General features: G+C 71.1%; 46 protein-coding genes and 1 other RNA gene. 25 read left to right on the top strand and 22 right to left on the bottom strand.

Going from position 1 to position 54,304, the window contains the following annotated elements; all coding sequences use genetic code 11:
* The first annotated feature begins 100 nt into the window (after positions 1–100).
* The 4 genes from ACTMMA_RS15665 to ACTMMA_RS15650 all read left to right on the top strand — a co-directional run bounded on the left by ACTMMA_RS15665 (position 101) and on the right by ACTMMA_RS15650 (position 3,361).
* Positions 101–1,390: an ISL3 family transposase gene (locus tag ACTMMA_RS15665; RefSeq protein WP_441189508.1), complete on the top strand. Its 1,290-nt coding sequence runs from the start codon at positions 101–103 to the stop codon at positions 1,388–1,390.
* Between the two features lie 151 nt (positions 1,391–1,541).
* Positions 1,542–1,638: signal recognition particle sRNA small type (gene ffs, locus ACTMMA_RS15660), an RNA gene on the top strand.
* 115 nt (positions 1,639–1,753) lie between these two features.
* A complete protein-coding gene (locus ACTMMA_RS15655; RefSeq protein ID WP_441191050.1) occupies positions 1,754–2,989 on the top strand; it encodes an arginine deiminase in 1,236 nt (411 codons plus the stop codon).
* A 3-nt stretch (positions 2,990–2,992) separates the two neighbouring features.
* The gene (locus ACTMMA_RS15650; protein WP_441191049.1) at positions 2,993–3,361 is read left to right on the top strand and encodes a sterol carrier family protein; all 369 of its coding nucleotides are present in this window, start codon (positions 2,993–2,995) and stop codon (positions 3,359–3,361) included.
* 35 nt (positions 3,362–3,396) lie between these two features.
* Here the strand turns inward: ACTMMA_RS15650 and ACTMMA_RS15645 are convergent, their stop codons facing one another.
* Positions 3,397–3,846 carry a winged helix-turn-helix domain-containing protein gene (locus ACTMMA_RS15645; RefSeq protein ID WP_441191048.1) on the bottom strand — a complete coding sequence of 150 codons (450 nt, stop codon included), beginning with the start codon at positions 3,844–3,846 and terminating at the stop codon, positions 3,397–3,399.
* Positions 3,847–3,977: 131 nt separating this feature from the next.
* On the opposite strand from ACTMMA_RS15645, the gene ACTMMA_RS15640 reads away from it, so the two are divergent.
* Positions 3,978–4,256, top strand: coding sequence for a hypothetical protein (locus ACTMMA_RS15640; RefSeq protein ID WP_441191047.1), 279 nt, complete (start codon positions 3,978–3,980; stop codon positions 4,254–4,256).
* A 69-nt stretch (positions 4,257–4,325) separates the two neighbouring features.
* On the opposite strand, the gene ACTMMA_RS15635 is transcribed toward ACTMMA_RS15640, so the two are convergent.
* Positions 4,326–5,045, bottom strand: coding sequence for a DsbA family oxidoreductase (locus ACTMMA_RS15635; RefSeq protein WP_441191046.1), 720 nt, complete (start codon positions 5,043–5,045; stop codon positions 4,326–4,328).
* Between the two features lie 109 nt (positions 5,046–5,154).
* On the opposite strand from ACTMMA_RS15635, the gene purF reads away from it, so the two are divergent.
* Together purF and purM are read left to right on the top strand one after the other, a co-directional pair.
* Positions 5,155–6,735: an amidophosphoribosyltransferase gene (gene purF / locus ACTMMA_RS15630; protein ID WP_441191045.1), complete on the top strand. Its 1,581-nt coding sequence runs from the start codon at positions 5,155–5,157 to the stop codon at positions 6,733–6,735.
* A gap of 173 nt (positions 6,736–6,908) precedes the next feature.
* Positions 6,909–8,024, top strand: coding sequence for a phosphoribosylformylglycinamidine cyclo-ligase (gene purM, locus ACTMMA_RS15625; RefSeq protein WP_441191044.1), 1,116 nt, complete (start codon positions 6,909–6,911; stop codon positions 8,022–8,024).
* A 20-nt stretch (positions 8,025–8,044) separates the two neighbouring features.
* On the opposite strand, the gene ACTMMA_RS15620 is transcribed toward purM, so the two are convergent.
* The 4 genes from ACTMMA_RS15620 to ACTMMA_RS15605 form a co-directional block, all read right to left on the bottom strand.
* Positions 8,045–8,590: a hypothetical protein gene (locus ACTMMA_RS15620; RefSeq protein WP_441191043.1), complete on the bottom strand. Its 546-nt coding sequence runs from the start codon at positions 8,588–8,590 to the stop codon at positions 8,045–8,047.
* 34 nt (positions 8,591–8,624) lie between these two features.
* Positions 8,625–10,430, bottom strand: a complete 1,806-nt coding sequence (locus tag ACTMMA_RS15615; protein WP_441191042.1) for an ABC transporter ATP-binding protein — start codon at positions 10,428–10,430, stop codon at positions 8,625–8,627.
* A complete protein-coding gene (locus ACTMMA_RS15610) occupies positions 10,390–10,635 on the bottom strand; it encodes a DUF3073 domain-containing protein (protein ID WP_441191041.1) in 246 nt (81 codons plus the stop codon). The genes ACTMMA_RS15615 and ACTMMA_RS15610 overlap by 41 nt, the downstream gene beginning before the upstream one ends.
* 220 nt (positions 10,636–10,855) lie before the next feature.
* On the bottom strand, positions 10,856–11,485 hold the full coding sequence (locus ACTMMA_RS15605) for a copper resistance CopC family protein (RefSeq protein ID WP_441191040.1): 630 nt from the start codon (positions 11,483–11,485) through the stop codon (positions 10,856–10,858).
* Between the two features lie 90 nt (positions 11,486–11,575).
* On the opposite strand from ACTMMA_RS15605, the gene ACTMMA_RS15600 reads away from it, so the two are divergent.
* Genes ACTMMA_RS15600 through ACTMMA_RS15590 form a run of 3 tightly spaced genes read left to right on the top strand, consistent with a single transcriptional unit; the run spans position 11,576 to position 14,320 of the window.
* Positions 11,576–12,244, top strand: a complete 669-nt coding sequence (locus ACTMMA_RS15600; protein ID WP_441191039.1) for an IMPACT family protein — start codon at positions 11,576–11,578, stop codon at positions 12,242–12,244.
* A 13-nt stretch (positions 12,245–12,257) separates the two neighbouring features.
* The gene (locus tag ACTMMA_RS15595) at positions 12,258–13,523 is read left to right on the top strand and encodes a carboxylate--amine ligase (protein WP_441191038.1); all 1,266 of its coding nucleotides are present in this window, start codon (positions 12,258–12,260) and stop codon (positions 13,521–13,523) included.
* On the top strand, positions 13,520–14,320 hold the full coding sequence (locus ACTMMA_RS15590; protein WP_441191037.1) for an aspartate/glutamate racemase family protein: 801 nt from the start codon (positions 13,520–13,522) through the stop codon (positions 14,318–14,320). Before ACTMMA_RS15595 ends, ACTMMA_RS15590 begins: the two co-directional genes overlap by 4 nt.
* Before the next feature lie 53 nt (positions 14,321–14,373).
* Here the strand turns inward: ACTMMA_RS15590 and ACTMMA_RS15585 are convergent, their stop codons facing one another.
* Positions 14,374–15,720 carry a hypothetical protein gene (locus ACTMMA_RS15585; RefSeq protein ID WP_441191036.1) on the bottom strand — a complete coding sequence of 449 codons (1,347 nt, stop codon included), beginning with the start codon at positions 15,718–15,720 and terminating at the stop codon, positions 14,374–14,376.
* Positions 15,721–15,835: 115 nt separating this feature from the next.
* Between ACTMMA_RS15585 and ACTMMA_RS15580 the strand changes: the two genes are divergently transcribed.
* Positions 15,836–17,278 (top strand): GntP family permease, encoded by a 1,443-nt coding sequence (locus ACTMMA_RS15580; RefSeq protein ID WP_441191035.1) that lies wholly within the window; start codon positions 15,836–15,838, stop codon positions 17,276–17,278.
* Positions 17,275–17,850, top strand: coding sequence for a gluconokinase (locus ACTMMA_RS15575; RefSeq protein ID WP_441191034.1), 576 nt, complete (start codon positions 17,275–17,277; stop codon positions 17,848–17,850). Before ACTMMA_RS15580 ends, ACTMMA_RS15575 begins: the two co-directional genes overlap by 4 nt.
* Before the next feature lie 62 nt (positions 17,851–17,912).
* Here the strand turns inward: ACTMMA_RS15575 and ACTMMA_RS15570 are convergent, their stop codons facing one another.
* Complete coding sequence (locus tag ACTMMA_RS15570) at positions 17,913–18,413, bottom strand: amidohydrolase family protein (protein WP_441191033.1); 501 nt, start codon at positions 18,411–18,413, stop codon at positions 17,913–17,915.
* 61 nt (positions 18,414–18,474) lie between these two features.
* On the opposite strand from ACTMMA_RS15570, the gene ACTMMA_RS15565 reads away from it, so the two are divergent.
* On the top strand, positions 18,475–19,095 hold the full coding sequence (locus ACTMMA_RS15565) for a TIGR03086 family metal-binding protein (protein WP_441191032.1): 621 nt from the start codon (positions 18,475–18,477) through the stop codon (positions 19,093–19,095).
* 40 nt (positions 19,096–19,135) lie between these two features.
* The gene (locus ACTMMA_RS15560) at positions 19,136–20,839 is read left to right on the top strand and encodes an alpha-glucosidase (RefSeq protein WP_441191031.1); all 1,704 of its coding nucleotides are present in this window, start codon (positions 19,136–19,138) and stop codon (positions 20,837–20,839) included.
* Positions 20,840–20,842: 3 nt separating this feature from the next.
* Here the strand turns inward: ACTMMA_RS15560 and ACTMMA_RS15555 are convergent, their stop codons facing one another.
* The 5 genes from ACTMMA_RS15555 to ACTMMA_RS15535 form a co-directional block, all read right to left on the bottom strand.
* The gene (locus ACTMMA_RS15555) at positions 20,843–21,799 is read right to left on the bottom strand and encodes a TIGR03885 family FMN-dependent LLM class oxidoreductase (RefSeq protein ID WP_441191030.1); all 957 of its coding nucleotides are present in this window, start codon (positions 21,797–21,799) and stop codon (positions 20,843–20,845) included.
* A complete protein-coding gene (locus ACTMMA_RS15550) occupies positions 21,799–23,481 on the bottom strand; it encodes an alpha-amylase family protein (RefSeq protein WP_441191029.1) in 1,683 nt (560 codons plus the stop codon). Before ACTMMA_RS15550 ends, ACTMMA_RS15555 begins: the two co-directional genes overlap by 1 nt.
* A gap of 145 nt (positions 23,482–23,626) precedes the next feature.
* Complete coding sequence (locus ACTMMA_RS15545; RefSeq protein ID WP_441191028.1) at positions 23,627–24,961, bottom strand: SPFH domain-containing protein; 1,335 nt, start codon at positions 24,959–24,961, stop codon at positions 23,627–23,629.
* A 47-nt stretch (positions 24,962–25,008) separates the two neighbouring features.
* On the bottom strand, positions 25,009–25,518 hold the full coding sequence (locus tag ACTMMA_RS15540; protein WP_441191027.1) for an NfeD family protein: 510 nt from the start codon (positions 25,516–25,518) through the stop codon (positions 25,009–25,011).
* A 73-nt stretch (positions 25,519–25,591) separates the two neighbouring features.
* The gene (locus tag ACTMMA_RS15535; protein ID WP_441191026.1) at positions 25,592–27,628 is read right to left on the bottom strand and encodes a vWA domain-containing protein; all 2,037 of its coding nucleotides are present in this window, start codon (positions 27,626–27,628) and stop codon (positions 25,592–25,594) included.
* 292 nt (positions 27,629–27,920) lie between these two features.
* On the opposite strand from ACTMMA_RS15535, the gene ACTMMA_RS15530 reads away from it, so the two are divergent.
* Together ACTMMA_RS15530 and ACTMMA_RS15525 are read left to right on the top strand one after the other, a co-directional pair.
* Positions 27,921–30,386 (top strand): glycogen/starch/alpha-glucan phosphorylase, encoded by a 2,466-nt coding sequence (locus tag ACTMMA_RS15530; protein WP_441191051.1) that lies wholly within the window; start codon positions 27,921–27,923, stop codon positions 30,384–30,386.
* 5 nt (positions 30,387–30,391) lie between these two features.
* A complete protein-coding gene (locus ACTMMA_RS15525) occupies positions 30,392–31,567 on the top strand; it encodes a hypothetical protein (RefSeq protein ID WP_441191025.1) in 1,176 nt (391 codons plus the stop codon).
* 21 nt (positions 31,568–31,588) lie between these two features.
* Here ACTMMA_RS15525 and metX read toward each other — a convergent pair whose 3' ends face one another.
* The 3 genes from metX to ACTMMA_RS15510 form a co-directional block, all read right to left on the bottom strand.
* A complete protein-coding gene (gene metX / locus ACTMMA_RS15520; protein ID WP_441191024.1) occupies positions 31,589–32,797 on the bottom strand; it encodes a homoserine O-acetyltransferase MetX in 1,209 nt (402 codons plus the stop codon).
* A gap of 1 nt (position 32,798) precedes the next feature.
* Positions 32,799–34,139 (bottom strand): bifunctional o-acetylhomoserine/o-acetylserine sulfhydrylase, encoded by a 1,341-nt coding sequence (locus ACTMMA_RS15515; protein WP_441191023.1) that lies wholly within the window; start codon positions 34,137–34,139, stop codon positions 32,799–32,801.
* A 349-nt stretch (positions 34,140–34,488) separates the two neighbouring features.
* Entirely contained in the window at positions 34,489–36,579 is a 2,091-nt protein-coding gene (locus tag ACTMMA_RS15510; protein WP_441191022.1) for a beta-propeller domain-containing protein, read from the bottom strand.
* 130 nt (positions 36,580–36,709) lie between these two features.
* Here ACTMMA_RS15510 and ACTMMA_RS15505 point away from each other — a divergent pair, with 130 nt between their 5' ends.
* Both ACTMMA_RS15505 and ACTMMA_RS15500 read left to right on the top strand, forming a co-directional pair.
* Entirely contained in the window at positions 36,710–37,615 is a 906-nt protein-coding gene (locus ACTMMA_RS15505) for a hypothetical protein (RefSeq protein ID WP_441191021.1), read from the top strand.
* 193 nt (positions 37,616–37,808) lie between these two features.
* Entirely contained in the window at positions 37,809–38,336 is a 528-nt protein-coding gene (locus ACTMMA_RS15500) for a PspC domain-containing protein (protein WP_441191020.1), read from the top strand.
* A gap of 73 nt (positions 38,337–38,409) precedes the next feature.
* Here ACTMMA_RS15500 and lpdA read toward each other — a convergent pair whose 3' ends face one another.
* Both lpdA and ACTMMA_RS15490 read right to left on the bottom strand, forming a co-directional pair.
* The gene (gene lpdA / locus ACTMMA_RS15495; RefSeq protein WP_441191019.1) at positions 38,410–39,804 is read right to left on the bottom strand and encodes a dihydrolipoyl dehydrogenase; all 1,395 of its coding nucleotides are present in this window, start codon (positions 39,802–39,804) and stop codon (positions 38,410–38,412) included.
* A gap of 88 nt (positions 39,805–39,892) precedes the next feature.
* Positions 39,893–40,717 (bottom strand): PadR family transcriptional regulator, encoded by an 825-nt coding sequence (locus tag ACTMMA_RS15490; RefSeq protein ID WP_441191018.1) that lies wholly within the window; start codon positions 40,715–40,717, stop codon positions 39,893–39,895.
* A 353-nt stretch (positions 40,718–41,070) separates the two neighbouring features.
* Between ACTMMA_RS15490 and ACTMMA_RS15485 the strand changes: the two genes are divergently transcribed.
* The 5 genes from ACTMMA_RS15485 (at position 41,071) to nagB (ending at position 47,281) form a co-directional block, all read left to right on the top strand.
* Positions 41,071–42,897, top strand: coding sequence for an acetolactate synthase large subunit (locus ACTMMA_RS15485; protein WP_441191017.1), 1,827 nt, complete (start codon positions 41,071–41,073; stop codon positions 42,895–42,897).
* Positions 42,898–42,901: 4 nt separating this feature from the next.
* On the top strand, positions 42,902–43,366 hold the full coding sequence (gene ilvN, locus ACTMMA_RS15480; RefSeq protein ID WP_441191016.1) for an acetolactate synthase small subunit: 465 nt from the start codon (positions 42,902–42,904) through the stop codon (positions 43,364–43,366).
* A gap of 123 nt (positions 43,367–43,489) precedes the next feature.
* Positions 43,490–44,521: a ketol-acid reductoisomerase gene (ilvC, locus tag ACTMMA_RS15475; RefSeq protein WP_441191015.1), complete on the top strand. Its 1,032-nt coding sequence runs from the start codon at positions 43,490–43,492 to the stop codon at positions 44,519–44,521.
* A complete protein-coding gene (ilvD, locus tag ACTMMA_RS15470) occupies positions 44,514–46,214 on the top strand; it encodes a dihydroxy-acid dehydratase (RefSeq protein WP_441191014.1) in 1,701 nt (566 codons plus the stop codon). The genes ilvC and ilvD overlap by 8 nt, the downstream gene beginning before the upstream one ends.
* A 281-nt stretch (positions 46,215–46,495) precedes the next feature.
* Positions 46,496–47,281 carry a glucosamine-6-phosphate deaminase gene (nagB, locus tag ACTMMA_RS15465; protein WP_441191013.1) on the top strand — a complete coding sequence of 262 codons (786 nt, stop codon included), beginning with the start codon at positions 46,496–46,498 and terminating at the stop codon, positions 47,279–47,281.
* A 135-nt stretch (positions 47,282–47,416) separates the two neighbouring features.
* Here nagB and ACTMMA_RS15460 read toward each other — a convergent pair whose 3' ends face one another.
* Positions 47,417–49,147 (bottom strand): alpha/beta hydrolase, encoded by a 1,731-nt coding sequence (locus tag ACTMMA_RS15460; RefSeq protein ID WP_441191012.1) that lies wholly within the window; start codon positions 49,145–49,147, stop codon positions 47,417–47,419.
* A 171-nt stretch (positions 49,148–49,318) separates the two neighbouring features.
* Here ACTMMA_RS15460 and ACTMMA_RS15455 point away from each other — a divergent pair, with 171 nt between their 5' ends.
* Positions 49,319–49,699 carry a YciI family protein gene (locus tag ACTMMA_RS15455; protein ID WP_441191011.1) on the top strand — a complete coding sequence of 127 codons (381 nt, stop codon included), beginning with the start codon at positions 49,319–49,321 and terminating at the stop codon, positions 49,697–49,699.
* An 898-nt stretch (positions 49,700–50,597) separates the two neighbouring features.
* The gene (locus ACTMMA_RS15450; protein WP_441191010.1) at positions 50,598–51,107 is read left to right on the top strand and encodes a hypothetical protein; all 510 of its coding nucleotides are present in this window, start codon (positions 50,598–50,600) and stop codon (positions 51,105–51,107) included.
* 301 nt (positions 51,108–51,408) lie between these two features.
* Here the strand turns inward: ACTMMA_RS15450 and ACTMMA_RS15445 are convergent, their stop codons facing one another.
* Genes ACTMMA_RS15445 through ACTMMA_RS15435 form a run of 3 tightly spaced genes read right to left on the bottom strand, consistent with a single transcriptional unit; the run spans position 51,409 to position 54,168 of the window.
* Complete coding sequence (locus tag ACTMMA_RS15445; protein ID WP_441191009.1) at positions 51,409–51,951, bottom strand: LuxR C-terminal-related transcriptional regulator; 543 nt, start codon at positions 51,949–51,951, stop codon at positions 51,409–51,411.
* A gap of 25 nt (positions 51,952–51,976) precedes the next feature.
* Entirely contained in the window at positions 51,977–52,822 is an 846-nt protein-coding gene (istB, locus tag ACTMMA_RS15440; RefSeq protein WP_441188763.1) for an IS21-like element helper ATPase IstB, read from the bottom strand.
* Entirely contained in the window at positions 52,819–54,168 is a 1,350-nt protein-coding gene (locus ACTMMA_RS15435; protein WP_441188762.1) for a Mu transposase domain-containing protein, read from the bottom strand. Before ACTMMA_RS15435 ends, istB begins: the two co-directional genes overlap by 4 nt.
* Between the last annotated feature and the right edge of the window lie 136 nt (positions 54,169–54,304).

Genomic DNA, 54,304 nt, shown 5'->3' with positions numbered 1-54,304 from the left:
GGCCCTTCAACTTTGAGCGTGGTGGGGCCCTGAGGTAGGGCTCGCGGCCCTGCGCCAACATGGGTGTTGTCTAGACATCCCATGAGCGAGGACCGCGAGCGTGCACCAGCCTACGTTCGACGTCGATGCGGCGTCGATCCTGTTCAACCTGTCCGGCTACCGAGTCGTCTCAGCCAGCCCTGCCGTCGGCGATGAGCAAGCGCGGCAGGTGGTGATCGAGACGACCACGAGCGAGGGCGCGTGCCCGTCCTGCGGGGTGCTGTCCTCGCGGGTCCAGGCTCGACCCATGCAGCACGTCAAGGACGTCCCGTGCGGCGGGGAGTCCCTGGACGTGCTCGTGCGCAAGCGGCGCTACGCCTGCCGGGAGCCGCTGTGCCCGCGGCGCTCGTTCACCGAGGAGACCGAGCAGCTGCCCGCCCGGGCCCGGGTCACGACCCGGCTGGCGGAGCAGGTGATCACCGCCTGTCGGGCCGAGCCGCGAGCGGTCTCCCGCGTCGCGCACGAGGCGGACCTGTCGTGGCCGACGGTAATGCGGATGCTCACCAGCACCGTGGACCTGGATACCGGCGTGGACCGCCGGCACGTCAAGCATCTGGGGATCGATGAGCACCGATTCCGCACCGTGCGCTACCTGCGCGATCCCGACACCCAGGCCGTGAAGCGGGTCGAGCCGTGGTCAATCGTGTTCACCAACCTGGACGACGGGGCCATCCTCGACGTCGTCGATGGACGCCGCGGCAAAGTCGTCACGTCCTGGCTGGCGGCCCGGCCGCGGTGGTGGCGCCGGCGCGTGCAGATCGTCGCCCTCGACATGTCCGGCGAGTTCCGTGCCGCCGTCCGCAGGGCACTACCGCGCGCCCGGGTCAGCGTCGACCACTGGCACGTGGTGCGGCTGGCGAACGAGATGGTCACCAAGGTCCGCCGGCGCCGGGTGTGGGAGCTGCACGAGCGCCGCGGCCGGGCCACCGACACCTCGTGGAAGTACCGCAAGCTGCTCACCTGCGCCGGTGATCGGCTCACGCTGCGTCAGCGGACCAAGCTGCAGCAGATCCTCGCCGAGGACGTTGAGCTGGCCGTCGCCTGGGGGATCAAGGAGCACGTCCGTCAGGTTCTCAGCGCCACTGACACGTCATCGTTCCAGCGGCACTGGGCCCACCTCGAGCGCGCCGTGCGCGCCACCCGCCTGCCCGAGCCCGCAGCGCTGTTCCGGACCCTGCGCGCGTGGCGGCGGGAGCTGCTCACCTTCTGCCGAACCAGGGTGACGAACGCGAGGACGGAGGCGGCGAACCTGACCGCGAAGACGATCAAGAGGGTCGGACGGGGGTACCGCAACCACGACAACTACCGATGCCGCATCATTGGCTACGCGCCCCGACCCATCGCGGCGTGAACACCCGCGCCACGCTCAAAGTTGAAGAGCCGAAAAACGGGGCAGATGCCGGAGGCCGCGGCGTCCGCGGGAAGTGCAGGGGCCGAGGGGGAGGGCTGGGGCGGCCGGCGGAGGATTGGGTGCGGGCGCGGGGGAGCACGTAGACTGGATGCCGGACCCCCCGTGCGGTGGTACCTCGGTGAACTCCCCCAGGGCAGGAATGCAGCAAGGGCAGCCGAGCTCTTCCAGGTGCGCGGGGGGTTCTTCATGCCCGGCGTGATGATGCCCGGGCGTCGTCGGCGCCCGAGCCGCAGGACGGCATACGTGCGAGGATGGGGCCGCTCCACGAACCACGACGCACGACCCATGCCGAAAGGACCCCGCATGCCTCTCCACGTCGGTTCCGAGGTGGGCCGCCTGCGCCAGGTGATCGTCCACCGACCCGGTCTCGAGATGAACCGCCTGACCCCGGACAACAAGGAGGACTACCTCTTCGACGAGATCCTCTGGGTCGAGCAGGCTCAGCGGGAGCACGACCACTTCGTCGAGGTGATGCGGGAGCGCGACGTCACGGTCCACCACTTCGACCGCCTCCTGCAGGAGACGCTCGCGGTGCCGGAGGCGAAGTCCTTCGTGCTCGACCACAGCCTCGACGAGCGCCACATGGGCCCGCTGGCGGCAGAGGAGCTGCGGGTCATGTTCGAGGGGATGGACGATGCGACCCTCACCCAGCACCTGATCGGGGGCATGACGAAGACCGAGGTGCTGGACCGCATACCCGTCACCCACTCCCTGCTCATCGAGCAGCTGCGTGACCACGACATGGTGCTGGAGCCGCTGCCCAACCACCTCTTCACGCGCGACACCTCCGCGTGGGTCTACGGCGGGGTCGCGGTCAACTCGATGCACAAGCAGGCGCGGCGCCGCGAGACCGTGCACTACGACGCGATCTACCGCTACCACCCGATGTTCGCCGACTCCGGGATGCAGTGGTGGGCGCACGGCGTCGACGACGGCCCGGCGACGGCCGAGGGCGGCGACATCCTCGTGCCCGGCAACGGCACCGTCCTCGTCGGGATCTCCGAGCGCACGACCGCGATGGGGATCGAGCGGATGGCGCGCAAGCTGCTGGCCGGCGACGAGGTCACCACGGTGGTCGCGCTCGACATGCCCAAGGCGCGCGCGGTCATGCACCTGGACACCGTGATGACGATGCTGGACCAGGAGACCTTCACCCGCTACACCGAGCTGCCGCTGCTGACGTCCTGGACGATGACCGCCGGCGACGTCGTGGACGGCGAGCTCGACATCCACGTCGAGCGCCACGACCCCTCCGAGATGGACAAGGTCATCGCGCAGTCGCTGGGTCTGTCCTCCATCCGGGTGCTCGCCGCCGACCAAGACCCGCGCGCCGCGATGCGCGAGCAGTGGGACGACGGCTGCAACGTGCTGGCGCTGGAGCCCGGCGTGGTCGTCGGCTACGAGCGCAACACGGTCACCAACGACTATCTGCGCGGCCAGGGCATCGAGGTGCTGGAGATCTCCGGCGGCGAGCTCGGCCGCGGGCGCGGTGGCCCGCGCTGCATGTCCTGCCCGATCGAGCGCGACCCGCTGGGCTGAGCCGTGGCGGTCCGTCGCCGGACCCCGGTGGCTGCCGGGGTCGAGGCCTTGGAGGTATGGCGCAGCTCGCCGGACCGCTCCTGCCTCGCCCGGTCCGTGGTCGCCACGGCGGTCCGCTACTCGCTCGAGGAGCTGGCCGAGGTCGCTCCCGGCCGGTCCGTGGAGGTGCGGGTCCCACCGTTCGCCGCGGTGCAGTGCATCGAGGGCCCGCGTCACACGCGCGGCACGCCCACCAACGTGGTCGAGACCGATGCCGCGACCTGGCTCGCCCTGGCGACCGGTGAGCTCGCCTGGGACGAGGCGGAGGCCAGCGGTGCCGTGCGCAGCTCAGGGATCAGGGCCGACCTGACGCCCTACCTGCCGCTGGGCTGACCAGACTGCCCGGCCTGCGGCTGGGCCGTCCGGCCTCATACGGTCCTGGCCGGCGGCAGCGGGAAGCTGTGGATGAGCAGCTGGACCCGGCGAAGCCCGGCCGCGCCCGCGTCCCCACTGACCTCGTCGTGGCGCTCCCGTGCCGCCTCGACGTGCTCCTCGACCACCGCAGAGAGGGCGTCGTTGAGGGCGATCGACTCCTCGGCGGTGAACGTCGCGATGGTCTGCGAACGCGTCCCCGTCCAGCGCCAGGTCGGGTCCTGCAGGTGATAGCTCGTCTGCCCGCTGCTCTCCCCGAGCAGGCGCGCGAGCTGGGCCGACGTGGCCGCGCCCTGCTCCTGGAGGTGGCGGTAGATCTGCATACGCAACGGGTGGGCGAAGGCCTTCATGGCGGCGACGTCGACGCGGCGGGCGGTGGTGCGGGACGAGGGGAGAGGGGTGGTGGGCGCTGGCGTCGGAGGAGTGGCGGCCGAGGCGCCCGTCACAGATCCTGCGTCCTGACGTCGGTTGAGCCATCGGCGATACTGGGGGGGTGACACGCGAGGACGAGGGCAGAGGCCGAGAGCCTGGAGGCCGAGAGCCTGACCACCACTCGTCGCACGAGGATGCGGCGCGGGTGGACGGGGACTGGCAGGGCAGTGAGCGGGTCGAGGAGGACGCGGGCACCACCTACCTGCCGGTGCGGCGGCGGCCGTCGCTGTCCCGCTTCGTGATCTCGGGGGCGCTCCTGGGCTTCATCATCGGCGGCCTGGTCGGCTTCTTCGGCCCGGACGCCCCCAACAGCTCGCTGACGCAGGAGGTCATCCTGCTCGGCATGGTCGGGGCGCTCCTGACCGGCGCGCTGGCCGTGGTCGCCTACCTGGTCGCGGACCGCAGCAGCCAGCGCGGCAGCTGACGTCGCGCCAGGGGCAGGGCGGCTCAGCCGCTGGCCGCCGGCTCAGCCCGCCGGCCGCCGGCCGCCGGCTCAGTCGGTGCAGCCGTCGGGGCCGCACGCAGGTGCGGAGTCCTCGGACGAGGCGCCGGCCACGTGCGTCAGCGTGGGGTGCTGCTCGGACCAGGCCTGGGCGATCGCGCCCTTGAAGACGTCGGCCGGCTGCGCGCCGGAGATGCCGTAGCGGCCACCGACGACCACGAACGGCACGCCACCGGCGCCGTATGCACGAGCGCCCTCGATGTCCTTATCCACGGCGTCGGAGTAGTCGTCGCCGTCCAGCACGCGCCGCACGGCGTCGGCCTCCAGCCCGGCGGCGGTCGCCAGCTCGCGCAGCACCTCGTGGTCGGTGACGTCGCGGGCCTGGACGAAGTAGGCGTCCAGCAGGGCTTCCTTCAGCGCACCCTGCAGCGCGGGGCCGCCGGTCTCCAGCGCCAGGTGCAGCAGCCGGTGACCGTCGCGGGTGTTGAGGTGCAGGGTGTCCTCGAGGCGGTAGTCCAGCCCCTCCTGGGCGGCGACCTGCCCGACCTGCTGCATCATCGCGGCGACCTGGCCCTCGTGGCCGTACTTGCGGGCCAGCGCGCTCGCCGAGGTCTCGGTCGGCGGCACGGGAGCAGACGGGTCCAGCTCGAAGCTGTGCCAGACCACCTCGACCTCGTCGCCGTGCTCGAAGTCGGCCAGCGCCGTCTCGAGGCGGCGCTTGCCGATGTAGCACCAGGGGCAGGCAATGTCGGACCAGACGTCGATACGCATGTCCTCGACAACCGGGCGTGACGCGTCACCATTCCCGGCGGCGGCCCGGCACCCTCCCGCACGTGACGCGTCATCTTTCCCGGCCCTCCCGCTGTGGGATGATCGCCTCGTGGCACGACCCGACGGACTGCTCTCGCACGACCTCCTTCCGGACGAGCGTCTGCCCCAGGACGCCTGCGGCGTCTTCGGGGTGTGGGCGCCCGGCGAGGAGGTCGCCAAGCTCGCCTACTTCGGCCTCTACGCCCTGCAGCACCGCGGCCAGGAGGCGGCCGGCATCGCGACCAGCGACGGCCAGCGCCTCGTGGTCTACAAGGACGTCGGCCTGGTCAGCCAGGTCTTCAACGAGTCGGCGCTCGCCTCCCTGCGCGGTCACTTGGCGGTCGGGCACTGCCGCTACTCCACCACCGGGCGCAATTCGTGGGAGAACGCCCAGCCCACGCTCGGCGGCACCGACGACGGCACCGTGGCGCTGACCCACAACGGCAACCTCATCAACACCGCAGAGCTGCGCGACCACCTCGCCGAGCTGCACGGCGGCGACCTGTCGACCACGCGCGGTGAGCTGCGCCGCGGCAACACCACCGACACGGCCATCGTCACCGCGCTCCTGACCGCCGACGGCGACCGCTCCCTGGAGCAGTCGGCGATGGAGGTCCTCCCGCTGCTGCGCGGCGCCTTCAGCCTGGTCTTCTGCGACGAGACCACCCTGTATGCGGCGCGCGACCCCCAGGGGGTCCGTCCCCTCGTCCTGGGTCGCCTCGAGCGTGGCTGGGTGGTGGCCTCCGAGACGGCCGCCCTCGACATCGTCGGCGCCTCCTTCGTCCGGGAGATCGAGCCCGGTGAGCTGATCGCCATCGACGAGAACGGCCTGCGCAGCAGCCGTTTCGCCAAGCCTGTGCCCAAGCGGTGCGTCTTCGAGTGGGTCTATCTGGCCCGGCCCGACACCACGATCGCCGGCCGCGAGGTCTACGACGCCCGTGTCGAGATGGGCCGCCGCCTGGCCAAGGAGCACCCGGTCGAGGCCGACATGGTCATGCCGACGCCGGACTCGGGCACGCCGTCGGCGATCGGCTACGCCGAGGCCTCGGGCATCCCCTACGGCCAGGGCCTGGTGAAGAACGCCTACGTCGGCCGCACCTTCATCGCGCCCTCCCAGACCATCCGTCAGCTCGGCATCCGGCTCAAGCTCAACCCCCTGCGCGACGTCATCCGCGGCAAGCGCCTGGTCGTCGTGGACGACTCGATCGTGCGCGGCAACACCCAGCGGGCCCTGGTGCGGATGCTGCGCGAGGCCGGCGCGGCCGAGGTGCACGTGCGGATCTCCTCCCCGCCGGTGCGCTGGCCCTGCTTCTACGGGATCGACTTCGCCACCCGCGCCGAGCTGATCGCCAACGGCCTGGAGCTGGAGGACATCGCCCGCTCGATCGGCGCAGACTCCCTGGGCTACATCAGCGAGGAGTCGATGATCGAGGCGACCGCCCAGGAGCGCGGCAGCCTGTGCACGGCCTGCTTCTCCGGGGACTACCCGATCGAGCTGCCCGAGGAGGGCAAGCTGGGCAAGGACGTCCTCGAGCTGCAGTTCCCGGTCGTCCACGAGGACGCGGACGTCACCGACGTGGGCACCCTGGACGTCGAGGGCGTCCCGGTCACCGCCTCGGCCGGCGCCGACGCGGCCGTCCGCCGACCCTGAGCCATGCTTGACCTGCACGTCAACCGGCCAGATGGTGGCCCGACCGGCCGGTTATAACTGGCTGGTCGGGCCACCATCTGGCCGGTCGGGCGGTGGCGACCCGGGTACGACCAGCCGAGGCGTCGACCGCATACCCTTGTGCTGCCTGCCCGAGACCTCCTGAGGGGACCTGCATGACCACGTCCGAGAACCAGCCGATCACCTACGCCAGCGCCGGCGTCGACGTCCACGCGGGGGACCGGGCCGTCGAGCTGATGAAGGCCTCGGTCGCGCGGGCCACCCGGCCCGAGGTGCTGGGTGGGCTGGGCGGCTTCGCGGGGATGTTCGACGCCTCCGCGCTCAAGGGCATGGAGCATCCCGTCCTGGCGACCTCGACCGACGGGGTGGGGACCAAGGTCGCGATCGCCCAGGCCATGGACGTGCACGACACGATCGGGCAGGACCTGGTCGGCATGGTCGTCGACGACATCGTGGTCAGTGGGGCCGAGCCGCTGTTCATGACCGACTACATCGCCTGCGGCAAGGTCGTCCCCGAGCGGATCGCCGCGATCGTGTCCGGCATCGCGCGGGGGTGCGAGATCGCCGGTGTCGCGCTCGTCGGGGGAGAGACCGCCGAGCACCCCGGTCTGCTCGACCCGGAGGAGTATGACGTGGCCGGCGCGGCGACCGGCGTGGTCGAGCGCGACAAGGTGCTGGGCCCGCACCTGGTGGAGAACGGCGACGTCGTCATCGCGCTGGCCTCCTCGGGCCTGCACTCCAACGGCTACTCGCTCGTGCGCCGCGTCGTCGCCTCCGCCGGCTGGGAATGGGACCGGCACGTCGAGGAGCTCGGCCGCACGCTGGGGGAGGAGGCGCTGGAGCCCACGCGCATCTACACCCGGCCGCTGCTGGAGCTGGTCCGCGCCGACCTGGGCCTGCACGCCCTCTCGCACGTCACCGGTGGTGGGCTCGCCGCCAACCTGGCCCGGGTGCTTCCCTCCGGGGTGCTCGCCACCGTCGAGCGCTGCTGGACGCCGCCGCCGATCTTCGGCCTGGTCCAGGAGCTTGGCCAGGTGCCGCTGCCCGACCTGGAGCAGACGCTCAACATGGGCGTCGGCTTCGTGGCCGTCGTCGCGCCGGAGGGCGTGGACCGCGCCCTGTCGCTGCTGTCGGAGCAGGGCATCGACGCCTGGACCGTGGGTGCGGTCGGTGACCCCTCGACGGCCGCGCTCTACGACGCGCCGGTCGTCCAGGGAGCCAAGGGCGTCGACGGCGGTGCCGTGATGATGCTGGGCGACTACCGCTACTGAGGCCGGTCGCTCCCGGGCTCCTACTGCTCCGCGGGGGTGCCCGGGGTCACGAGGATCCAGTACTCGCTCGGGCCACGGCTGCCGACGAAGGCGTTCCAGCGGATGCCCTCGGCGTCGCCGGTGAACTCGCGCCGGATCTTCTCGTTGCCGGGCTCGGCCAGGACCACGGTGGTGGCCGGCTCGGTGAGCCGGAGGCGGAAGCTGTTTTCCGGGCTGTTGACCGGGACGTCCTTGAAGGTCCAGGTGGACCCGGAGCTGGACGACGGCTCCTGCTCGTCGCTGGCGGCGACCTGGCGGGCGGTGAGGCCCTCGATCGGCGCGGGGTCGCAGGCCGCGGCCTGGACGTCCTGCCACGAGGCGTCCTCGGCGATCGGCTGCTGGCAGTGCCGCAGCTCGTAGGTCACGTCGGTGACGCCCATCATGCGGGTCCAGGCCAGGCTGATGATGACCGCGCCGAGCGCGATCAGGCCGAAGAGCACCCAGAACCTGTTGCGGTTGCGCTTCCCCTTGACCCTGGCCGTCTCGTCGGTCCAGACGGCCTCTGCTCGGTTGCGGTGCGTAGTCATGGTCCGGACAGGCTACGTGAAACTCGTGGACGTCTCATGCCAGGTCGCCCGTCTGCACCGCCCACAGGTCGGCATAGGGGCCGGGGCGGGAGGCGAGCTCGTCGTGCGTGCCGGCGTCCACGACGCGACCGCCGTCGACGACCCAGATGCGGTCGGCGTGCCTGACCGTGGAGAGCCGGTGGGCGACCACCACGGTCGTCCGCCCCCGGGTGACCTCGGCGAGGGAGCGCTGGATCGCGGCCTCGGTCTCGTTGTCGACGGCGGAGGTGGCCTCGTCGAGGATGAGGACGGCCGGGTCGCGCAGGATGGCCCGGGCCAGGGCCAGGCGTTGCCGCTGGCCGCCGGAGAGGGTGACACCCCGCTCGCCGACGTGGGTGTCGTAGGCCTCCGGCATGCTCTCGACGAAGGCCGAGGCCTGGGCCTGCTCGGCGGCGCGGACGACCTCCTCGCGCGAGGCCCCCGGGCGTCCGTAGGCGATGTTGTCGGCGACGGTGCCCTCGAAGAGGAAGGGATCCTGCGCCACATACCCGATCCGACCGCGCAGGGTCTCCCAGGTGAGCTCGCGCAGGTCGACGCCGTCGAGGAGCACGTGGCCGGCGCGCGGGTCGGTGAAGCGCAGCAGCAGACGCAGCAAGGTGGACTTGCCCGCGCCCGTGGGCCCGACGATCGCGTGCACCTGCCCGGCCGGGATCGTCATCGAGATGTCGTGGAGGACGTCGGGGCCCTCGCCGTAGCCCGCGCGGACCTCCGACAGCTCCAGGGTGCCCGAGACGGCGGCCAGCTCGCGGTCGCCGGGCAGGGTCAGCGGGCGCTCGTCGAGCAGGGCGAGGATGCGCCGCACCGACGCCATCGCCCGCTGGTAGAGGTCGAGCACCTCCCCGACCGAGGTGAGCGGCCACAGCAGGCGTTGGGTCATGAAGACCAGGACCGAGTAGAGCCCGACCTCCAGCCGGCCGTCCAGGGCCATCCAGCCGCCCAGCAGCAGGGTCATCGTGAAGCCGACCAGGATCGCCATCCGGATCAGCGGCACGAAGGCGGCCGAGGCCCGGATGGCGTCGGCGTTGGCGAGGCGGTAGGCGTCGGAGGCCTCCCGGACGCGCTCCAGCTCACGGCCCTCCGCGGTGAACGACTTGATGGTCGCCATGCCGCCGAGGTTGGCCGACACCAGGCTGCTGATCCGCGCGACAGCGCCCCGGACGACGGCGTAGCGGGGCTCGAGACGACGCTGGAACCACAGCGACCCGACGATGATCACCGGGATCGGCAGGAAGGCCAGCAGCGTCAGGGTCAGGGAACTGGCGGCGAAGACCGCACCCACCAGGACGACATTGAGCGCCAGCTGCCAGAGGCGGTCGACGCCGGTGTCCAGGAAGCGCTCGAGCTGGTTGACGTCGTCGTTGACCACGGCGAGGGTCTGCCCCGTAGGCCTGGTCTCGTGCCAGGCCATGTCCAGCCCCTGGACGTGGCCGTAGGCCTCCAGTCGCAGGTCATGCTCGACCTGCTGGGCCAGGTTGCGCCAGGTCAGCGCCGCCAGGTAGTCGAAGGTCGACTCCAGCACCCAGACGACGCCGTTGATGACCGCCAGCCAGACGATCTGCTCACGCCGGTCCTCGACGCCGAGCAGCGAGGCCACGAAGGAGTCGGACCCGCGCACGACGACGTCGATGGCGGCGCCGATGAGCAGCTCGGGCATGACGTCCATGACCTTGCGGATCGTGGACAGGACGAATCCGAGCAGGACTCGACCGCGGTACTGGCGGTATCGGGACCAGAGCTGGCCCAGGGGATGTCGCGAGGAGTCAGCGCTGGCCGGCGGCCCAGGACGAGTAGTCGTCGTCACCCTCGTCGTCGTCGTCCTCGTCGTAGGAGGCGTAGGGGTCCTCCAGCTCATCCTCGTCGTCGTCCGGGACCGGGGAGGTGTAGTCGTCCCGTCCGGCGCCGCGGAGCTCTCGCTCCAGAGCGGTGAGGTCGGTGGCTGGTGCGGAGTTGTACTTCAACCTCCGCGCAACCTTGATCTGCTTTGCCTTGGCTCGGCCGCGCCCCATGGCGTGACCCCCTTGTGTCGACTCTGCCGGACGGCATCGCTGGCTGCGGTTGTCAGGTCGCGGAGCCGGCCCGGGGGATGTGTGCGTTCGTGAGGCACAGATTACATGAGACCGGACTCACAAACACCATCGCCCGTGACGACCAGCCGGTTTCGGCTGCGCTCCAGGCCCTTTCGGGCCGGCCGGGGTATGGGGTTCCCCTCGCCCCGGGCGGTCCTCCTCAGCGGCGCCCGCGGGACCAGGTCAGGGCCAGGAGACCGATCAGCCCCACGACCCCGAGGCCCACGACGGCCCAGACCCAGGTGGGCATGCCGCCCGCCGCGCCGTCCTCGGCCGCGTCGCCCTCGGTGTCGCTGGTGGAGCCGGTGGTCGACCCGGTGCCCGAGGGCTCGGTGGAGGTGGCCGTCGTCGTGGCCTCACCGGTTTCGTCGGTGCTCCCGGCCCCGCCGGTCTCGTCGTCCTCGCCGGAGGCGGGCGCCGCCCCCGCGTCGCCGCCGACCGTGAAGGAGAACGCCCCGGAGATCGGGTGACCGTCCTGGCTGGTCACGCGCCAGAGCACCTCGTAGGTGCCCGGGCCGAGGTCGGCCAGGTCCTGCACCAGCGTCAGCCCCTCGACCCTGGGGGCGCCGTCGAGCGGCTGGGCCACGTCTCCGCCCGTCACCGCCAGCTGGGCACCGACCTGGGCGATCTCGCCCGAGAAGGTCAGCTCGATCGCTTCCGGTGCGGTCTCCAGCGTCTGGCCGTCCTCGGGGGAGGCTTCGATGAGCTCGTCGTGGGCCAGCGCCCCCGGACCGACGAGGAGCAGGGCCGTGGAGAACAGCACGGTCAGGACGGCGCGGAGGAGAGGCATGCCCCGAGTCTAGGAGGGCGGATACCCTCATCGATGATGGCTGCCGGCGGTCGCCGGGCTAGGCCGCGACCTCGACGAGAAGGAGCCGGCGTGAGCACCGCATACCGGACCCTCGCCGGTCCCGTCGTGGCCTCGATCGAGGAGAAGAGGTCGGTCTTCGAGTGCTGGCTGCGGCCGGTCGAGGACGAGGCCGCGGCGCGGGCCGTCGTGGACGAGGCGCGCGGCACCCACTGGGACGCGCGGCACCACTGCTCCGCGTTCGTGCTGGGACCGGACGGGGCCGTGCGCCGCTCCAACGACGACGGGGAGCCGGCCGGGACCGCCGGCGCACCGATGCTCGAGGCGCTCGCGCACGCCGACCTGACCGACGTCGTGGCCGTGGTCACGCGCTGGTTCGGCGGGACGCTGCTGGGGACGGGTGGCCTGGCGCGGGCGTACGGGGATGCGGTGCGGGCGGCCGTGGAGCAGGCGGTCGAGGACGGGCTCGTGCTGACCAGGGTGCTGGCCCGGCAGCTGGAGGTGAGGGCCGGGCACGACCTGGCCGGGCGCCTCGAGCACGACCTGCGGGGCCGCGGCGTGGAGGTCGTGGGGGCCGACTACGGCGCCGAGGTCACCTTCACCCTCCGCGTCCCGCTGGCGCTGGCCGAGGACGTCGACGGCCTGCTGGGGGAGCTGACCGCCGGCCAGGCCGTCGTCGTGCCGGGCTCGGAGGCCGACACGTGGGTCGACGGGGACCATGGTCCGCCCAGCCCAGACTGATATTTTCGCGATCATGCCCTCGTCGTCGCCCTGCTCGAGCACGGTCCCCTTCGTCCCCGTCGTCCTCGGCGGCGACCTGCCGACCTACACGCTGGCCAGGGCCTTCCACGCCGAGCTGGGTGTCCGCACCACCGTCCTGACCCGCGGCGTCCCCTACGCGGTGCGTGACTCCCGCATCATCGACAACCTGATCTTCGCCGGGATGGACGACCTGCCCGCGCTGGCCGACCACCTGCACGGCATCGCCGACGCCCGTCCCGGCCACCGCTTCCTGCTGATGGGCACGATGGACGCCTGGATCGAGCGGATCGGCACGATGCGACACCTGCTGGACGAGCGCTTCGTCGTGCCCTATCCCCAGCTGGACCTCATCGAGCGGCTCAACGACAAGCAGAACTTCGCGGCGCTGTGCGCCGAGCTCGGCGTCGCCCACCCGGTGACCCGGGTCCTGGAGCACGAGCTGACCGACACCCAGGTCGGCGAGGCGCTCGAGGGGATGAAGTGGCCCCTGGTCCTCAAGGCCGCCGACCCCCCGGCCTTCTACGAGCTCGACTACGTCGGCAAGCGCAAGATCGGCTTCGCCGACGACCTGTCCGACCTGCTCGCCCAGCGCCGCGTCATGTCGGACGCGGGCTACGCCGGTGCCCTGGTCATCCAGGAGCGGATCCCCGGGGGTGACGAGCAGATGAGGGTCGTCACCACCTACTCCGACCGGTCCGGCACGGTCCGCTGGGGGCGGGTCGGCCACGTGCTGCTCGAGGACCACGACCCCGCCTGGGTCGGCAACCCGCTGGCCATCATCCACGCCGAGCAGGGCGATGCCGTCAGCGAGGCGGCGCGGCTGCTCGAGCACGTCGGGTGGACCGGGCACGCCAACTTCGACATCAAGGTCGACCCCCGCGACGGCACCCACTACTTCTTCGAGCTGAACCCGCGGCTCGGTCGCTCGCACGGCTACCTGCACGCCGCCGGTCACCCCTTCCTGACACCGCTGGTGCGCGAGCACATCGAGGACCGCGACCCGCTGGACGGCGTGGAGATGGGCCTGCAGCGCGACGGCTGGCTCTACTCGGTCGTGCCCGTGCCGCTGCTCATGCGCTACGTGACGGACCCGGCGACGAGGGACAGGGTCAAGGAGATCCGGCGCAACGGCTTCGTCATGCGCCCCTACGTCTACGGCGCCGACCGGCACTGGTCCCGGACCGCCGCCCAGGTGCGCAACGACGCCGCGCTGACCCGCAACTTCGCCCGCAACTACCGCCGGCCGGTGACTTCGTGACACCCACGGACGACCGGGGACGGGACGACCGGGGACGCCTCCTGCCGGACACCTGGCGACGCCCCGTGCTTGGCGTCCTGGGAGGTATGGGGCCCGCCGCCACCGTGGCCTTCCTCGACGCCCTGGTCCGGGCGACCCCGGCGGGGGCCGACCAGGAGCACATCGACACCGTCGTCCTCAACCACGCCACGGTCCCGGACCGGACCGCCCGCCTCAAGGACGCCGACGCCGAGGACCCCCTGCCCTACCTGACGGGTGACCTGGAGGTGCTGGCCCGGCTCGGCGTCGACCGGGTCGTCATCGCCTGCAACACCCTGCACGCCTTCCTGCCGCCGGCGGCAGACCTGCCGGTCCCCGTGCTGAGCCTCATCGAGGTCGGGGCGGAGGCCGTCGTGGCCGCCGCCCGTCGGGTGGCCGGGGACGGTGACCGGCGCCCGGTCGTCACCCTGCTGGCCACCGACGGCACCCTGCTCAGCGGGGTCTACCAGGAGGCGCTGGCGCGACTCGGGGCGGAGGTCCGGCTCCCGGACGAGGCTGCCCAGCGCCAGGTCATGGCGATGATCTACGAGCGCGTCAAGGCCGGGGTCGAGGTGACGACCGAGGAGTTCGAGGAGTTCGTCGACCGCCAGCGGGCCGCCACCGGCGCCGACGCCGTCCTCCTCGGCTGCACCGAGTTCTCGGTCCTGGCCGAGCAGGCGGTGCAGCAGCACCACGACCTGCCCGACCACGTCGTCGACGCCCAGATGGCGCTGGTGACGAGGGTCGTCGCCGACCTGGGCCCCCGCTCGCAGGCCTGACGCGCCGCGGTCGCAGTCCTGTCGTCCCCGCCCCGCAGGACGGAGTCGCCCGCTCAGCGGCCCTCGACGCTCGCGGGGGCCCTTTCCTCCAACCCGGCCACCCACTCCTGCCAGCCGGCGAGCAGCTCCTCCTCGCTCGCGCCCAGCGTGGAGGTCATCACCTCGCTGATCCGGGTGTCGTCGTACCAGCCGTCGAGGGGCAGCAGCTCCTGGGCCAGCTCCATGACGCGGTCGGCGCCGTAGGTGTCGGACAGGTAGAGGGCGAAACCGGCCGCGACGGCGGTGACCTCCTCGGGGTCTGCGCCCTGGGTGGGGGCGATCGGCGGGAGCGACTGGGGAGAGGTGCCGCCGAGGCGGGCGGACACCCAGTCGCGCAGGTTCTCCTCGCCATCGCGCGACCGGAGCGTGGAGTACCACTCCGACACCCCCATGACCAGCCATTCCGCCGCATGGTGGTCCAGATCGTCGCCCTGCAGCGCGGCGCTGGCCCCGTAGTAGCGCAGGGTCACATCGCCGCCGGGCCCGACGCCCCAGTCCTGCCGGTCCTGCACGGCCCAGTCCAGGTCGATCATCACCCTCGGAGCCACGACCGGCCCGAGCCGCCCGACCCCGAGGGCAGGAGCGCCGGAGCGCCCGCCTCCCGGGTCGTCGGGCGAGGTGTAGAGCCACGCCAGACCGGCGGTCCACCCCTCGTCCTCGTCCACGTCCAGGGCGTCCGCCAGCACGTCGGCCGTGACGAGCTGGACCACCAGCACCTGGCGGTCCTCGGCCAGGGTGGGGAAGTCCTCCAGCACCTCGCGCGCCGCAGCCTCCAGGCCCGGCAGGAGGAACTCCGCCTCCGACCGCGCATCCTCGGGCGCGAGGACGAGGACCCCGTCGCCTTCCAGCGCCGCGACAGGACCGAGGTCCCAGGGGGCGGGGTTGCCGAAGAACTGGCCGTTGCGGCCCGTCGCCTCCACCAGCAGGGGCCGGCCGTCCTCGCCGGGCGCCACCGTCCAGCGGTACTGCTGCATCACCGGCTCCGGGTCCCCGCCCTGGATGCGGTGCCGCAGGCCCACGTGCACCACGGTCCCCTCCGGCGAGCGGCGGGAGGCGATCCGGTCGGCGCGCAGCCCGCGCACGTCCATCGGCACGCTGGCGACCGCCTCGAACCAGGACCGTTGCTCCTCGTGGAGCTCGGGCGACACGTGCTCGAGGAAGGCGTCGACGTCGCCGGCGGTCAGCGCCTCGTCCATCGCGTGCACCATCTCGGCCACGGCCTCGTCCTCCACCGCCTTCGGGTATGAGGCGCCCGTCGCCCTCTCCTGCTCCTGGGTGATCGGGGCCGTCCCACCGACCGGGGGAGCCTGCGGCGTGCAGGCGGTCGTGGCGGTGGCCAGCAGGAGAAGGGGAAGGAGCACCCCATACCCCCGGCATCCTCGTCCTCCCCCGTGGCGAGTCGCCACCCGCTCCGCGCGCATGGGCGCAGCATAGGGGCTAGCGTGAGTCCGTTCGGTCTGACCAAGGAGGTTCAGCATGGATCCGATGACACCGGTCCACTCCGCCGGAGTGCTCCTGACCATCGCTGCAGTCGCCGTGGCGGTCCTCCTCTTCCTCATCATCAAACTGAGGATGCACGCCTTCATCGCGCTGGTGCTGATCAGCTTCGTGACCGCCATCGCCGCGGGCATCCCGATGGCCGACGTGGCCAGGGTGGCCATCAGCTTCTTCTCCAGCACGTTGGGCTCGGTCGCGCTCCTGGTGGGTCTGGGCGCGATGGTCGGCCGGGTGCTGGAGGTGACCGGCGGGGCGCAAGTGCTCGCCGACACTCTGATCAACCGCTTCGGCGAGCAACGCGCCAGCTTCGCCCTCGGCGTGGCCGCGCTGCTCTTCGGTGTCCCGATCTTCTTCGACGCGGGCCTCGTCGTCTTCCTGCCGATCATCTTCTCGGTGGCGCGACGGTTCGGCGGGTCGATCCTGCTCTACGCGATCCCCGCGGCGGGCGCCTTCGCGGCGATGCACGCGATCGTGCCGCCCCACCCGGGCCCGGTCACCGCGGCGACCGAGCTCGGTGGCTCGATCGGCCTGACGATGCTCATCGGTCTGCCGGTGGCCTTCATCGCCTGGTACGTCGGCGTCTACCTCTTCACCAAGGTCTACGCCGGCAAGATCATGGTCCCGATCAACGACAACGTGCTGCGCGGGTCGCTGTCCGGCGAGGCGTCCGACCTCGACGACGGGGAGGACGACCAGCGGGCCGAGGACCTGGCGGCCGGACGCGCCGAGGTCGCACCGCCGGCCTTCGGGCTGGTGCTGGGCATCCTCCTGATGCCGGTGATCCTCATCGCCTTCAACACCGGCATCGACACCCTGCGCAAGGCGGGCACCCTGCCCGAGGACGGTGTCGTCCTCGACACCCTCTCGTTCATCGGGCAGACCCCGGTCGCGCTGCTGATCACCCTGCTCGTGGCGACCTACACCCTGGGGCGGCGGCGCAACTCGCTGGCCACGCTCGAGACCATCCTCAACGACGCGCTGGCGCCGATCTGCGCGATCATCCTGATCACCGGTGCCGGTGGCATGTTCGGCGGGGTGCTGCGCTACAGCGGCATCGGGACCGCGCTGTCGGAGTCCCTCGACGCGATGGGCATGCCGTTGATCGTCGCGGCCTTCGTCATCGCCACCGCCCTGCGGGTCGCCCAGGGCTCGGCGACCGTCGCGCTGGTCACCACCTCCGGGCTGCTGTCCGCCGGCGTCGCGGCCGAGGGCCTGTCCGACCTGAAGATCGTCTGCCTGGTGCTGGCCATCGCGGCCGGGTCCACGGTGCTCTCGCACGTCAACGACTCCGGCTTCTGGCTGGTCAGCCGGTTCTTCGGGATGGACGTCAAGACGACGCTGCGGACCTGGACCGTCATGGAGACCACGCTGGGCCTGACGATCTTCGTGATCGCTCTGCTCATGTGGTTCGTGGTGCCATGACGGACGCCGCGACCCCGGCCCCGGGTCAGACCCCGACCCCGCCCCCGGCAGCGGGCCCGCTCCACCTGGTCGTCATGGGCGTCTCGGGCAACGGCAAGAGCACCATCGGCGAGCAGTTCGTCCAGCACCTGGGCTGGCCGTTCGCCGAGGGCGACGACTTCCACCCCCAGGCCAACATCGACAAGATGTCCAGCGGCCAGCCACTCGACGACGAGGACCGCTGGCCCTGGCTCCGGGCGCTCGCGGACTGGACCGCCGAGCACGACGCCCGCGGGCAGTCCACGATCATGTCCTGCTCGGCGCTCAAACGGAGCTATCGCGACCTGCTCCGGGAGGGCGGCGAAGGGGTCTTCTTCGTGCACCTCGTCGGTGACCCGGAGGTGATCCTGGAGCGCATGGCCCACCGCGAGCACTTCATGAAGCCGGCCATGCTCCAGTCCCAGCTCGACACCCTCGAGCCGCTGGAGGACGACGAGCCGGGCATGCGGGCCGACATCGAGCAGACGCCGGAGCAGGTCGCCGCCGAGGTGCTGGAGACGCTGGGGTCCCGTCTGCCTGGCACCTCAGCCTGAGATCCACCGACTGGCTCACCGGCCGCGAAGAGCCAGCCGGCCACGACGCGCCCGCCGGTGAGTCAGGCGGGCAGAAGCTCGAGCTGGTCGGCGACCACGCGGCCGCGGTGGAGCACGGTCCGGTCCGGCAGCCGGTCCATGACCGCCGCCGTCGGGGTCTCGCCGGTGACGAGGAGCAGGTCGGCGCGGACCTGCGCAAAGGACCGGACCCGTGTGGTGCCCCGCGCGATCATCAGCCCCAGGGTGTGGGCGACCCGCTCCACGATCCCGACCTCCGCGTCCCGCCAGTGCGCGCGGTCGTTGAGCATCATCGCCCACACTCCGGGCGCCCCGGTGTGGGGCCGGAAGGGCAGCCCCAGCCGGGTCGAGTCGAGGTGGACGTGGACGTCGGAGAACGACGGCAGGAGTATGCGGCCACGCCCCTCGACGTCCGACCCGCCTGGTCCGGGGGCGGGCGCCGTGCCGACCGCCGGGTCGTGCGCGCGGACCTCGGCGATCGCCTCGCCCTCGATCCGGACGTCGGAGCGCTCCCCGCCCCACGGGCGGCAGTCTCGGATCCACATGGGACCGACCCTACGGATCCGCGGGCAGGCGGGGGCCTCGCCCGGGTGGGATGGTGAGGGCATGGCGCAGACCCAGACGTCCGAGACCAGCATGTCCATGGCCCGCGAGCTCCTGCCCGCCGGGGCGGCCGCGGTGAGCGCGGTCGTGCAGGTGCTGCCCGCCGACCCCAACCACGAGATCTGGTCGGCGCCCACGCCGTGCGCCGACTGGGACGTCAGGGCGCTGCTCACCCACCTCACGGCCGAGCACCTGTGGGCGCCGCGGCTGCTCGCGGGGGAGACGCTGGAGGAGGTCGGCGACGACTACGAGGGGGACGTGCTGGGTGCCGACGCCCGCACCGCCTGGGAAGAGGCGATCACCGCCTCGCTGCTCGCCTGGGCCGACGTCGAGGACGAGGACGTCGAGATCCGGATGTCCTACGGCCCGGCCACCCGCCGCGAGTACGCGCAGCAGATGCTCGTCGACCTCGTCGTCCACGGGTGGGACCTCGCGGTGGCGACCGGGCAGCCCTACGGCCCCGCGCCGGAGGCGGTCGAGGAGGTCCTGGCCTACGAGCGACCCCGGCTGGCCGGCGGCGGGGGCATGCCCGGCATCTTCGGTGCTGCCGTCGACGGCTCGTCACAGGACCCCCTCCACCAGGCCGTCGCCCTCACGGGGCGGGATCCGGGCTGGCGGCGGTGACCGCCGGGCCGAGGTGAGGAGCACCGCATACTGTGGAGTCATGCCGTTGACCGAACCCCAGCCCCCGGCCGACTGGTGGAAGTCCGCCGTCGTCTACCAGATCTATCCGCGAAGCTTCGCCGACGGTGACGGCGACGGGACCGGTGACCTGCGCGGCATCATCGAGCGCCTGGACCACCTCGTGGCGCTGGGCGTCGACGTCGTGTGGCTGAGCCCGGTCTACCGCAGCCCCCAGGACGACAACGGCTACGACATCAGCGACTACCAGGACATCGACCCGCTCTTCGGCACGCTGGCCGACCTGTACGAGCTCATCGAGGCGGCGCACGGCCACGGGATCAAGGTCGTCATGGACCTGGTCGTCAACCACACCTCCGACGAGCACGCGTGGTTCGTCGACTCGCGGTCCTCGGCGACCAGTGAGAAGCGGGACTGGTACGTCTGGCGGCCGCCACGTCCCGGCCACGTCGGCGGCGAGCCCGGCGCGGAGCCCAACGACTGGCGCTCGGTCTTCTCCGGGCCCGCGTGGGAGTGGGACGAGGCGACGGGGGAGTACTACCTGCACCTGTTCAGCCGCAAGCAGCCCGACCTCAACTGGGAGAACCCGCAGGTGCGCGAGGCCGTCTACGCGATGATGCGGTGGTGGCTGGCGCGGGGCGTCGACGGCTTCCGGATGGACGTGATCAACCTCATCGACAAGCCCGAGGGGTTGCCCGACGGGGACGGCTTCGGCCTGGTCGTCGACGGGCCGCGGGTGCACGACCACCTCCAGGAGATGCGTCGCGAAGTGTTCGCCGACCACCCGACGGCCTTCCTCACGGTGGGCGAGATGCCGGGGGTGACCGCTGAGAAGGCGCGGCTCTACACCGACCCCGCGCGGGGCGAGGTGGACATGGTCTTCCAGTTCGAGCACGTCGACCTCGACGCCGGCCCCGGCGGCAAGTTCGACCTCACCGACCTGGCGATGCCGCGGCTGCGGGAGAGCATCATGGCGTGGCAGGAGGCCCTCGCGGAGGTCGGCTGGAACAGCCTCTACTGGGACAACCACGACCAGCCGCGCGCCGTCTCGCGGTTCGGGGACGACGACCCGGCGTGGCGGAAGGTGAGCGCCAAGACCCTGGCCACCGTGCTGCACACCCTCCGCGGCACGCCCTACGTCTACCAGGGTGAGGAGCTCGGGATGACCAACGCGCCCTTCGCCCTCCTGGAGGATTTCCGCGACATCGAGACGCTCAACTACGTGGCCGAGCGCGAGCTGGCCGGCACCCCCTTCGCCGACGTGCTGGACGGGCTGCGGGCCAAGGGTCGGGACAACGCGCGGACGCCGGTCCAGTGGACCGCGGGGGAGCAGGCAGGCTTCACCACCGGGGAGCCGTGGATCGCGGTCAACCCCAACCACGTCGAGATCAACGCCGAGGCCCAGGTCGGGGTGGAGGGCTCGGTCTTCGAGCACTACCGGGCCCTGATCGCGCTGCGGCACGAGGAGCCGGCCGTCTCGCACGGGACGATCACCCCGCTGGCGATGGACCACCCGGACCTGTGGGCCTTCGAGCGGGAGCAGGAGGGGACGAGGCTGCTGACGCTGGCCAGCTTCACCCGCGACGACCTGGACGTCCCCGCCGAGCTGCTCGCGGGCTGGGAGGGTGCCGAGGTGCTGGTGCCCTCCTCCCCGGGGGCTGCCGCTGTCCTCGCCGACGGGACCCTGCCCGGCTGGGGCTCGGTGGTCCTGCGCCGACGCGACTGACGGTCAGCGCAGCTCTGGCAGCACCTGCTCCCCGAAGACGTCGATGAAGCGCTCCTGGTCCTGACCGACGAAGTGCAGGTAGAGGTCGTCGAAGCCGAGCTCGGCATACTCGGCCAGCCAGGCCCGGTGCTGGCCCAGGTCGGCGGAGACGCGGACGTGCTCACGCACCGTGGCCGGCGTCACGTGCTCGGCCATCGCGTCGAAGGCCTCCGGCTGCGCCGTGTCCCAGCTCACCGGCTCGGGGAAGACGTTGGTGCGCCACTGGTCGTGCGCGATCGCCTCGGCCTCCTCCTCGGTCGGCGCCCAGGACAGGTGGATCTGCAGCGCCGCAGGACCGGCTCCGCCGGCGTCCCGGTATGCGGCGAGCAGTCGCCTCAGGCGCTCCACCGGCTGGTTGAGCGTGGCGATCCCGTCGGCCCACGCGGCCACCCGCGCGGCCGACTCCACCGAGACTGCGGGCCCGATCAGGCGCGGCACCGGGTCGGGGCGCTCCCAGACCTTGGCCTCGTGCACCCGGACCAGGCCGTCGCGCGAGACGGTCTCCCCGGCCAGCAGCCGCCGGATGACCGAGACGCTCTCCTCGAGGCGCTGGACCCGCTGTTCCTTGCGCGGCCAGGCGTCACCGGTGACGTGCTCGTTGGCGTTCTCCCCGCTGCCCAGCGCCACCCAGAAGCGGCCCGGGAACATCTGGCCCAGCGTCGCGATCTTCTGCGCGTGCACGGCTGGGTGGTAGCGCTGGCCCGGGGCGCTGACGCAGCCCAGCTCGAGGTCGGTGGTGGCGAGGGCCGCGCCCAGCCAGGACCAGGCATAGCCTGAGTGCCCCTGCCGCTCGCTCCAGGGCGCGAGGTGGTCGGAGCACATCGCCATCTGGAAGCCGGCCCCCTCCGCGTGCTGGACGTCGGCGAGCAGCTGTCGCGGCGAGATCTGCTCGTGCGAGGCGTGGAAGCCGATCCTGGGCATCACGGCACCGCCAGGTCGCCGGCGGGTCGCACGCGCAGCCAGCGCACCCCATACCCGTCCAGCGCGGACTCGACCCCGCCGGAGGTGAGGTCGAGGACCTCGTGGGTGATCAGGTCGACCACCCTGGCGTCCGCGCCGAAACCGCCGCAGTCCACGGTCACGGTGACCGGGTCCGAGGCGAGGTTGTGCAGCGCGACGATCGCCGAGTCCTCCAGCGAGAGCCGGTGCGCCAGGACGGCGTGGCCGGCGTCGTGCTCGAGGATCTCCAGCTCGCCCCAGCCCAGCTCCGGGCAGGCGCGGCGGATCTCGATCAGGCGGCGTATCCAGGAGAGCAGCGAGTCGGGGTCGTGCAGCTGGGACATGACGTTGACGTGCTCGGGGCCGTAGCCGTCGCCGACGACGGCCTGCACGAGCTTGGAGGGTGCCGCTGAGGAGAAGCCGCCGTTCTTGGTGTCGCTCCACTGCATCGGGGTGCGCACCGCCATCCGTCCCTCGGCGGCCAGGTCCTCGCCCATCCCGATCTCCTCGCCGAAGTAGAGCGTCGGCGTGCCCGGGAGCGAGAAGAGCAGCGAGTAGGCCATCCGGACCCGGCGCGGGTCGCCGCCGAGCATCGGGGGCAGGCGCCGCTTGAGCCCGCGGTCGTAGACCTGCATCTCCGGCTCCGGACCGAAGGCCTCGAAGACCTCCTGCCGCTCCTTCTCGGTCAGCTTGTCGAGGGTCAGCTCGTCGTGGTTGCGCAGGAAGGTCGCCCACTGGTTGGCGACGTGCAGCTCGGGGCGGGCCTTGAGCGCCTTCACCAGCGGCCTGGCGTCGGCGCGGGCCATCGAGAGGTAGGTCGCCTGCATCCCGATGAAGTCGAACTGCATGTGGAACTCGTTGCCGTCCTCGCCGCCGAAGAAGGCCAGCTGCTCCTCGTGCGGCAGGTTGACCTCGCCGAGGGTGATGGCGTCGCCGTGCCGGCGGGAGATGAACTCGCGCAGGGTCCGCATGAAGACGTGCGGGTCGACGAGGTCGTCGCGACCCTCCTTCTCCCCGGACTGCCCGAAGAAGGGCACGCCGTCGACCCGGAAGCCGTCGAAGCCCACCTGCAGCCAGAAGCCGATGGCCCGCAGCAGCTCGTCGACGACCTCGGGATGGTCCAGGTTGAGGTCGGGCTGGTGCTTGTAGAAGTGGTGCAGATACCACTCCCCGGTCTTGTCGTCCTTCTCCCAGATCGAGTCCTCCTGGTCGGGGAAGACGACCTCGTCCGAGGTGTCCCCTGGCTCGTCGGAGCGCCAGATGTAGTAGTCGCGGTAGGGGTTCTTGGCGGGGTCCTTCTCCTTGCGGGAGGCCTTGAACCACGGGTGCTGGTCGCTGGTGTGGTTGACCACGAGGTCGGCGATGACCCGGATCCCGCGGTCGTGCGCCAGCCGCAGCAGCTCGACGACGCGCCCCACGTCGCCCAGGCGCTCGTCGACGCCGAGGTAGTCCGTGATGTCGTAGCCGTCGTCCCGGTCGGGGCTGGGGTAGAAGGGCATCAGCCACAGGCAGGTGATGCCCAGCTCGGCGAGGTAGTCGATGCGCCGCGTCAGGCCCTCGATGTCGCCGATGCCGTCCCCGTCGGCGTCCAGGAAGGTCTCGATGTCGAGGCAGTAGACGACCGCGCTCTTCCACCACAGGTCGGAGGTGTCGGTGATCCGCATACCCTCCACCCTCACAAGGCCGGGCGGGTCCCTCAACCGCAGGGGGGGTATGCGGTCACGCACCTGCGGGGACGACGACGCCCCACCCGGTGGCCGGGTGGGGCGACGTGGTCAGCTCTCTGTCAGCTCCGTGCGGAGCCGGGGATCACTGGTCGCGCGGCTGCTGCCAGTCGCGGTTCTCCTCGCTCTCCCAGGTGCGGCCCAGCTGGGGCTCGCCCTGGCTCGGGCGCTGCTGGTGCTCCGGCTGGCCCTCCTGGTGGTGCTGCTGCGGCAGGTCCGGGGCGATCTGCTCCGGCTGCTGCAGCGGGTCCAGGCCGGGGGCGCCGCCGGCCAGCTGGCCCTCGTTGCCCACGTCCTGCGCGGCGCGGCGGGCCTTCGCGGCCGCCTCGGCGATGGCCTTGTCGGCGTCCTTCTTCTGGCTCTTGTTGACGGTGCCCTCGGCGTCGCGGGTGGCGCCCTCGGCCTCCTCGCGGGCCCGGCGCAGCGCCTCCTTGGGGTCCTCGAGCGTGGGGGCGTCCATGTCGTAGTCGACCTGGCCGGCGTCGGAGCGCAGCCCCATGGAGGGGCCGTCCAGGACGTTGGAGCCGCCCTTGGGGGCGCCGCCGCCGAGCGCGTTGCCGATGCCGGACAGGGCCGCGGTGAGCTCGGTCGGGACGACCCACATCTTGTTGGACTCGCCCTTGGCGATCTCGGGCAGCATCTGGAGGTACTGGTAGGCCAGCAGCTTGCTGTCCGGGTTGCCCTTGTGGATGGCGTCGAAGACCTGCAGGATCGCGCGGGCCTCACCCTGGGACTCCAGGATCGCGGACTGGGCGGTGCCCTCGGCGCGCAGGATCTGGGCCTGCTTCTCACCCTCGGCCGTGAGGATCTGCGACTGCTTGACGCCCTCGGCGTTGAGGATGGCCGCACGACGGTCGCGCTCGGCACGCATCTGCTTCTCCATCGAGTCCTGCACGGAGGCGGGCGGGTCGATGGCCTTGAGCTCGACGCGGTTGACGCGGATGCCCCAGCGGCCGGTCGCCTCGTCGAGGACGCCGCGCAGCTGGCCGTTGATCATGTCGCGGGAGGTCAGCGTCTGCTCCAGGTCGAGCGAGCCGATGACGTTGCGCAGCGTGGTGACGGTCAGCTGCTCGATGCCCTGGATGTAGTTGGCGATCTCGTAGGTCGCCGCCTTGGGGTCCGTGGGCTGGAAGTAGATGACGGTGTCGATCGAGACGACCAGGTTGTCGCTGGTGATCACCGGCTGCGGCGGGAAGCTGACGACCTGCTCACGGAGGTCGACCACCGATCGGGGCCGGTCGATGAAGGGCACCAGGAAGTGCAGGCCGGCGTCGAGGGTGCGGTCGTACTTACCGAGCCGCTCCACGATCACCGCCGTGGCCTGCGGCACGATGCGGATGGCTCGGGCGATGGCGGTGAGCACGAAGAGCACGAGCAGTGCTACGACGGCCCACACCACGATGCTGATCGGGTCTGGCATGACGTCTCCTAGGTGTTGTTGCGTCAGTCAGGTGGTCGGGTATGCGGTCAGATCCCCTCGGCGCGGGTGTCGGCACCCGGGTCGAAAGGCTTGTCCTGCGGGGTGGCTGCGGACACCACGGCGGTGGCGCCGGCGATCTTGGCGACCGTGACGAGGGTGCCGGGTGCGAAGGTGGCGCCCTCCAGGTCGGCCCGTGCGGTCCACGTCTCGCCGCGGAGCTTGACCAGGCCGGAGCGGTCGGTGACCTCCTCGATGACCGTCGCGGTCTGGCCGAGGTGGCCCTCGATCCCCAGGGTCTTGTCGCCACGGCCCTCGAGGCGCCAGTACTTCAGCGCGACGGGGCGCAGCGCGAAGACGAACAGGCCCGCGGAGACCGCGAAGATCAAGACCTGCCAGATCAGCGGGATCCCGGCACCGGCCACGACGGCGGCGACCAGCGCCCCCAGCGCCAGCATCAGGAAGATGAGGTCCAGCGTGGTCATCTCGACGATGCCGAACGCGAGCGCGGCACCGACCCACCACAGCCACTGGGGGCTGTCCTTGATCCAGTCAGGCATCCGTTGCCCTCCTTTCCCCGTCTTGGTCGATCCTACGTGGTGGACGGGGAAGGAGGCCGGACGGTTCCACAGGTCAGGACGTGGTGCTGCGCCTGCTCCTCACCAACAGCCATGCTCCGGCGGAGGCGACGGCCACGCCCAAGGCACCCAGCAGCCACGCCAGGACGGAGGTCGACTCGCCGTCGCCCCGCTGCCCCGAGGTGCCGGCAGCCCCGGTCGTGTCGTCGGTCCCGGTCCCGGCGGCCCCGGTCGAGCCGGCGTCATCGGTCTGGCTGCCGGCGGATCCCTGCGTGGCGGAGGAGGTGGCGCTGTCGGCGTCGGTGGCGTCCTCCTGGTCGCCCTCCGGCACCTGGGTCGAGGTGGCATCGTCGGTGGAGGGCGCGTCGGGGGACAGGGGGACCAGGTCGGTCAGCGGTGTCGGGGCGGGCAGGGGGTCCCCGGCGACCTCCACCTTCAGGGCGTAGGGGAGGGCCAGGTCCTTCTCGAAGTTGCCGCTGACCATGAGGTAGTAGTCGCCGGCCTGGTAGGGCTGCTCGTCACGGGCCGGATCGACGGTCGTGCGCATCACGTCGGCCAGCACCTCGCCCTCGGTGAGGTTGACCGCGAAGTTGCCGCTGCGATAGCCGGCGCTGCCCGCGTCGGGGACCAGCGCGGTCCGGTCGGGAGCGGCGAAGTTGAGCTGGAGCGAGGTGGGATATCCGCCGTCGCCGAGCGGCATGAGCGCGGCGCCCATCTTCTGACCCGGCTCGAGGTGGACGCGGTAGACGTGGAACTCGGCGTTGGCGATGTCGGACCGGTAGGTGCCCGGCTCCAGCGGGGTGGCGGTCGAGTAGTTGAGCCCGGGGGTCACCAGGGTCCCGCCACGGGCTTCCTCCTCGCCGAGCCCAGGGGCTTCGAGGGAGGCGTCGCGGGCGGTGCGCACCGAGGTGGCCTCCACCGGGGCCTCGCGGGAGATGGAGAGCTCGATCGGGAAGGTGCCGTCGGGGGCCTGGTCGCCGGTCCGGGTGACGGAGAACACGACGTGGCCGTCCGGTAAGCACCCGTCCTCCGCCGTCGCCGGCGTGGTGATGAGGGTCGCGGTCGGGGGCCCGCCCATGTAGTTGTTGGAGTGGTTGCCGTCGCGGTCGGAGCGGCACTCATCGCCGTCGGCGTCGACCTGCTCGACCTCGACCCAGGTGAAGTCCATGCCCCCCTTGACCTGGGGCCGGATCGCGGAGGCGCTGATGTGCAGGCGCTCGTCCTCGTGCACGGGGACCGCGAAGTGCTGCACCGAACGCTCCGCATGGGCGCCGTCCTTGCTGGTCAGCTCGATGACGTAGTCGCCCTCGTCGAGGGTGAGGGGCGAGGTGTGCTCGGCGCCGCCCTCGACGGGGCGCCCGGCGGGCACGTAGCTGCGCATGGCCCGCTGCACCTGGATGCTCATCTGCTCGGTGAGCTCGCCGGCGTCCGCGGCGTCGGCATAGGTGCCGCCGGTGGCGTCGGCCACGCACTGGAGCTGCGCGCGGGCGGCGTCGTCGACGCGGAAGCCCACGGTGTGGATCGCGAGGTCCACGCCGTCGGCCGCGAGCTCCTCCGCGACCTCGCAGGGGTCCGGGTCGCCGCAGGAGTCGATGCCGTCGGAGACGAGCACGATCGAGCGCGGGCCCTCGGCGGGCAGCTCCTGGGCGGCGAGCTCCAGCGAGCGGCCGATCGGGGTCCAGCCGGAGGCCTCGACCTCCTCGACGGCCTCCGTCAGCGCCGTCCGGTCGACCGGGCCGACCTCGGCCAGGGTGCGGATGTCCTTGCAGCCGGCCTCCTTCTCCGCCTCGCTGTTGCCCACCTCGCTGCCGTAGACCATCAGGCCCAGCTCGGCGTCCTCCGGTGCGGCGTCGATGAGGTCGGTCAGCGCGGTCCGGGCCGCCTCCATCCGGGTGCGTCCCTGGCCGGCGTCCTCCTGGAGCATCGAGCCGGAGGCGTCCAGGACGAGCATGACGGGTTGCTGCGTGGGTGAGCTGTCTGCCTCGTCGGCCGGGCCCGCCAGGGCCGGGAGTCCGCTGGCGCCGGCCAGCAGCAGTGCCGCACCCGTGGCGAGCCACGGGCGGGACCTGCGAGAGGTGAGCGTGTGCGACATACGGAGATCTCCCCTGTATCGGCTGCAGTATTGACCGCGCGAAGTGTTTGCGTTTGCAAACCTAAGTGTTAGCAATCGCAAATGTCAAGCAGCTGCTTCGGCCTGTGCCGACTCACACCGTAGTCTTGTTGACCGGGCAACGGCGCCTGCCCCGGCGCTGCCCCTTCTGCGTCGGGCCAACGTCAACACCACCAGCGAGGACTCCGTGACGGACACCTTCGAGACCCACCAGCCGCACGTCCACGACGAGCGGCCCTCCACCGACGCCAACCGGCGCGGCCCGAGCGCACCGATGACGCACGAGCTGGCCAGAGGGCCGGTGCACTCCCCGCCGGAGACCGTCGACGGCTTCGTCCAGGAGTTCCTGCAGCAGCTCAACTTCGGGCAGGGCGTCAAGCTGTCCCAGTCCACGATCAACGACCAGTACCTTGCGCTGGCCCGCACCGTGCGGTCCTACATGATGGCCGGCTGGCTGGAGACCGGTCACCGTCGCCGCAAGAACCCCACCAAGATGGTTGGCTACCTCTCGGCCGAGTACCTCCTGGGCCGGCAGTTGGGCAACGCCCTCCTGTCGACCAACCTCATGGAGATCGCCGAGGAGGCGATGCGCCAGTGCGGCATCAACATCGCCGAGCTGCGCGCCCAGGAGATCGAGCCCGGTCTCGGTAACGGTGGCCTGGGTCGGCTGGCGGCCTGCTTCGTCGACTCCCTGGCCACGATGGACGTGCCCTGCATCGGCTACGGCATCCGCTACGAGTACGGCATCTTCCGCCAGTCCTTCGACGAGAACGGTCGCCAGGTCGAGTCCCCCGACCCGTGGCTGCGGCTGGGCTCCCCGTGGGAGTTCCCGCACCCCGACCGTGCGGTGACCGTCGGCTTCGGCGGGCGCACCGAGCCCTGGACCGACGACGAGGGCCGCCAGCGCGTGCGGTGGATCCCGGCCTGGCAGGTCCGGGGCGTGCCCTACCACTACATGGTCCCGGGCTTCCAGAACGGCGTCGTCAACACCCTGCGGCTGTGGAGCGCCGAGGCCACCGAGGGCTTCGACCTGCAGATCTTCAACGCCGGTGACTACGCCCAGGCGGCCCGGGCGCAGACCTTCGCCGAGAACATCTCCAAGGTCCTCTACCCGGACGACTCGACCCCGCAGGGCAAGGAGCTGCGCCTGCAGCAGCAGTACTTCTTCGTCGCCTGCTCCCTGCACGACTTCATCGAGAACACCCTCCCGGGTGACTTCGACCTGCAGAACCTGCCCAAGCGGATCATGTTCCAGCTCAACGACACCCACCCGGTGATCGCGGTGCCCGAGCTGATGCGCATCCTCGTCGACGAGAAGAGCTTCGCCTGGGACGAGGCCTGGGCCATCACCCAGCAGTGCTTCGCCTACACCTGCCACACCCTGCTCCCCGAGGCGCTGGAGGTCTGGCCGGTCGAGCTGCTCGGCCGCCTGCTGCCGCGCCACCTGGAGATCATCTACCGCCTCAACGAGGACTTCCTGGAGGAGGTCCGCGAGGCCTTCCCCGGCGACGAGGACCGGCTGCGCCGGATGTCGATCATCGCCGAGTCCCCGCAGCGTGCGGTGCGGATGGCCTACCTGGCGACCGTCGCCGGCGCCAAGGTCAACGGCGTCGCCGAGCTGCACTCCCAGCTGCTGCGCGACGACGTGCTGCCGGACTTCAACGACCTGTGGCCCGAGAAGTTCACCAACGTCACCAACGGCATCACGCCGCGCCGGTTCATCCGGCTGGCCAACCGCCGCCTGTCCGATCTCATCACCGAGGCCCTCGGCACCGAGGAGTGGGTGACCGACCTCGACCGGCTCCGGGGCCTGGAGCCCTACGCCGACGACGCCGACTTCCGCGCGCGCTTCCGCCAGGTGAAGAAGACCAACAAGGAGCGGCTGGCCAACGTGCTGCAGGGCCGGGACGGGCTCATGCTCGACCAGGACCACCTGGTGGACGTCATGGTCAAGCGGCTGCACGAGTACAAGCGCCAGTCCCTGAAGCTGCTGCACGTCGTCTCCCTCTACGAGGGTGTCCGCTCCGGCCGCATCCAGGCTGCCGACCTGACCCCGCGCACCGTGATCTTCGGTGCCAAGGCGGCCCCGGGCTACCACTTCGCCAAGGAGACGATCGCGCTGATCAACGCGGTCGCCCGCACGGTGAACGAGGACCCGGTCCTCGAGGGACGCCTCAAGGTGTTCTTCCCGGCGAACTACAACGTCAACCTGGCCGAGAAGCTCATCCCCGCGGCCGACCTGTCCGAGCAGATCTCGCTGGCCGGCAAGGAGGCCTCCGGCACGGGCAACATGAAGTTCGCACTCAACGGCGCCCTGACGATCGGCACCGACGACGGCGCCAACGTCGAGATCCGCCAGCTGGTCGGCGACGACAACTTCTTCCTCTTCGGGCTCAGCGAGCCGGAGGTGGACAAGGTACGGGCCGAGGGTTACCGTCCGCGGGCCTACTACGAGCAGGACCCGGTCCTGCGGGCGACGCTCGACCTGCTGGCCAGCGGCCACTTCACCGAGGGCGACCGCGGTGCGGCGGCCCCGGTCGTGGACAATCTGGTCAACCACGATCCGTTCATGGCGCTGGTCGACTTCGACTCCTACCTCAAGGCGCAGGCCCGGGTCGAGGCCTACTACGCGGACGAGGAGGCCTGGAGCCGCTCGGCGATCCTCAACGTCGCCCGCTGCGGCTTCTTCTCCTCGGACCGGTCGATGCGGGACTACCTGGACCGGATCTGGCACTCCTGACCGTCGTGCGGCCGGCCCTGCCCCTCGCCGTGCTGTCGGCGTTGGTCGTGACCGGCTGCTCCAGCACGACGCTGGAGCGGCCGTCCGTGGACGCGCCGACGACCCCGGTCGGTGCCGGGGCCTCCGCGACCCCGGCAGCACCGCATACCCCGGAGGTCGGTGCGTCGACCGCGGAGGCGGGCGGGACGGCGGACAGCTCCTCGCAGACGCGGGCCCCCGGGGTTCCGGGCGCCGACGTCAGCGGCGACCCCGGACCCGCGGCGGCGGCCCTGGCGCTCGTCCCGGCCGAGGCAGGCCACGTGACGATCACCGACTGGGCCCGGATCAAGGAGCGGCTCGGCGCCGGCGACCTGACCAGCGAGAGCCTGCAGACCGACCGCAGCGAGTTCTGGCGGGCCGTCCCGGCGAGCACCGTGCTGCTCACCGACGGCGTGCTGCGTGCGGAGAACAGTCGTCTGGGGCTGAGATACGGGCTGACGCAGGACGACGCGCGGTGGGAGGTGCGCTGGGCCGGGGACGGGCAGGAGGTCCGCGGTCTGGCGCTGAGGCTGCGCGACGACCTCGACCTCGTCGGCCTGCAGCGCGCGGTGGACGACCAGGTGCCGGGGCTGGAGGGGGCCAGGGTCGAGGCCGGGTCGCACCTGCTGCTGCGCGACGATGCGACTGCTGAGCCGCTCGGGGCCACCGAGGGCGCGATCGTGGCCTTCGCCGGTGATGCCGAGAGCGAGCTGCTCGTGCCCGGGTGCCTGTCCTGGCCGACGGCGCTGGGGGTCGACGCGACGGTGGAGGACCAGGAGGCGGTCGTCGACGCGGCGCCGGTGGACGACCTGCTCGACCCCTCGGCCTGGGCGATGTCCTTCACCGGCCGGAGCGCGACGGTGACGGTCGTCTATCCGGGAGGCACCACCGAGGCGGAGGCGGCCGAGGACGCCGCCGCCAGGGTGGCGCTGGGCGAGGCCTGGCCCACGACCGAGTCGGTCGGGTGGTCGGATGCCTTTGGTCTTGCGCCGGACGGACCGGCGGAGGGTTTTGCCGTGGAGGACCGGGGTGGGCAGCTCGTCGCCACCTTGGACTACCGGGTGGTCAACACGACCGCCGCGGCGGCGGTGGCGCTGGCCGGGCTCGTCCCGCAGGGCGTGTGCTCCCAGATCGACTGGCTCGAGGAGCCGACCGGCCTCTGAGGTCTGTGCCGACGGGTCGGGTCAGTAGGCGGCGGCTGTCGGCCGGACCGCGGCCGGGAGCGGCTGGTGGGGCTGCTCGGCGGGGGCCGAGACCGAGTGCAGGCGCCGCGGGCGGCGCGCCGATCCTTCCGCGGCGCCGGCCAGGGCGCGGGAGATGATCCCGAAGACCTGCTCGGTCTCGATGAGGAAGGCGTCATGGCCGTAGGGGGAGTCGATCACGGCCAGCTCGCGGCACGCCGGCGCAGAGGCGATGACCTCCCCGTCGGCGGGCGTGAAGAGCCGGTCGCTGCTGACCACCCCGACCGTCAGCTCCGCCGTGATCCGGCGCAGCGCCGCGTCGACCCCGCCCCGCCCGCGACCGATGTCGTGGCTGTTCATGGCCTCGGTCAGGGCCAGGTAGGAGTTGGCGTCGAAACGACGGGCCAGCTTCTTGCCGTGGTGCTCGAGGTAGGACTGCACCGCATACCGTCCGCCGCGCAGCGGGTCCTCCCCGTCCTGCGGGTCGGAGCCGAAGCGCAGCGCGAGCTCGTCGGCCGAGCGGTAGGTGGCGTGCGCGATCTGGCGGGCGATCTCCAGCCCGGTCCGCGGGCCGGGGCCGGGGTAGTAGTCGCCGCCGTGGAAGTTGGGGTCCAGGCGGATCGCGTGCAGCTGGGGCACGGACCAGGCGATCTGGTCCGCCGTGGCCGCCGCACCTGCGGCGAGCACGACGCACCTCTTGACGCGCCCGGGATAGGAGACCGCCCACTCGAGCGACCGCATGCCCCCGACCGACCCGCCCACGACGAGCGCGAAGGTCTTGATCCCCAGGGCGTCGGCGAGGCGGGCCTCGGCCCGCACCTGGTCCCTGATGGTGATCTGGGGGAAGGAGCTGCCGTAGGGGCGGCCGTCCGGCGCCGGGCTGGACGGACCGGTCGTGCCGCGGCACCCGCCCAGCACCGCCGGGGCCACGACGAACAGCTCGTCGGTGTCCAGCGGCGCGCCCGGGCCGATCAGCCCCGGCCACCAGCCGGCGGTCGGGTGGTCCGGCCCGCGCTCGCCGACGACGTGGCTGTCGCCGGTGAGCGCGTGCAGGACCAGCACGGCGTTGTCGCGGGCGGCGTTGAGCCTGCCCCAGGTCTGGTAGGAGACGCGCGCCTGCTCCAGCCGCTGGCCGTTGTCCAGGTCCAGGTCGCCGACCACGACGGTGCGGCGACGGGAGCTCGGCGAGGTCGGAACCGGCTGCGCGCCCATGTCAGGCCGCCTCGTCCGTGCTGCTGCCGGCGACCGCGCGGGCGGCCTCGAAGCCGGTCTCCAGGTCGGCCAGGATGTCCTCGATCCCCTCGATGCCGACCGCCAGGCGGACCAGGCCGGGGGTGACGCCCGCCGCGCGCTGGGCCTCCTCGGAGAGCTGGCTGTGGGTGGTCGAGGCGGGGTGGATGACCAGCGAGCGGACGTCACCGATGTTGGCGACGTGGCTGTGCAGGGTCAGGGCGGAGACGAAGGCCCGTCCGGCCGCCGCACCGCCGGCGATCTCGAAGGCGAGGACCGCGCCAGGGCCCTGGGGGAGATACTTCTTGGCGCGTTCGTGCGAGGGGTGGCTGGGCAGTCCGGCGTAGTGGACCGTCTCGACCTGCTCGTGGCCGGCGAGCCACTCGGCGACCTTCTGGGCGTTCTCGACGTGGCGGTCCAGGCGCAGCGAGAGCGTCTCGATGCCCTGGGCGATGAGGAAGGCGTTGAAGGGCGCCACCGCCGGGCCGAGGTCGCGCAGCAGCTGCACGCGGGCCTTGAGGATGTAGGACAGGTTGACCCCGAAGATGCCGTCCTTGCCCAGCGCCTCGGCATAGACCAGACCGTTGTAGGAGGGGTCGGGCTCGGTGAAGGCGGGGAAGCGGTCGCCCTGGCCGTAGTCGAAGTTGCCCGAGTCGACGATGACGCCGGCGATGGAGGTGCCGTGGCCGCCGAGGTACTTGGTCGCCGAGTGCACGACGACGTCGGCGCCGTGCTCGATCGGCCGGGACAGGTAGGGGGTGGCGATGGTGCTGTCCACGATGAGTGGCACGCCGACCTCGTGGGCGACGGCGGCCACGGCCTCGATGTCGAGCACCTCGCTGCTGGGGTTGGAGATCGTCTCGCCGAAGAAGGCCTTGGTGTTGTCCCGGCTGGCTGCGCGCCAGGACTCGGGGTCGGAGGGGTCCTCGACGAAGGAGACCTCGATGCCGAGCTTGGGCAGGGTGTGGGCGAAGAGGTTCTGCGTGCCGCCGTAGAGGCTCGGGCTGGAGACGATGTGGTCGCCGGCGCCGGCGATGTTGAGGATCGCCAGGGTGATCGCGGAGGAGCCGGAGGCCACCAGCAGCGCACCGACGCCGCCCTCGAGGTCGGCGATGCGGTTCTCGACCGTCTCCTGGGTGGGGTTGGTGATGCGGGTGTAGATCGGGCCGAGCTCGGCCAGCGCGAAGCGGTTGGCGGCCTGGTCGGCGTCGTCGAAGACGTAGGAGGTGGTCTGGTAGATCGGCAGCGCGCGCGCCCCGGTCTGGGAGTCGGGGGTCTGGCCGGCGTGGATCTGCCGCGTGGTGAAGTCGGAGTACTGGGTCATGGCTGGGCTCTCTTCGTGCGAAGGGTGGGGCAGGTGAGGGTGGTCACTCTGCTGAGCCCGCCTCGGCCGCGGGGGATGATGTCCGGCACCGGATCTGGCGCGTCGCGACGTCGTGGAGCAGCTGCGAGGGTGGGCTCAGCAGCTGCGCATTCGACGTCGCGGGGTGGTCATGGGGCTATGTCTAGCAGTCGTTTGTCAGCGAAGTCAATTCGCTTCTTGGGTATGTGGTGAGGCTGTTTCCGAGGGATCTTCGGCTAAGGGGGTGGTGGGGGGAGGATCGTCGGCAAAGCGGCCCCGGCGCGGGAGAAGGGTCCCGAGGCGGGGCCGGTGGCCGAGGGAGAACTGCGCGTCAGGGCAGGTCGACGGCCCAGCCGCCCTCGAGGCTGTCCAGGTCGAACCGGCTCAGGCCCTGCCAGTCGAGGGTCCAGAGCTGGTCGCCGATCACCAGCGTGCGCATGGGGGCCTCGCCCCAGTTCTGCTTCTTCGGCGTGGTGGTCAGCGTGGGGCCTTCGGTGAGGGTGCCCTCCTTGACCGTCAGCAGTGCGACGCCGGCGTTGTTGCCCTCCTCCTTGCCGTCGACCGGCTCGATCCACTGGGTGTAGGGCAGCACGACCAGGTCCCGCTGGGGCCACTGCAGGAAGGCGCGGTGGTCGTGCTCGGCGGGGGACCAACCGTTCTCCCAGGTCAGGACCTCGGTGCGGCGGGGGGCGGTGAGGTCGCGGATGTCGAAGAGGCTGGCCTGCAGGCCCTTCGTCTCGCCGGTCTTCTCGTCGGCGTCCTGGCCGATCCCCAGCAGCCAGCCGTCGGCGACCGGGTGCAGATAGCTGGAGAAGCCCGGGATCTTCAGCTCGCCCTTGACCTGCGGAGCTGTCGGGTCGGAGGTGTCGACCAGGTAGAGCGGGTCGGTCTGCCGGAAGGTGACGATCGCGGCCAGGTCGGCGCTGAGATAGCGCACCGACTGGATCTGCTCGGTCAGGCCCATGCCGTCCACCCGCCCGGTCTCGGCCAGCTGGTCGCCGTCCTCGCGGAGGACGACCAGGGAGGACTGGGACTGCTGGGAGGCGCCCGGCGGGTCGGTCGTGGTGGCGACGCGGATGACCCCGTCCTGCTCGTCGAGGGCCCACTGGTTGACCAGGCGACCCTCCACGGTGCCGGAAGCCACATACCGTGTCGAGTCGGGGTCGCTGATGTCGAAGGTGTGCAGGTCGGTGCGGTCGAGCGGCTGGCCGCCGGGCCAGATGCGGGAGGCCGCGGCCGGCTCGGGCATCCAGGCCCACAGGTCCCAGCCGCTGGTGCCGACGACGATGCGGTCCGGCGAGGCGTAGACCGTGCTGCCGGTGGCCACCAGGCCGGTGCCGGAGGTGGGCGCGGGGTTGGCGGCGCCGACGTCGAAGGTGACGACCGACATCGTCGACAGACCGGCCGGGTCGCGCGGTCGGGCGATCTGGTCGCAGGCGAGCAGGGGCTCGGTGCCGACGGTGCGCCCGTCGCCGTCGAGCTCCTGGCGGTGGGGGATCCAGTCCTCCAGCGTGGTCTCGCGGATGAGCTCGCGGTTGCGCTCCAACGCTTCGTCCTCGGCCGCGAGCGTGCCCTTGCGCGGTGCGGTGAGGGTGACCCCGGGCGGGTCGGTCACCATGACCATGCGCAGGGTGTCGCCGACCAGCCGGGCGGAACGGTAGGAACCCTCGATCCGGACCGAGCCGACGGTACGCGGGGAGGCCGGGTCGGTGAGGTCGACGGTGGTGACGACCGTGCGGCCGGGGTTGAAGGCCGGGAAGTAGCCGTCGGCGATGCCTCCGCCCTGGCCCCATTCCTGGCTCAGCACCACCAGGGTCGTGCCGTGGAGCAGGATCTCCGAGGGGTTGACCTGGTCGCGACGGCCGGGGAGCGAGACGGTCGAGACGACCTTCTCCTCGGCGACGTCGACGACCCGGACCTTGTTGTTGGTGACGGTGACGATGATGCGGCCGTCGGTCTTGACGATGTCGGGCTCGTCGACGCCCTCCTCCTGGACGTTGGTCGTCGAGTAGTCGGTGCCGGCCTCCCCGCCGCCGGCGGTATAGGTGGTCGCGCCGTCGGCGGCACTCTCCGTGGCTGCGGCTGCCGCGGTGGCGGCGTCGTCCTCCTCCGCCCAGCCGTAGCCTCCCTGGCCCAGGCCGAAGGGCGTGACCAGCTCCAGGGCGTTGGCCTGGTAGTAGGTGAGCAGCTCGGAGCAGTCGTCGAACGGGGCGAGGGAGGAGGCCGGCAGGGCGGTGATCGCGCCCTTGGCGAACGCTCCGTCCCAGGCCGCCGCGTTGTTCGAGGAATTCATGCCCGTCCGGCCACCGGGATCCTTGTCGCCGGAACCCGGGCCGCCAGGCCCCTGCACGGCGCAGGCCGTGAGCGTGAGTGCGGCCGCCAGAGGCAGCGCGGTCAGGCCGAGGATGGACGAGCGAGACATGGCCGCTCCTTGGAGGAGGGGCGGTCGTCGGTGACCGCCGGTGTCGTGGATGGCTGTGTGACGCGACGTCAACCGATCCGGTTCCCTGGGATTCGTGGAACTTTTCCGGGGTGCGGGGCATCGTAGGGCCATGGGGACCGACGCCTACGAGACGATTGCCCGCCGCTTCGACGACCTGACCGCCGCTCGCGCCGAGCAGCAGCGCCTGGGGGCACGCCGCGCCCACCTCGCGCCGCAGCTGGCCGAGGCGCGCGGTGAGGTCGAACGGCTGTCCGCGCAGCACGACAAGGAGGCCGGTGACGTCCACCGGTTGGAGGGCGGGGCCTCGCCGACCCGGGTCTGGGCGGCGATGCGTGGCGGGCTGCAGGACCAGCTGGCCAAGGAGCGGGCCGAGGCGGAGGCGGCACGGTTCAACCTGGCCCGGGCGGAGGAGGTGCTGCGCAGGCTCGAGCGGGAGGATCAGCAGCTGGCGGCCGAGGAGGCGCGGGTCGTGGGTGCCCAGGAGGGATATGAGGTCACGCTGGCCGAGGTGCACCGTCTCGCGCAGGAGCCCGGAGCGGGGATGCTGCGCGAGCGTGCGGCCGAGGCGGGTCGGCAGCTTGAGGACCTGCGGTGGCGGCGCGAGCTGGAGGAGGCGCTCGCAGCTGGGCGCGAGGCCCGGGCAGCGCTGGCCGAGGCCAGGAGGAGGCTCGGTGGCGCCAAGGCCTGGTCGGTCTACGACACCTTCGGCGGGGGCGGGATGTTCTCCTCGATGCTCAAGCACGACCAGCTCGACAAGGCCACCGCCTTGCTGGACAAGGCGGCCGCGGCGATGCAGCGCTTCTCGCGCGAGCTGGCCGACGTCGAACTGCCCGGCCTCGACGCCCCGATGGTCGACGACATGAGCCGTGGCCTGGACATCTGGTTCGACAACTTCGTCACCGACATCATGGTCAGCCAGCGCATCGCGCAGGCTGACAGCCAGGTGGCCGAGGCGCAGGCCGCCGTCGAGGAGACCATGACCACCCTCGAGGGCCTCCGCGCCAAGCTCACCTGACCGCCCCTGACCCGACCGGGCGCGGGGTGTGGTTGCTGCGGACACGCTCGGAAAGAGAAGGCCGAGGTGAGCGGAGCCGCATACCTCGAAGCACGTGGGTGGAAGGCGAGGCGCAGAGGGGGGGACAACCCCCCTCTGGATCTGGTGGTCCGCAGGCTGCCTATGGGCCGCCCTTCCGGGACAGCATGGAGACATGAACGAGATCCAGCCTCCGGTCCTTCCGACACCCGCCTCGCACGGCACCTACGGACCGCTCGACGGCCCGCAGGACGATCGCCCCACGGGCCACGGCCCCGCGGGCAGTTCCGCCCGGTCCACCCTGGACCAGGGCTTCGCGACGCTGAAGCGCTCGCCCCTGCGTCGCAACTCCGCCAAGGGCGTCATCGGTGGTGTCTGCGCCGGCATCGCCGACACCACCGGCCTGTCCGTCACCGCCATCCGTGCGGCGGCCGTCGTCCTGGCGCTGTTCTTCGGCACCGGTGTCGGCGTCTACCTGCTCGGCTGGGCGTTGCTGCCCGACGAGGCCGGCAGCACCCACGCGGAGCAGGCCATGCGTCAGGGGCGCACCCGTTCGATGGTCGTCCTCCTGCTCGGCATGGTTGCGCTCTTCGGCGCCCTCAGCTGGATCTTCGACACCTGGGGCTTCCTGATCGCCGCTGCCGTCGTGGCCTTCGTGATCGCGAAGAAGAAGGGACACTTCTCCGCACACGCCCACGGCTGACGGGCTGACCTGATCAGCCGGTCCGGTGCCGGTGAGCTTCGCGCTCACCGGCACCGTCGTCATGGGTGGGGGATCAGAAGTTGATCATGTGCCCCGAGATGCCGTGCATGGCCTCCTTGACGGCCTCGCCCAGGGTCGGGTGGGCGAAGACGACGCGGGAGACCTCGTCGGCGGTGAGGTCCCAGGTCTGGGCCACGTTGACGGCCGGCAGCAGCTCGGTGACGCTGGTGCCGATCATGTGGGTGCCCAGGATCTCGTTGTGCTCGGCGTCGGCGACGACCTTGACGAAACCGGCCGGCTCGCCCAGGCCGACCGCCTTGCCGTTGGCCTGGAACGGGAAGGTCGCGGTCTTGACCTCGTGGCCGGCCTCCTTGGCCTGCTCCTCGGTCATGCCCATCGAGGCGATCTGCGGGTGGCAGTAGGTCGCGCGCGGGATGTAGCGGTAGTCGATCGGCATCGTCTCGGCGCCGGCCAGGGTCTCGGCGGCCACGATGCCCATCGCCTCGGCCACATGGGCCAGCATCATCTTGGCGGTGACGTCACCGATGGCGTAGATGCCGTCGACGTTGGTGCGCATGTAGTCGTCGATCGCGATGGCGCCGCGGTCGGTCAGCTCGACACCGGTGGTCTCCAGGCCGTAGCCCTCCACGCGCGGCGCGAAGCCGATGGCGGACAGCAGCCGGTCGGCCTCGAGGGTCTCCTCGGATCCGTCCTTGCTGACCTTGACCTTCACGCCCGAGCCGGTGTCCTCCACGGACTCGACCTTGGTGCCGGTGAGGACCTTGACGCCGAGCTTCTTGTAGTGCTTGGCCAGCTCCTTGGAGATCTCCGGGTCCTCGGCCGGGACCATCCGGTCCATGAACTCCACGATCGTCACGTCGACGCCGAAGTTGGCCATGACGTAGGCGAACTCGACGCCGATCGCGCCAGAGCCGGCGATGATGATCGAGCCCGGCAGCTCCTCGTCGAGGATCTGCTCCTCGTAGGTGACGACGTTCTTGCTGACCTCGACGCCGGGCAGCATGCGCGTCACGGAGCCGGCGGCGATGATGAGGTTGTCGAAGGTCAGCTGCTGGGTGCTGTCGTCGTTGAGCTTGACGTCCATGGAGGTCGGGCCGGTCAGGGTGCCCCAGCCGTCGATCTCGGTGATCTTGTTCTTCTTCATCAGGAAGTGGACGCCCTTGACGATGCCCGCGGAGACCTGGCGGCTGCGCTTGTGGGTCGGGCCGTAGGCCATCGTGGCGTCGCCCTCGATGCCGTACTTCTGCTTCTCGTGCGTCAGGGTGTGCGCGAGCTCGGCGTTCTTCAGCAGCGCCTTGCTCGGGATGCAGCCGACGTTGAGACAGACCCCGCCCCAGTACTGCTTCTCGACGACGGCCACCTTCTTGCCCAGCTGGGACGCGCGGATCGCCGCGACATACCCGCCGGGACCGGCGCCCAGGACAACAACGTCATAGTGATCGGCCATAGGGGCAAGTATGCCGTGAGGTCCAGGGACGCGGCGAGCCCGCCCTCCCCGTGCGGAGAGAGCGGGCTCGTGGGGGTATGCGGTGTGCTCAGTCCTCGACGATCTCGCCCTCGGCGAACTCGTCACCGTCGGACTCGTCGCCGTGCTGGTCCTCGTCCTTGGCCACCTCCGCCTCGGCGAGCATGCGGTAGAGCTCGCGGCGGGTGCGGTCGAGCAGGTCGGCCGCCTCCCGGGCGAGCGCGTCGTCGCCGGACTGGCCGACGGCCTGGGTGGCCATGGCGACCCCGCCGACGGCCTTCCAGAGCTGGCCGCCGGTGCCCCGGCCGCCGTGGCGACCTCGGCCGTCACGGCCTTCACGCGGACCACGGCCCTCCCTGGGGCCACGACGGCCACGGCCGCCCTCGGCCCAGGGGTCGCTCGGCTCGGAGCCGCCGGTGCCGCCCCAGAGGAGGGACGGGCCGCTCTGGGCGGCCTCCCGGCCGGCGTCGGTGAGCTGGTAGGACTTGCGCCCACCGATCTCGGTCTGCTCGATCAGGCCCTCGTCCTCGAGCTGGGCCAGCGCCGGATAGATGGCGCCCGAGCTGGGTGTCCACTCGCCGCCGGTCGCCTCGGCGATGCCCTGCATGAGTTGGTAGCCGTTCATCGGCTCACGGTCGAGCAGCTCCAGCACGGCGCTGCGGACGTCGCCGCGTCGGGCCCGACGGGGTCCGCCACGGTGGCCGCGCGGTCCGCGGCCGGCCTCGGGGCCGAAGCCGCCCTGGCCACCGATGCCGAAACCGGGCCAGGCGCCACCGGTGCCGAAGGGGCCCTGCGGGCCGAAGATGCCGCCGGGGCCGAGGGGCCCGCGAGGGCCGAAGGGGCCGTCGGGGCCGAAGAACTGCTCGGGGTCGAATCCTCTGTTGCGGTAGTTCATGAGTTCCCTCCCTGGGATGTGTGGGCGCCGGCTACATCACGGCGCCGCTGCGCACAAGACTGCACGACCTGTCGTGCTATGTCAAGATATATCTAAAGAATGCATGTGTGTGCGGTCGGTCACATATTCATGCAAGGGGGTTGACGCGACGGCAGAAGGTGAGCCACTGTTGCGCCATGCACTTCACCGCTTTCGTACTTATTACCGAGGGACGCGTCCCGGCCTAGACATAGCCAGACGCGTCCTTCCCCTCGTTTGCCCTCCGGGCCGAGGGGTTTTTTGTTGCCCGACCACCCCAGAAGCCACCCAGCCACGCACCACCCGGACCACGACGCACAGTCAGGACAGAGCACATGACCACCACGCAGCTGAGCAGCGAGACCATCGCCGACGGCGCCTTCGACACCGCCCCGGGCACCTCCGGCGGCGCGGAGGGCGCCACGGCGGGAGCCACCATGACGGGGGCCCAGAGCCTCGTGGCCACCCTCCAGCGCATCGGCGTGGAGCACATCTTCGGCCTGCCCGGGGGAGCGGTGCTCCCGCTCTACGACGCCCTCTACGACGCCCACGGCATCCGCCACATCCTGGTCCGCCACGAGCAGGGCGCCGGCCACGCCGCCCAGGGGTATGCGGCCGCGACCGGACGGGTGGGCGTCTGCCTGGCGACCTCCGGGCCGGGGGCGACCAACCTGGTCACCCCGCTGGCCGACGCCAACATGGACTCGGTCCCGATGGTCGCGATCACCGGCAACGTCGCGAGCGCCGCGATGGGCACCGACGCCTTCCAGGAGGCGGACATCCGGTCGATCTCGATGCCGGTGACCAAGCACTCCTTCCTGGTCACCAACCCGCACGACATCGCCGGGACCATCGCCTCGGCCTTCCACCTGGCGGCCAGCGGTCGGCCGGGCCCGGTCCTGGTCGACATCTCCAAGGACGCGCTGGTCGCGGCCGCCGACCCGCAGTCGCCGCAGCTGCCGCTGCCGGGCTACAAGGTCCCCGCCTCCCCGATGCCCCAGGACGTCCGCGACGCCGTCGAGCTGATGCTGGGGGCCCGCAAGCCGGTCCTCTACGTCGGCGGCGGCACCGTCCGCTCCGGCGCCCACCGCGAGGTCCTGGCGCTCGCCGAGCTCACCGGCATCCCGGTGGTCACCACCCTGATGGCCCGCGGCGTCTTCCCCGACAGCCACCCGCAGCACCTGGGCATGCCCGGCATGCACGGCGGTGTCGCGGCGGTCGCGGCCCTGCAGAAGTCGGACCTGATCGTCAGCCTGGCCGCCCGCTTCGACGACCGGGTCACCGGCGTCAAGGAGAGCTTCGCCCCGCACGCCCGCATCGTCCACGCCGACATCGACCCGGCCGAGATCGGCAAGAACTTCCCGACCGAGGTCGGGCTGCTGGGCGACGTCCGCGCGACCATCAACCTGCTCATCACCGAGTGGACCCGCCGCACCGCTGAGGGTGCCGCCCCCGACTACGAGGCCTGGGTGGCCCGCACGGGCGGGTGGAAGGCCCGCTACCCCCTGGGGTACGAGGCGCCCTCCGACGGGGCGATGGCGCCGCAGTACGTCATCGAGCGGCTCGGCGCCCTGAGCCCGGACGACACCATCTACGCCGCCGGTGTCGGTCAGCACCAGATGTGGGCCAGCCAGTTCATCGGCTACGAGCAGCCGCGCCGCTGGCTCAACTCCGGCGGCCTCGGGACGATGGGCTATGCGGTGCCCGCCGCCATGGGTGCCAAGGTCGGCATGCCGGACCAGACCGTCTGGGCCATCGACGGCGACGGCTGCTTCCAGATGACCAACCAGGAGCTGGCGACCTGCGCGGTCGAGGGCATCCCGATCAAGGTCGCGATCATCAACAACGCCGCGCTGGGCATGGTCCGGCAGTGGCAGGCGCTGTTCTACTCCGAGCGGTTCAGCGCCTCCCAGCTGCCGTCGATGCAGATCCCGGACTTCACCACCCTGGCCCAGGCCTACGGCTGCGTCGGGCTGCGCTGCGACGCCGAGGCCGACGTCGACCGCACCATCGAGGCGGCCCTGGAGGTGGACGACCAGCCGGTCGTCATCGACTTCCGGGTCAGCAAGGACGCGATGGTCTGGCCGATGGTCGCCGCCGGCACCAGCAACGACGACATCCAGCACGCCCGCGACGTCCGTCCCGAGTTCGGGGAGGACTGAGGCCGTGACCCTGCTCCACGACTACCCGGGCCCTGCCCCGGACCTGCCCACGGCCCCGGACGCCTACCGACCCCAGACCACCCACCAGACCGACGAAACCCGCACCACGAATCCCGCACCGAAAGGCAGCACCATGAACCCCACCCCCCGCAACCGCCACGCCCTGTCCGTCCTGGTCGAGAACAACCCGGGCGTCCTGGCCCGCGTCTCGGTCCTCTTCGCGCGCCGCAACTTCAACATCGATCACCTCGTCGTCGGCCCGACCGAGGACAACAAGGTCTCCCGCATGACGATCGTCGTCAACGTCAACAGCGAGCAGCTGCACAAGGTCACCAGCCAGCTCGACAAGCTCGTCGAGGTCATCCACATCGAGGAGCTCTCCGACGCCGACGCGATCCGCAACCAGCTCTGGGAGATCAACGACAACGGTCCCCGCCCGGTCGGCGCGATGGCCGCCGCCGCCTTCTGAAGCGACCCGCCCCTCCTCACCCGACCGGCGACACGGTCTGCGCACGACCGGCGGCATGGTCTGCGCAACCCAGCCCCACCCCATACCCGCACAAAAACCCGACACCAGGAGAACTGAACCCCCATGGCCACGATGTACTACGACGCCGACGCCGACCTGTCCCTGATCCAGAGCAAGAAGGTGGCCGTCATCGGCTACGGCAGCCAGGGGCACGCGCACGCCCTCTCGCTGCGCGACTCCGGGGTGGACGTCCGCGTCGGGCTCGCCGAGGGCAGCACCAGCCGGGCCAAGGCCGAGGCCGAGGGGCTGCGGGTCGTGACGCCCGCCCAGGCCGCGGAGGAGGCCGACGTGATCATGATCCTCACGCCGGACCACGTGCAGCGCCACCTCTACACCGAGTCGATCGAGCCGCACCTGACCTCGGGCAAGGCGCTCTTCTTCAGCCACGGCTTCAACATCCGCTTCGGCTACATCACGCCGCCGGCCGACGTGGACGTGTGCATGGTCGCCCCCAAGGGGCCGGGCCACCTGGTGCGCCGTGAGTATGTCGACGGCCGGGGCGTGCCGGTGCTCATCGCCGTCGAGCAGGACGCGACGGGGCAGGCCAAGGCCCTCGCCCTGTCCTACGCGGCCGCGATCGGCGGGCTGCGCGCCGGCGGGATCGAGACGACCTTCACCGAGGAGACCGAGACCGACCTCTTCGGCGAGCAGGCGGTGCTCTGCGGCGGCGTCTCCGAGCTGATCATGAAGGGTTTCGAGACCCTCACCGAGGCCGGCTACCAGCCCGAGGTGGCCTACTTCGAGTGCCTGCACGAGCTCAAGCTGATCGTCGACCTCATGTATGAGGGCGGTATCGCCAAGCAGCGCTGGTCGATCTCCGACACGGCGGAGTACGGCGACTACGTCTCCGGCCCGCGCGTGGTGGACGACCGGGTCAAGGCCAACATGCAGGCGGTGCTCGAGGACGTGCGCAACGGCTCCTTCGCCCAGCGCTTCATCGACGACCAGGACAACGGCGCCGCCGAGTTCAAGCAGCTCCGCGACAAGGGCGCCCAGCACCCGATCGAGGCCGTCGGCAAGGAGCTGCGCGGGATGATGTCGTGGGTCAAGAACCACGACAGCGACTACGTCGAGGGGTCTGCGGCCCGTGGCTGAGGTCGACCACAAGCCACGCTCGCGCGACGTCACCGACGGCCTGGAGAAGGCTGCCGCCCGGGGCATGCTCCGGGCCGTGGGGATGGGCGACGAGGACTGGGACAAGCCCCAGGTCGGCGTGGCCAGCAGCTGGAACGAGATCACCCCCTGCAACCTGTCGCTGGACCGGCTGGCCAAGGCGGTCAAGGACGGGGTGCACGCCGCGGGGGGCTATCCGCTGGAGTTCGGCACCATCTCGGTCTCCGACGGGATCTCGATGGGGCACGAGGGGATGCACTACTCCCTCGTCTCCCGTGAGGTCATCGCCGACTCGGTCGAGACGGTGATGTCGGCCGAGCGGCTCGACGGCTCGGTGCTGCTGGCGGGGTGCGACAAGTCGCTGCCGGCGATGCTGATGGCGGCGGCGCGGCTGGACCTCGCCTCGGTCTTCGTCTACGCCGGCACGATCCTGCCCGGCTTCGCCCGCCTCTCCGACGGCTCGGAGAAGGAGGTGACGATCATCGACGCCTTCGAGGCGGTCGGGGCGTGCTCCCGTGGCCTGATGTCACGCGAGGACGTCGACGCGATCGAGCGGGCGATCTGCCCGGGCGAGGGCGCGTGCGGCGGCTTCTACACCGCCAACACGATGGCCGCTGCCGCGGAGGCTCTGGGTATGTCGTTGCCCGGCTCCGCGGCGCCCCCCGCCACCGACCGGCGTCGGGACGGCTTCGCGCGCAGGTCGGGCGAGGCGGTGGTCAACATGCTGCGCACCGGGCTCACCGCGCGTCAGATCCTCACCAAGGAGGCCTTCGAGAACGCGATCGCGGTGACGATGGCCTTCGGCGGGTCGACCAACGCGGTCCTGCACCTGCTGGCCATCGCCCACGAGGCCCAGGTCGACCTGACGCTGGACGACTTCCGCCGGATCGGGGCCAAGGTGCCGCACCTGGCCGACGTCAAGCCCTTCGGGCGGCACGTGATGGTCGACATCGACCGGATCGGCGGGATCCCGGTGGTGATGAAGGCGCTGCTGGACGCGGGCCTGCTCCACGGCGACGCGATGACGGTGACCGGGAAGACGGTCGCGCAGAACCTCGCCGACCTGGAGGTGCCCTCCCTGGACGGCACCGTGATCCGCCAGCTGGACGACCCGATCCACGCCACCGGCGGCCTGACGATCCTGGAGGGCAGCCTCGCCCCCGGGGGAGCGGTGGTGAAGTCGGCCGGGTTCGACTCCGACGTCTTCCGCGGGACGGCGAGGGTGTTCGACGGCGAGCGGGCGGCGATGGACGCCCTGGAGGACGGGACCATCACCGCCGGGGACGTCGTGGTGATCCGCTACGAAGGGCCCAAGGGCGGCCCGGGGATGCGCGAGATGCTGGCCATCACCGCGGCGATCAAGGGCGCCGACCTCGGCAAGGACGTGCTCCTGGTCACCGATGGCCGCTTCTCCGGCGGCACCACCGGGCTGTGCGTCGGGCACATCGCCCCCGAGGCCACCGAGGGTGGTCCCGTCGCGCTCGTGCAGGACGGCGACCAGATCGTGCTGGACGTCGCCAACGGCCGCCTCGACCTGGAGGTCGACGAGGCCGAGCTGGAGCGGCGCCGGGCCGGATGGACGGCGCCCGAGCCGCCCGACCGGGCGCGGCACGGCGTGCTGTCCAAGTACGTCCGTCTCGTCGGCTCCGCGTCCCAGGGGGCGGTGACCAGCTAGGACGGAGGCGGCAGCGCTCCTGCACGGTGTCCGAGAGGATGGGGACAGGGCGCTGCCGCCCTCGTCGTGGGCATCGTGGGCCACGAGCTGGGGCGAGACCGGCATGGTGACGGCGGGGCACGGGGGCGGTGGGTGAGAATTCCGACCATGGACATTCCCGAGCAGCACCAGAAGGCGCGCCCTCCCCATATCTCATCCGTCTCTTCGTCGTGGGCGAGGGCGCGGGGGGTCTTGCAGGGGACCGCGCGGGAGACCACGAGCAGGAGCGGGGGAGGTCGCTGATGGAGGTCGTCATCGTCGGCGACGAGGCGCAGGCCGGCAACCTGGGTGCCGACATCATCGAGCAGCACGTGCGCGCCAAGCCGGACGCCGTGCTCGGGCTGGCCACCGGCTCCAGCCCGCTGAGCATCTACCGGGCGCTGGCAGATCGGGTGCAGGCCGGGACCCTGAGCCTGGCCAGGTGCAAGGCCTTTCTGCTGGACGAGTACGTCGGCCTGGAGCCCGGGCATCCTGAGGCCTACCGGACCGTGATCGACCGGGAGTTCGTCGAGGGCGTGGACATCGACCCCACGAACGTGCAGGGGCTGGACGGCCTCGCCGAGGACATCCCAGCCATGTGCCAGGCCTACGAAGAGGCCATCGCGGCCGCGGGCGGGGTCGACGTGCAGCTGCTCGGCATCGGCACCGACGGCCACATCGCCTTCAACGAGCCGGGGTCGTCCCTGGCCTCCCGGACGCGGTCCAAGAGCCTGACCGGCCAGACCCGGCGGGACAACGCACGCTTCTTCGACGGCGACGTCGACCAGGTGCCGACCCTGTGCGTGACCCAGGGCATCGGGACCATCCTCGACGCCGGCCACCTGGTCCTCATCGCCCTCGGCGAGGGCAAGGCCGAGGCCGTGCGCGAGCTGGTCGAGGGGCCGATCAGCGCGCTCTGGCCGGCGACGGCGCTGCAGCTGCACCGGCACGTGACCGTGATCCTCGACGACGGGGCCGCGAGCCGGCTGAGACTGCGGGACTACTACGAGGAGAGCTACGCGGCCAAGCCCGCGTGGCAGGGTTACTGAGCCACCGGAGCCACCGGCCCCGGGCTGGACGCCCGGCGGAGCAGGACCACAGACCATCGGACACGGACGGCGCGCCGGGACATCTCCCGGCGCGCCGTCGTCGTCCCTGGGTCGAGCAGGGAACTCCCCGAGAGGTCAGGGAGTGGTCTCACCCGCCTGCTCGCTGAGCAGCGAACGGACGAAGGCGTTGGCCTCACGGACCTCCTTGGGGACCGTCTTGACCTTGAGCTTGCCGTTGCCACCGAGGGAGGCGCCGGCCGGGTAGGTCCGGGTGTCCTCCGGGAGCGGCTTGGCCTCGCAGACGGCCTCGGTCGGGATGGCGCCGGTGAGCATGAAGGCCTCGACCTGGTCGTCGACGCAGGTGGTCTGGTAGGGGTAGACGCCGTGCGACCCCTCGTTGTCCACGCTGATCATCGAGGTGTTGGGGCGGGTCTTGGCCGCCTTGACCGCGCCCTCGTAGGCGGTGGCCGCGTCGAGCTCGGACTGCACGATCAGCGTCGCCGGGGCCGTCTTGTTCTTGGTCTTCGGCATCTCGGCCTGGGCCGGCCAGTAGGCGCACGCCGGGGTGCTCATCATCGGGGCGATGAACGGGGCCTTCTTCTGGAGCTTGGCCAGCCAGCTGTCCCAGTAGCCCTCGCTCTGGCTCCACTGGCCGTCCTGGCAGCGGATCGCCTCGAAGGCGGCCTCGACCGTCTGGACGCCGGCCGTCTGGGACAGCTCGGCCTGGGCCCGGGCGTGGGCGCCGCGGACGAAGGCGCGGTTGGCCTCGGACAGCTCCGGCTGGGCGAGCAGCTCGGTGACGAAGGCGTCGAGGTTCTCCTGCGGGGTCTGGTCCTCGAGGTACTGGAAGTAGGCGAAGATCCGCACGCCCATGCCGGCGGTGACGTACTCGGAGGTGTTGTACATCGCCGGGAGGATGAAGGTCTGGGCGATCATGCCGCCGAAGAAGTCGCGGGTGCCGCCGGCGCGCTCCCAGGCTTGGCGGATGGCGACGGGGTCCTCGCCCATGTAGAAGAGCTCGGGGTTGCGGGCCATGTAGGGGAGCAGGAGCTGCTCGAACTGGCGGTCGCGGGAGTGCGGCTGCAGGTCCCAGGTGCCCTCGAGGGTCTTGGCCGAGACGTCGGTGGCCGAGTCGAGCAGGAGGCGGTGGGTGTTGGCCGGGAAGGTGTTGCCGTACCAGGAGCCCAGCCAGGTGCCGTAGGAGTAACCGACGACGCTGGCCTTGTCCTCGCCCAGCAGCGCGCGGACCAGGTCCATGTCGTAGACGGTCTGCTCGGTGGTGATGAACGGCGTGAGCGGGTTGTCCAGGCAGCCGTCGACGAGGGCCTTGTTCTGCTGCGCGGCGGTGAAGGTCGGGTCGACCTCGACCTGGCACTCCAGCGGGGTGTTGCGGCCGACGTCGCGGGGGTCGAAGCCGATGAAGTCGTAGGCCTCGGCCAGCACGGGTGAGCTCTGCGCCATGGCCGGGCTCCAGACGAGGCCCTCGCCGCCGGGGCCGCCGGGGTTGACGAACGCGATGCCCTGGCGGGCGGGGTTGCCGGTGGAGGTCGCGGTGCGGGAGACCTCGACGGTGATGGTGTGGCCGTCGCCGGGGTTGTGCCAGTCGCGGGGGACGGTCACGGTGGCGCAGGCGGCGCCGGGGACGGAGTTGAGGGCCTCGTTGGCGGCCTCGCCGTAGGCGGAGAAGTCGCAGGCGCCCCACTCGAGCTCCTGGTCAGCGAGGTCACCGGCGAGCTCGACGACGTCGGGCTGGGTATGCGGTGCGGCCAGGGCAGTGGTCGGGGTCACCAGCGTCGTGAACGGGGCGGCCGCGAGGGCCAGGGCGGCGGCGGTGGTGGTCGCGCGCCGGGAGCGGGAGATGGTCATGGGTGTTCCTTGGTCGAGCGGGATGATCGCTCCACCATCCCCGGGCACGTCGTCCAGGGGAAGAGTTTCGGCCTGGCACAAACAGGCGTGGCAAGTCCTTGCCACTGTCGATGTGGGGTACTCCTGCACGTCATGGTGGTGACAGATCCCGCCGATCCGGAGGAGTGACCCATGAAGTTCCTGATGCTGCTGATGTCCGAGGGCGAGATGCCCGCGTGGGACGAGCAGACCGCCGAGCAGCAGGCCGAGGCGATGCGGCGGCACGACGACTTCGGCGCGGCCTGCCGGGCCCGCGACGGCGTGACCATCCTGAGCGCCGAGGCGCTGGACGGCACCCCGACCGTGGTCCGGACCCGTGGCGGCAAGCGCGTGACGACCGATGGCCCCTACGCGGAGGCGGTCGAGCATCTCGGCGGCTTCTACGTCATCGAGGCTCCCGACCTGGCGACGGTGCTCGAGCTGGCCGAGGCGCTACCGCCCTACGACCTCCAGATCAGCCCCGTCGGCGAGGCTGGCGTGGATCACGATCTCATCGCCGCTCTGGAAGACTAGGACGACGGTCGCCGACAGCCGCGCCTGGGTGTCGAAACCGAGCCGCAGTTCTCGGTGCGTCGACTCGTCCTCTTTCAGCGGCTCGACCCACAGCGCCAGGTCCGGAGCCTGCACCGCCCGTCGTCGGCAACACTGATCAACGACGGCTCTGGAAGCGGAAGACTCGTTCAATTTCTGCATCAACACTTCGCCCAGCGTTCGTGTCAGCTTACGGGCTGAGGATCAAGCATCATCTGTACGGTCTTCGGACACCTTCACGACGGTGCCGATGAGCACGAACGAGGCCGCGGTACCGAGGAAGGGGACAGCAGCAACCCTGCAACCGGGCATTGACGCTGAGGTCTTACGGTCACTACCGTGTCCGCATGGGAGCGGCCAAGATTGAGAGTCCGGGGAAATCGCTTTCTCAGTGGCACAGAAGGTGGGGGTCGATCACGGCAAGTCTTCTCTTGGTGCTGGTCACTGCGGTCCCATCTTCCGCCAATACGGTGTTTTTTGACCAGGTCACAGGTTGCCGTGACGGGATCACTGTTCATAGTTTGACTCGGAGCGGACCAGTCTACAAGAGCAATAACCGCATCTACACGACGCCCAGTAGGACCACTCACGTCATCAAGGAGTTTTGGGCGGTCGACTACACGAACTATGTCTGGCGATCTACTCAGACCGTGAGTTATCGACTTTCCGCGTATGGCTACTTGTATAGTGGAGGGGTTCGCCCGGGGCAGTGCTGATGGGGTTGTTCCGTGCGCTGGGCGCCGTCTCGGCGCTGCTCCTGGCTGGTGGGTGCTCACCTGCGGTGAATGACTCAGCACCGGCTGTGACGCCGCTGGGACCACACTCTCAGACCGCTTACGAGAAGGGCAAGGCCGAGGATTTAAGTGTCTACGCCGCCACCTTGGCCGAGGAGCTCGGTATCGAGGATCCCCCCATGGTGAGCTCGATCCGGGAGGTGAGTCCCGACGAGGAGGGGTTGCGCGTCCAGACGATGTGCATGGTCGACAAGGGGTGGCCGTACGTGCAGGACCGGGACGGTGGCTGGGTTCTCGAGCTCAACGCTGAGCAGGAGGAGGCTTTCAACTTGGACTCCTACGTGTGTCAGTTGCAGTATCCAGTCGCCGCGAGGTATCGCCAGCCGTGGGGAAGGGAGCAGCTCCAGGCCCGCTACAACTATCTAACGGACACCTACCTGCCTTGCGTGCGTGGGCAAGGCTACGCGGTCGGCGATCCACCAACCTTTGCGGTCTTCCTGGAGGGCGACTCAGCTGGGCGACCCTGGATCCCGTCCACGGAAGTAATGCCTCAAGTGTTGGCAGACGTGCCAGGCCGTTGGGCGAGCTGGGCCGAGTTCGACAGGACCTGCCCCCAAGCAACCCCCCTGGACCTGCTCTACCCGTCCTCCCCGTAGATAGAGGCTCGGGAGTCCCGGGGGACATCGAATGCATGATGGGTCCCATGGCCAGGGACGTACGTCGACTGCGAGGGCCGCGCAGCACCCCGGGGCTGCGGCCTCATTCAAGGCAGGCGGGCTGCTGACCTGATCGAGGGGACTGGCTTCTACCTGGCCTTTCTCGACAAGTACAGCGCCGCGTCGGTGGAGCTACGGACCAGCACTCCCGGGCGGATCCACTATGAGGAGCATGTCCAGGCCGCTATTACACCATTGGTCCGCTGGCCGTTCTTCCGAGGAGCCACGTGCGGGATGAGCGCTAGAGCCAGCCGCGCTGGGCCGCGAGAGCGGCGAGCTGGAAACGGCTGCGGGCGCCGAGCCGGTCCTGCAGGTTGCCGACCCGGCGGGCCACGGTGCGCGGGCTGACGGCCAGGGCGCGGACGATCGCGGCGTCGGTCATACCCGCCGACAGCGTCGAGAGCAGGTGCCCCTCCAGGGCGCTGGCCTCGTCGACGTCCTCGTCGACCCCGTGCGCGCCGGCGGGCACCGCCGTCTCCCAGACCATCGTGAACAGCGCGACGAGGGCGTCGAGCAGCAGGGAGGGGTGGACCAGCACGGAGTCGACGTCGTTGTCTCCCGCCGGCAGCGCGATGAAGCCGCGCTCGTCGTCGGTGATGACCATCTTCATCGGCAGCTGGGGGAAGATCCGGGCCTCCTCGCCGTGGGCGACCGACTCGGCCAACACCCGCACCATCCCGCCGGTAGACAGGGTCGAGCCGTCGTAGACGACCTGGTAGCGCACGCCCCGACCCAGGGTCTCGGTCGTTGACGAGGCTCGTCGAAGTTCCCCAGTGATGCTCACTGAATTTCCCCACCTTGGGCGGTGGTCAGTGTAGGGGTTGGCGGGTGGCGGCTCGCAGGGTGCCCTGGCGGGCGTGGTGGTCGCGCAGCCGGTAGGAGTCGCCTTCGAGGTTGAGCACGACGGAGCGGTGCAGGAGCCGGTCGAGCATGGCTGCGGCGACGGTGCTGTCGCCTAGGACCTCGCCCCAGGATGCGACGCCGCGGTTGGTGGTGAGCACGATGGACGTCTTGAGGTAGCGCTGGGAGACGACCTGGAACAGCGCGGAGGCGGCCTCGCCGGGCAGCGGCAGGTAGCCCAGCTCGTCGATGATGAGCAGGGTTGGGCCGGCGAAGAAGCGCATGGTGGTGGCCCAGCGTCCTTCGATCGCGGCGCGGTGGCACCGGGCGGCCAGATCGGCGGCGGTGGTGAAGTAGGTGCGGTACCCGGCCTCGGCCGCGGCCCGGCCCAGGCCGACGGCCAGGTGCGTCTTGCCGACGCCGGGCGGGCCGATGAGCAGCACGTTGGTCGCCGACTCCAGGTACCGGCAGGTGGCCAGTTCGTCGATGAGCTTGCGGTCGACGTTCGGGGCGGCGTCGAAGTCGAAGTCGGCCAGGGTGGCCGGGGTGGGCAGTGAGGCGAACCGGAGCCGGCCGGCGAGCTTGCGGGCCTCGGTCGCCTCAACCTCGCGGGCGAGCAGGTGCTCCAACGTCGCGGTCATCGACCACCCCTGCTCGGCGGCGGTTGCCAGGACGGTGGGCAGGTGCTCGGCGGCGGCGTGCAGCTTCAACGCGGCCAGGTGGGAGCGCAGCTGCTGGTAGGTCGACGCCTGGCTGGTGATCATCGGCGCCGGCAGCGCCTCGGTCGTCGTCGCGGTCGTGGGTGTGGTGTTCATCGGGTCAGGGTGTTCCTTCCTCGGGCTGCTTTGTCGTAGGCGGACAGGTCGATGACCACGTCCGCGGTGGTGGCGGGCTCGGGTTGGTGGCGGGCGCGCAGCGCCTGCGCGGCTGCCTGGGCTGCGGGGCCGGGTGGGATGCGTTCCTTGCGCCGGTGCGGCACAGAGGCGTCGTGCCCGGCGAGGACGCGCGCCTCGAGCGCGGTGACGTGGGCGTGCTCGCGGACCATGACGCCAGCACCGTCGGGGGCGAGCTCGTGCCGGGCGATCACCGTCCCGGAGGTGGTGGCGATGTCGATGCGCGTGCTGCCCAGGCGCCAGGTGACGGTCACCTGGGCACGGGCGAGCTCGGGGGCGACGGAGTAGAAGTTGCCGCGCCAGGCCACCAGCGCCTGCGCCGAGACGACCCTCTCCTCGGTGATCGACGCGGGGAACGGGACGGTCGGGACCGGGGCCAGCGGTTCCTTGGCGGCGAGGGTGAGCACGGAGGCCTTCCCGTCGGGGCCGCCGGGCCGCATGCGGGCATCGCCACGGGTGGTGCAGAACTTGTCCAACGACGCCTGCGCCTGCTCCACGGTGACCTCGTCGGCCAGGGTGCGCCACCAGCGTTGGGCGGCGGTGTGGTTGGCCTTCTCCACCACGCCCTTGCGGTTGCCGCGCCGCGGCGGGCAGATCTCCACACCGACGCCGTAGTGCTTGGCCACCGCGGCGAACGACGCGGACACACGCCCGGTGGCCGGGTGGCACACGGTGGCCATCCGGTCGAACCGCCACGAGCGCGTGAGCCCGCCGAGCGCTCTGGTCACGCGGTCGAGGGCGCCGATGAGGTGAGCCTGGTCCATCGAAGGGCACAGCACGCCGCGCCACCGGCCGGAGTGGGCCAGGGCACCGACGAGCAGGAACGCCTTGGTGCCCCAGCCCCAGTGCTCGGGCGGGTCCGGCAGCTCGACCCAGTCCCACTGGGTCTCCTCACCCGGTGGGTGCTCGATCACCGCCGCCGGGCGGCCCTTCGTGCCGGCGCACGGTTCGCAGTGCGGGCGCAGCCCGCGGGTGCGGACCTGCCGGGTGAAGGTGGAGTAGGCCTTGTCGTACCCCAGCTCGACGACCTCGTCGTACAGGGTCATCGCCCACAGGTGCGGGTCCTCGGCCAGCCGGGCGCGGACGTAGTCCACGAACGGCTCGAACGGGTCCTGCCCCGCCGGCTTGCGGACGCCCGCGGCCCGGTCTCCGCGCAGGTAGGCGCGGATGGTCTTACGGTCCCGACCCAGATGCCGGGCGATCGCTGAGATCGTCCAGCCCTGCCGGGCCAACGCGTGAACTTCGATGTCTTCCTCCCGTGACAGCATGGGACGAGGGGCTCCTTCGAGTAGGCGTGTGGTCAGAGACCGCCATCATCGAAGGAGCCCCGCCCGTCCCCGGATGGGGCCACAGGGTGGGGAATTTCAGTGAGCAGAACTGGGGAGATTCACCTGAGCGCCGTCA

Origin of the sequence: Ornithinimicrobium panacihumi (assembly GCF_052073805.1) — a bacterium.
Lineage (GTDB): Bacteria > Actinomycetota > Actinomycetes > Actinomycetales > Dermatophilaceae > Ornithinicoccus > Ornithinicoccus panacihumi.
The sequence above is the reverse complement of the archived record's forward strand: the minus strand, read 5'-3'. Positions and strand labels throughout refer to the sequence as shown.

Bases quoted from the DNA above. Each gene is read 5' to 3' on its own strand.
- ACTMMA_RS15655 (WP_441191050.1), top strand. From the start codon at position 1,754: ATGCCTCTCCACGTCGGTTCCGAGGTGGGCCGCCTGCGCCAGGTGATC.
- ACTMMA_RS15635 (WP_441191046.1), bottom strand. From the start codon at position 5,045: ATGCGTATCGACGTCTGGTCCGACATTGCCTGCCCCTGGTGCTACATC.
- purM (WP_441191044.1), top strand. From the start codon at position 6,909: ATGACCACGTCCGAGAACCAGCCGATCACCTACGCCAGCGCCGGCGTC.
- ACTMMA_RS15620 (WP_441191043.1), bottom strand. From the start codon at position 8,590: ATGACTACGCACCGCAACCGAGCAGAGGCCGTCTGGACCGACGAGACG.
- ACTMMA_RS15610 (WP_441191041.1), bottom strand. From the start codon at position 10,635: ATGGGGCGCGGCCGAGCCAAGGCAAAGCAGATCAAGGTTGCGCGGAGG.
- ACTMMA_RS15605 (WP_441191040.1), bottom strand. From the start codon at position 11,485: ATGCCTCTCCTCCGCGCCGTCCTGACCGTGCTGTTCTCCACGGCCCTG.
- ACTMMA_RS15595 (WP_441191038.1), top strand. From the start codon at position 12,258: ATGCCCTCGTCGTCGCCCTGCTCGAGCACGGTCCCCTTCGTCCCCGTC.
- ACTMMA_RS15580 (WP_441191035.1), top strand. From the start codon at position 15,836: ATGGATCCGATGACACCGGTCCACTCCGCCGGAGTGCTCCTGACCATC.
- ACTMMA_RS15575 (WP_441191034.1), top strand. From the start codon at position 17,275: ATGACGGACGCCGCGACCCCGGCCCCGGGTCAGACCCCGACCCCGCCC.
- ACTMMA_RS15570 (WP_441191033.1), bottom strand. From the start codon at position 18,413: ATGTGGATCCGAGACTGCCGCCCGTGGGGCGGGGAGCGCTCCGACGTC.
- ACTMMA_RS15565 (WP_441191032.1), top strand. From the start codon at position 18,475: ATGGCGCAGACCCAGACGTCCGAGACCAGCATGTCCATGGCCCGCGAG.
- ACTMMA_RS15560 (WP_441191031.1), top strand. From the start codon at position 19,136: ATGCCGTTGACCGAACCCCAGCCCCCGGCCGACTGGTGGAAGTCCGCC.
- ACTMMA_RS15555 (WP_441191030.1), bottom strand. From the start codon at position 21,799: ATGCCCAGGATCGGCTTCCACGCCTCGCACGAGCAGATCTCGCCGCGA.
- ACTMMA_RS15550 (WP_441191029.1), bottom strand. From the start codon at position 23,481: ATGCGGATCACCGACACCTCCGACCTGTGGTGGAAGAGCGCGGTCGTC.
- ACTMMA_RS15545 (WP_441191028.1), bottom strand. From the start codon at position 24,961: ATGCCAGACCCGATCAGCATCGTGGTGTGGGCCGTCGTAGCACTGCTC.
- ACTMMA_RS15540 (WP_441191027.1), bottom strand. From the start codon at position 25,518: ATGCCTGACTGGATCAAGGACAGCCCCCAGTGGCTGTGGTGGGTCGGT.
- ACTMMA_RS15535 (WP_441191026.1), bottom strand. From the start codon at position 27,628: ATGTCGCACACGCTCACCTCTCGCAGGTCCCGCCCGTGGCTCGCCACG.
- ACTMMA_RS15530 (WP_441191051.1), top strand. From the start codon at position 27,921: ATGACGCACGAGCTGGCCAGAGGGCCGGTGCACTCCCCGCCGGAGACC.
- metX (WP_441191024.1), bottom strand. From the start codon at position 32,797: ATGGGCGCGCAGCCGGTTCCGACCTCGCCGAGCTCCCGTCGCCGCACC.
- ACTMMA_RS15515 (WP_441191023.1), bottom strand. From the start codon at position 34,139: ATGACCCAGTACTCCGACTTCACCACGCGGCAGATCCACGCCGGCCAG.
- ACTMMA_RS15510 (WP_441191022.1), bottom strand. From the start codon at position 36,579: ATGTCTCGCTCGTCCATCCTCGGCCTGACCGCGCTGCCTCTGGCGGCC.
- ACTMMA_RS15505 (WP_441191021.1), top strand. From the start codon at position 36,710: ATGGGGACCGACGCCTACGAGACGATTGCCCGCCGCTTCGACGACCTG.
- ACTMMA_RS15500 (WP_441191020.1), top strand. From the start codon at position 37,809: ATGAACGAGATCCAGCCTCCGGTCCTTCCGACACCCGCCTCGCACGGC.
- lpdA (WP_441191019.1), bottom strand. From the start codon at position 39,804: ATGGCCGATCACTATGACGTTGTTGTCCTGGGCGCCGGTCCCGGCGGG.
- ACTMMA_RS15490 (WP_441191018.1), bottom strand. From the start codon at position 40,717: ATGAACTACCGCAACAGAGGATTCGACCCCGAGCAGTTCTTCGGCCCC.
- ACTMMA_RS15485 (WP_441191017.1), top strand. From the start codon at position 41,071: ATGACCACCACGCAGCTGAGCAGCGAGACCATCGCCGACGGCGCCTTC.
- ilvC (WP_441191015.1), top strand. From the start codon at position 43,490: ATGGCCACGATGTACTACGACGCCGACGCCGACCTGTCCCTGATCCAG.
- nagB (WP_441191013.1), top strand. From the start codon at position 46,496: ATGGAGGTCGTCATCGTCGGCGACGAGGCGCAGGCCGGCAACCTGGGT.
- ACTMMA_RS15460 (WP_441191012.1), bottom strand. From the start codon at position 49,147: ATGACCATCTCCCGCTCCCGGCGCGCGACCACCACCGCCGCCGCCCTG.
- ACTMMA_RS15455 (WP_441191011.1), top strand. From the start codon at position 49,319: ATGAAGTTCCTGATGCTGCTGATGTCCGAGGGCGAGATGCCCGCGTGG.
- istB (WP_441188763.1), bottom strand. From the start codon at position 52,822: ATGAACACCACACCCACGACCGCGACGACGACCGAGGCGCTGCCGGCG.
- ACTMMA_RS15435 (WP_441188762.1), bottom strand. From the start codon at position 54,168: ATGCTGTCACGGGAGGAAGACATCGAAGTTCACGCGTTGGCCCGGCAG.